Source organism: Pseudomonas abietaniphila, from assembly GCF_039697315.1.
Lineage (GTDB): Bacteria > Pseudomonadota > Gammaproteobacteria > Pseudomonadales > Pseudomonadaceae > Aquipseudomonas > Aquipseudomonas abietaniphila_B.
In genome coordinates, this window is the sequence record NZ_CP155619.1 from 5,454,610 (window position 1) to 5,511,553 (window position 56,944).

Below are 56,944 nucleotides of genomic sequence, written 5' to 3' on the forward strand. Positions count from 1 at the left end.
TCATATGAACGCGCGCATGGATGTGCAGAGTGATGATCAGACGGTGCGGGTAGTGCGACACATGCTTGATTCCGTGCCGCCTCCCACCTATACCGCGGCCTATCCCTTTTCCGGCAACGTGGATCGGTGGCAGGAGATCGAGTTTCACGTCAGCCATCTGCGCATCTGGACGGGCGCTGTGGATGCAGGCTCCGAATCGATCGATGACCCGCATCGCGGCGGTTTTCATATGCGCGGCTTTCATGGGGTGACGCCCGAAACCGAAACGACCAGCCACTACTTCTGGACGATAGCGACCAATCCGCTGAGCGATCCGGAGGCCGTCAAAGCAAAAGTGGTTGAGCAGACAATTCTGACCTTCGACGAAGACAAAGTGGTCATCGAGGCGCAGTACCGAAACATGTGTCGTTTTGGTAAGTCGGCTACCGTCGATATCCACGTCGACGTGGGTGCGAACCGTGCGCGGCGAATCATCGAACGGTTACGTCAGATTCACGCGGATAACCCGCCAGATGAGCGAGGATAATAAGAAAATGGCCTATTTGAGAAACACCTGGTACGTCGCCGCCTGGGATGAGGAAGTCAAACCCCACGCGCTGTTCAGCAGACGTTTACTGGGGGAAACGCTGGTGTTTTTTCGTGAACAGTCCGGTCAGGTTCGCGCCCTGGCTGACCGTTGTGCTCATCGTTTCGCGCCCTTATCCAAAGGCACCTTGTGCCAGGATGTCGTGCGCTGCCCGTACCACGGGCTTGAATTCGACGGCGAAGGTCAGTGCACCCGCAACCCTCACGGAAACGGCGCCATTCCCAAGGCTGCGCAGGTTCGCGCCTACCCGGTGGTGGAGAAGTACAGCGTCATCTGGATCTGGATGGGTGATGTGGAGAAAGCGGATGAAACACTCATTCCTGATTTCTCCTGCATGGACCCGCAGCGATTCTACGTTGCCAAGCGCTACCTGCATGCGCGGGCCAATTACGTCCTGGAATCCGACAACATCCTTGATCTGTCTCATATTCAGTACCTGCATCCTACGACCCTGGGCAGCGAAGATGTAAGCAGCGCGTTCACCAAGGTCGAGCAGGAAGGCGCAACGGTCTGGTCCTATCGCCAAACCGTGAACGAGATCATGCCGGCATTCCTTTACGACGCAATGGGTATCCCGGCCAATACGCCCGTGGACCGGTGGACGGACGTGCGCTGGGACGCCCCCGCCAATATGTTGCTGTTTGCCGGCGCGGTGCCCACTGGCCGTCCGCGCAGTGAAGGCCGTGAGACCGCACTGCCGCACCTGTTTACGCCGGAAACCGAAACGACCACCCACTACTGGTTTTCTTTTCCGATGCCCGTGGAGATGGGGGAGTTGGGTCAGCAGATTGCGCAAGGACAGGTATCCGCGTTGGCCGTCCCATTCACCGAGGAAGACTTGCCGATGCTGGAAGCGCAGCAGTTGGCGATGGGGGACGACGATTTCTGGTCGTTGAAACCCGTGTTGCTACCGGGTGATGCTGCCGCCATTCGTGCGCGCCGTGTGCTCGACAGTTTGATTGCGCAGGAGAAAGAAGTCGGCCTCTAACCGCGGCCATCGTGCGGAGTATGTAACGAGGCCGCTGCAACCCTCACGGCGTGCAGCGGCCTTTTTCGTTGTGCGGGATTAACGCGCCTTATCCCGGTGATTTATTCCGGCTTCCCACCCGGCATCCATTTTTCACGGTGCTGGAACAGGAAGTACTGCGAGGTATCGGCACTGGAGGGTTCAACCCGGGGCGACCAGCTGTCGTCGTGCAGGTCCATGTCGGCGTCGTACTCGACATGGCAGCCCATGGGGCTGTTGAAATACCAGAACCAGTTCGATCCCAGCTGATGCCGGCCCGGACCCCAGAATGACTCGTAGCCTTTTTCAACGAAGCGCGTGCCGGCGAGCATGACTTCTGTGGGACCTGCCATGTGAAAAGTGAAGTGCTCAATGCCTTTCATGAACGGCGGCGTCTGAATGAAGAACAACGTGTGGTGGTCTTGCGTGCCGGCCGGGCGCAGGAAAGGGCCTGTGCCAATGAAGCGGTCGGTGCAGACGAAACCCAGGCGGGTGTAAAACGCTTCTGCTTTGTCGGCATCCGGGACGAAATAGACAACGTGCGACAGGCTGCGGGGCAGGGCAGGCATTTCATTGCTGGCGCCCAGGCTGTTGATCTCGCGCAGCGTCGACGACCCGGGTGCGTTGCTCACTTCGCCAGGCAGTGACAGTTCACGGCGCTGGGTGATCCTGAAACCGACGGCAAATCCCATATCGTCTACCGCGTGCAGCACACCATCTTCTGTGCGGCTGACCTCACGATCCCTGCGCAATTCGGTCTCGATGGCCAGCAGTGTTTCTTCATCAGCAACGCCGTATACCGTCTCGCGCAGGGTGCTGGCCGTGCCCATTGCGGTCGGCAGCTGCGGATCATCCCGATGGCGGATGAGAACACCGGTGCCGTCCAGCGCTTCGAGGAAGCCGCCTGTGTCATCGACATCAATGGGCTTGAGGCCATAGTCGGTCAGGTACTGTGCGCAAACGCCAACGTCGTCGACGCCGAATACCAGATATTCAGGTCCGATAATATTCATGAGCTGTCTCTCTTGTTGTGGCTCAGGCCGTACGGCCGCCCAAAGTTTCAGCGACCCAGTCAGCGATGTACTGACCCGCGTTGATGCTGTTGTCGAAGCTGGAGTGCTGCACGCCGCCTTCTCGTTCGGTGAAGACTTTCAGTTCCCGTTGAGGGCTGTTGATCAACTGTTCGTAGGTGCGATGCGCCCATTTCAGCGGAATCTGGCTGTCTTTTTCGCCGTGGGTCACCAGGAACGGCACTTTGATTCGGTCCAGCACGCCATCCAGATGGACGTGCTCGGCCACCGTCATGAACTCATCGATGTCCTTCGCGCCCCACACCCAGCACACATGTTTCCAGTAGTGCGGGACCGGTAAGTTGCCCTCATTGGCCAGGCGCCGTTTCTGCACATCGCGCCAGTCATGGTTGGCACCCCAGACCACGCCACAGGCAAAGCGTGGCTCGAAAGCGACGGCGCGCGGGCAGTAATAGCCGCCCAGTGAAACACCTTCCAGACCAATGCGTTTCGGGTCGATGTCGTCACGCGTCTCTAACCAGTCCACCACGCGGCTGGCCCAGTGCTCGCTGTCATAGCGTGCTGTCAGGCCTTGCAGGCGCAAGGCCTCGCCCGTTCCAGGCTGATCGATGACCAGAGAAGCGATACCGCGTTTTGCCAGCCATGCCGGCAGACCCACCCGGTACTTCATCTCCTTCGTGGAATCCAGGCCATTGACCTGCACCAAAATGGGCGCAGGCCCCTGTACACCTTCGGCGCGGGTATAGAGCCCTGACAAATGACTGCCTTCGTAGGGGATCTCTACCCGTTCGCAATTTTCCGAGGACAGGCGCACGCCGCGAGCAAAGGTGTCCAGAAACCGCTGATAGAGCGCTTCCCGAGCCGGGGCGCCGTGGGCCTGCAGGCGTTCGCAGGTGATGTAATACGTCGCCGCACGGTTGTATTTCTCGCCGGCGGAAAACAGCCGGCCGCGGGCCTCGTCTTCTTCGGCAAGGCTGCACAACTTGTCAGCCATCTTTGACCAGGTCTCACGAAACGCCTGTGTGCCGGTTGCGTCGGGGTGCTTGGCACTTTCTTGAAGCGGCGCGCACATCTCTTCGATTTCGCCAATGCGGGCACCCATCTCGATGGCCAGGTCTACGGACAGATTCCAGACGTAATTGGTGGGGAAGTAGCGAAACATATTTTTATTATCCTTCTAACGGTTCCGAGGCGCGGCACTGTGAAACGCATGCCGCAGCGGGCACACGCATCAGTGCCAGCACGCAAGGAAGCTCGCACGCTTGCATCTGATCGACAAATTGCGAGTTCACATGCCAGCCATCGCGGTTCGCGATAGGTGTGCCAGCAGATCGATGCGCGCAGCGTTAGCAGGAAGGGAAAACGATCAGACGAGGGGAGGGGTTTCAAAACTCCGGACGGTTTCGAGCAACTTGGTACGAAGCCAGATCAGCATCGCATCGCCGTCGAGGCTGCGATGCCATGACATGTACTCCCGCATCACCGGAATTTTTACCGGGGGCGGAATCAGTCGCAATGGCAGCAGTTGCGCGTAGAGCGAGGCGAGGCGGCTGTGCATGGTCGCGATTCGCTGAGAGCCGATGAGAAGATGAGGGATGGTGTTGAAGTCGTGAGTGATGACTTCCATGCGGCGCTGGCAGCCGTACTGGTCCATGAACCATTGCTCGATGGCTGGCGTGCGGCTGCGTCCAAAGGCAGCCGCCACATGACCCATTTCCAGGTAGTTCTCCAGCGTGAAGGGCTCTCTGACGCTGGTGTTGCCTTCCCACACCACGCACACGTGTTGTTCTTCAAACAGCAGCTGTGAGGGATGCTCCGCATTGATGTGTTGCTCAGGCGCAATCATCAGGTCGATCTCGCCACGCATCAACATTTCGAGCGCTGTTTCCCCTGGACTCATCAACTCGAACGTAACGTGCGGGGCGTCCGAAACGATGCGCTGAATCACCTCGGCAAACAGCACGTTGATCAGGTAGTCAGAGGCCATGATCCGGAAGTGCCGCTTGCTCTGGGCGACGTCAAAGACAGGCTTTGCAGCGATCGACGTCTGAATCTTCAGAAGCACTTCTCTCACCGGAATCTGCAAGTCCTTGCCGAGCATCGTCGGCGTCATCGTCCGCCCCACCTGAACCAGCAATTCGTCCTCGAAGTAGGCACGCAGCCTGCGCAAAATTCCGCTCAATGCGGACTGCGTCATATGCAGGCGTCCCGCAGCCCGGGTGATGTTCTGTTCTTCGAGCAACACATCCAGAGCGACGAGCAGATTGAGATCGAGGTGGTTGAAACGCATGGTAGCTGGCTCATTGTTGTATTTATTTTTGAAATACTTTCCATGGCAACTCCCGATTAGTCAACGCCTCATTTCCTGCTTATCGTCGACCCAACAGTAAGCCTGCAGCTGCGGTCGGTGGTGGCTTTTGCGGCAACGCACCCGTGCGTTCAGCGCTTCCCGTTTGATGATCAAAACAACAAAAACAAAAGGAACGCCTAATGAGCGAAGTCGATAAGGTCCTGGTCGTGGGCGGTGGTATCGGTGGTCTGTGTGCCGCCATTGCGCTGCGTCGTGAAGGCGTCCCGGTGGATCTGGTGGAAATCAAATCCGACTGGACCGTTTACGGCGTGGGGATCATCCAGCAGAGCAACGTGGTCCGGGAAATGGCCCGCCTGGGCGTGCTGGACCGGTATCTGGATGCCGCGTACAGCTTCGAAGACGTCGGCATCTATGACCTGGAAGGCGCACCGCTGGCCCGCATTCCCGGCCAACGGTTGGCGGGTCCTCAATACCCGGCCAACGTCGGTATCTCACGGCTGGCGCTGCACAAGGTGTTGAGCAGCACTGCCATTGAGCTGGGCGCACAGATTCGCCTGGGACTGAGCGTCGAAACGTTCGAGCAGGATGAAGAAGGCGTGGACGTGAGCTTCACAGACGGTTCTCAAGGACGCTATGCGTTGATGGTCGGGGCCGACGGGGTGTACTCGAAAATTCGCACCCTCCTGTTTGGCGACATGTATCGCCCGCGGTTCACGGGGCAGGCGGTCTGGCGCTACAACTTTCCCCGCGATCCTTCCATCGATCATCTCGCCAGCTACATGGGGCCCGGCGGCAATGCCGGTCTGGTGCCGCTCTCTGACAACCTCATGTACATGTTTTCGACCTCCCACGAGCCCGAGAACCCTTGGTATCCGCCCGAGCAGTTGGCTGAGCTGATGCGTGATCGCATCAGCAACGTTGGCGGGCTGGTCGGTCGATTGCGCGAGCAGATCACCGAGAGCAGCCAGGTCGTCTACAAGCCCATGGAAGTCGTGTTCGTCGACGAGCGCTGGTTCAAGGGACGCGTGTTGCTGATCGGCGACGCCGCCCACGCCACGACCCCGCATCTGGGGCAGGGCGCGGGCATGGCGATTGAAGATGCCCTGGTGCTGAGCATGGAGCTGACCGCAGACGGCAGCATGGAACAGAAGCTTCAACGCTTCATGAATCGCCGTTTCGAGCGCTGCAAGTTCATCAGCGAGAAGTCGGTGCTGGCGGGTGATCGGGAAATGGCCCGGGATCAGAGTTTTGATCGCATCGGCCTGACCAAGCAAATGCTCAAGCTCACCGCCGAGCCCATCTGACCTCTCGTGCCACCGGCGTGGCGCTGGCATGAACAACACGCAAGGGAGCGGCAATGATCGACGTTATTGTGACCTGCAAAAAGCGCGAGGCCGACGGGATTTTCAGCTTCGAGCTCGCCCGGACTGACGGCGCCCCACTGGCGCCGTTCAGTGCCGGCTCGCACATCGACGTGCACCTGGGTTCAGGACTGGTGCGCCAGTATTCGCTGTGCAATCACCCCGACGAGCAGTTTCGCTATCAGATCGGGGTGTTACTGGACCCTGCCTCCCGAGGCGGGTCCAAGGCGATGCATGCCCTTGAAGAAGGCTGTGTGGTGCAGATCAGCGAGCCGCGCAATCTGTTCGCCCTGGCGCACGGTGCCCGACGCTCGTTGTTGTTTGCCGGGGGCATTGGGGTTACGCCGATTCTTTGCATGGCTGAACGTCTGGCGCAGATCGATGCCGCGTTCCAATTGCATTACTGCGGCCGTTCGGTCGCCAGCGTCGCGTTCATCGAGCGTATTCAGCAATCGCGTTTTGCTGAACGGGCGCATCTGCACTTTGATGACCAGCCCGAGACGCGACTCGACGCAGTTCAGGCATTAAGCGGCTATCGCGAAGGCGATCACCTGTATGTCTGCGGCCCCGGCGGATTCATGGGATTCATCCTGGAGCAGGCCCGGTTGGCTGGCTGGCCTGAGGACAGTCTGCACCGGGAATATTTTGCCGCCCAGCCACAGGCTGTGGCTCAAGCCGATGACGGAAGCTTCGAAGTGATGCTGGCGAGTACCGGGCGCTGCTTCGTCGTGCCCGCCGATTACTCAGTGGCTCAAGTGCTGCTTGAGAATGGCATTGACCTGCCGTTGTCATGCGAAGCGGGCATTTGCGGCACATGCCTGACCCGTGTAATCGAGGGCGAGCCAGACCATCGGGACATGTTCATGACCCCGGCCGAGCAGGCGCTGAACGATCAATTTACGCCCTGCTGTTCGCGGTCTAAAAGTCCCCGCCTGGTGCTGGACCTTTAGACTGTGAGACCCCGTTCCCCCATGACCCTCAGCCGAACTTTCCTGTGTCAGCAGGACTCAATCGCGGACGGCTCGGCACGCGGTTTCGATCCTCATGCCGAGGGACGCGACACGCTGTTGGTCGTCCGCTGGCGGGGCGTGCTTCGTGCCTGGCTGAACCGCTGTCCGCACATGGACGTCGCCATGCAATACCGCAAAGACCGGTTCATGTCTGCAGATGGCCAACACATTGTCTGCTTCGCACATGGGGCCCTTTTTCGACCGGATGACGGGCTGTGTGTGCTCGGTCCTTGCCTTGGACAAACCCTGCAGCAGCAACCGATCGTCATCGACGAAGACGGTGCTGTCTGGCTGATGGATACCCCTGCGCAACCTCTCACGGCATAACAACAAGAGAACCCAGCCATGGCTCGCACTCATGTCAATTGCAACACGCTGTTTACCGGCCTCGAAGACACCGCGCGGCAGCATCAGCGACTGATCATCGAAGACGGCGTCTTCACGTATGTCGGCCCGCAGGATTCAGCCCCGGCAATCGGTGCCGGTGAGGAAGTCATCGACACCGGCGAGCATTTCGTCATGCCGGGACTGGTCGATGTGCATACCCATCTCGTGTTCGGTAACGCGAAAAGCGAGGAGGACATTGATCTGCACGTGTCACCTGAGTTTCGCGCCCTGCGCGGTCTGTTTTTCACCCAGCACGTGCTCGCGGCCGGTTATACCTCCGTCGTGGTGCCAGGTGATGCAGGCCAGTGCAGTATTTCGGTTCGCAACGCGATTAACGCCGGCATGTTCACAGGCCCGCGCATCGCCGCCAGCAGCAATGTCATTTCCAACCGGCAAAGCCTCAACGACTGGTTCCCCAGCTGGGTCGGCACGCCGGAGTATTTCAGTGGCCGGCTGTGCGCCACCCGTGATGAGCAGATTGCCGAGATACGCCGTCAGGCAAAGGACGGCGTGGACTTGATGAAGATCGCCATGGATGGTCCGCATTTTCGTCCCAACGGTGAGCACATTGCGGCCTTCACCGAGGATGAAACGCGCTTCATGGTCGACGAGATCCACCGTCTGGGCAAGAAAGTGGCCGTGCACGCCTATGGCCGCGAAGCCGTCCTGTACGCCGCCAAGGCCGGCGTTGACGTGATCTTTCATGGCTTCTTCATGGACGACGAGTGCATTGAAGCCATCTTGAAGTCCGGCAGCCATGTCGCCCCGACCTTCACCATGCTGGCGAACAACACGGAGTTCGCCGAGCCCTACGAAGCGTCGACCAAATCCGGCTACGCCTCCATGCAGCGCAGGGTGATCGAAGCAGGCTGTCGCAACCTGAAAAAAGCCTTTCAGGCCGGGGTTCCCTTCATGACCGGCAGTGACAGCGGCTTTGCCATTACCCCTTATGGCGAGTGGCATGCGCGAGAAATCGAAATCCTGGTGGACTGGTTAGGCCTGAGTCCCGCCCAGGCCTTGCGGGCTGCCACCTCGGTGTCGGCCAAAATGATGCCTGCCGCGCAACGGGTCGGGGCACTGGAAGTGGGGCGCCGTGCAGACTTCATTCGCGTCGACGGGTCGCCGCTGGACAATGTCGCCATCCTTCAAGAACGCCAACGCATTTGTGGCGTGTATCTGGGTGGCCGCCGTATCGAGGCCCAGGTGCCGGGGTATGACCCTAACCGGGTGAGCGATTTCAATACCGTGAAGTGGTCGGAACTGCACACGCGACAACGCGCTGTGGAGATGGGCAAACGCCCGCTGTCCACCCTGAATCGGCAATGAGGAGCGTGGCATGAACCGACTCACACTGACCCTCGCTGACCGCATGGTCGACGAGGCACTGAGCGAAGGCGCGCGGCAAGGATTTCAACCCCTTTGCGTGGCCGTGCTGGATGCGGGCGGGCATCTGTTGGCACTCAAACGCGACGAGCGTGCGAGCCTTTTGCGCCCTCAGATTGCCAACGGTAAAGCCAGCTCCGTGCTTGGCATGGGCTTCGGCGGGCGTGAGCTGGCTCGTCGGGCGGAACGGATGCCTGCCTTTTTCGGGGCGCTGAGCGATCTGGCGGGCGGGAACATGCTGCCTGTCCCCGGTGGCGTGCTGATCCGGGATGACGCTGGCGACATCGTTGGCGCCATCGGCATCAGCGGAGACACCTCGGACAACGATGAGCGTTGCGCCCTGGTGGCGATCGCTGCGGTCGGTCTTGTCGCCGATGCTGGCGCACGCTGAAGGTGCCGCGCCAAAGGCGTCGATCGATGTGCGACAGCCATCGCTTACGCAATGCTGCGACCCGTTCAGGTATCTAGGTTTGCAATACATCGCATCTCAAGAGTCGATTAGTCAAAACACCTGTTTGGCCTGAAGCTGTACCCAGCCAACCCATTGTTCCCCGGTACTGGTTACTCGGTAATGGTGGGGGTCATAAAATAAGAAGAGTGAGGTTCACCATGATCTCGAGCAAACCGTTGTTTTCCTCCCGCGCAAAAAGCGTCGCCTTCTTAAGAAGGTGTCCCTCCGTTTCTTTCAATCTCGACACTTACTCCACCTGAGCCTGTCGCCCGCTGAAACTCGTCTACGAGGAGCGCTGCTCGCCTGCGTGAAAGCAGTACGTCAGTCCTACGGATAAAAACAACAAAGAGGGATAGTTGATGGCCACTCATAAAGGGGCAAGGGCAAACTCGCGCCCGATATTTGCCCGACACCCACTGGTATTTGCATTAACAGCCGTATTCGGCGGTGTACCGCTGGTGCAAGCGTTTGATTTCGACACGGGGAATCCGGATATCCGGACGCGCTGGGACAACACGCTCAAGTACAGCTCGGCCTGGCGGACCAAAAGTGCCTCGTCGCAACTCACCAACAGCAGTACGTCGGTAAACGGGGACGACGGTGATCGCAACTTCGGCAAGGGCTTGATTTCCAGTCGCCTGGATTTGCTCTCTGAATTCGACATCAGTTACCAGAACTTCGGCGCCCGGCTGAGCGGCGCCGCCTGGTACGACGACGTCTACAACAAGCAGAACGACAACAACTCGCCGGGCACCGTCAACAGCGTCTCGGTGAATTACGACCATTTCACGGATCGCACCCGGAATTTGCACGGCCGCCAGGCGGAACTGCTCGACGCCTTCATTTACGGCAAAGGCGATCTGGGCGAAATGCCGGTGTCCGGACGCATCGGTCAGTACGCGATGCAATGGGGTGAAAGTCTGTTTTACGGCATGAATGGCATTGCCGGAGGCATGGCGCCTATTGATGTTGTGAAGGGTGTGTCAGTGCCCAACACCCAGTTCAAGGAATTGATACGGCCGGTCAACCAGATGTCCGGGCAGTTGCAGATCACGCCGGATGTCTCGATTGGCGCGTATTACCAGTTTGAGTGGGAAGCGAACCGGTTGCCGGGTTCGGGCAGTTACTTCTCGTCCTTCGATGCCATCGGTCAAGGCAACGAACGCCTGTTCGCGGGCGCACCACTTTTCCCCGGCGCTCAGCCGCTGGCTTTCTACCATGGCTCTGACAAACAGGCGAAAGACTCGGGGCAGGGTGGCGTACAGGTCAAGTGGCGCACCGAAAACTATGACTTCGGCGTCTATGCCATTCGCTTCCACGACAAAAACCCGCAGTTACTGGTCCGTCCGGATTTCGCCAACCTGAACCCGCTGACCGGTGATGCCGGTGAATACAGCTGGGTTTACGGGGAAGGCATCAAGGCATTGGGCGCCAGTTTTTCCACCACGGTGGATGCCTTCAATATCGCAGGCGAGATGTCGACGCGCTGGGACCAGCCGCTGGCGTCGACCAACCAGCGCACGCTGTTGCCGGGCGAAGGCATCTCCAATGAAGCGGACGATGCGTTGTATGCAACGGGGCGCACATTGCACGCCAACCTTTCGTGGCTGGCGACGTTGAGTCCGAACTTCTTAGCGCAGGAAACCAGTTTTCTGGGTGAGTTCGCGTGGAACCGCACCCTGAGCGTTACCCGCAATCCGGACGCCGTCGATCACAACGCCGATCGTGACGCGTGGAGCTTCAGAACCGTTTACGAGCCGATGTATCGCCAGGCGTTTTCCGGCATGGACATCAGCATCCCCTTCGGCGTGAGTTTTACCCATGGCGCTTCAGAGTCGCTGGGGACTGCCTTCGGTACCGACCGAGGCGGCGACATCAACATCGGCGTCAAGGGTAACTACCTCAACACCTGGAACCTGGGGCTCACGTACACCCACTACTACGGCCCGGCCAACACCTTTCTCGACGCCAGTAACAACTACACCTTCGAACAGTCGCTCAAGGACCGAGATTTCGTCGCCTTCAGCGTCAGCCGTACTTTTTGAGCCTGGGAACAACTGCCATGACTACGTGTAAAACCGTGCCCCTTCGCAAAAAAATGACGCTTCTTCTTACGTCGCTGGCGGCTGCCCTGCTGGTGTCTCAGGGGGCTTTGGCAGCGGATGCTGCTGACCTGAAAACCACCCTCACGCCCCTGGGCGCCGAGCGGGCTGGCAACGCCGACGGCAGCATTCCTGCCTGGACCGGGGGGTTGACCAAAGTCGACCCTGGCTACAAAGAGGGCGGCAAGCGCACCGACCCTTTTGCCGCCGAGAAGCCGGTGTTCAGCATCACCTCGAAGAACATCGGACAGTACGCCGACAAAGTCACGCCGGGCATTCAGGCGATGTTGAAGAAATACCCGGACAGCTATCGACTGGACGTTTACCCCACGCACCGGACAGCTGCAGCGCCACAGTCGGTGTATGACGCCACCTATGCCAACGCAAGCAAGACCCGACTGGTCGACAGTTCAGCCGGTCTGATTCCCCAGGACGGTGAGGGCGGCATTCCCTTTCCTTTGGCGAAGGACGGCGTTCAAGCCATCTGGAACCATTTGATGCGGTGGCGCGCCGCGTCGTGGCATACGGATTTCTCCCAATACCTGACGACCTCCGATGGCAAGCATGTGCTGACCAACGATTCGCGTGCGGACTATCAGATGCCCTGGTATTTGCCGGACGGCGGGAAGAAGGACGGCACCTTCTGGAGCATTCGCATGATCAACGACGGCCCGCCGTTGCGCGCCGGTGAAGCCATCACGGGCCGTGAAAACGTGAATGCCGACAACACCGGCGCCTGGACGTATTTGCCTGGCCAACGGCGCGTCCGCCGTCTGCCCAACGCGTGCTGCGACACGCCGACACCGGCCACTGCCGGTGTGATGAGCTTCGACGAGCTGTACGTCTTCACGGGCCGGGTCGACCGTTTTGACTGGAAATTGGTGGGCAAGAAGGAGATGTACATCCCCTACAACTCCAACAAGGTCTTCACGGCTGCCAGTCCCGAAGCCTTGCTGGGTGATCACCACTTGAATCCCGATGTACTGCGTTGGGAGCTGCACCGTGTATGGGTCGTTGAGGCAACGCTCAAATCCGGCAAGCGTCATGTGATGCCACGCAGCACGTATTACCTGGACGAGGATACCTGGGCCGCGGTGCTGGGCGAGCGCTATGACGCTCAGAACCAACTGGCCAAAGTGCTGTGGACCACGCCGGTCGTGCTGCCCGATTTGCCGGGTGTCGTGACGGTGACCAACGGCTTCTACGACTTGCTCTCCAGCACCTGGTTCACCGGTGACATCTTTGCTGGAAAGAGTGAGCAGTATCGCGTGGTGCAGGCCTACAAGGATTCGGTGTTCACGCCGGACGCCCTGGCTGGCGAAGGCGTGCGCTGATATGAACGGCAAACGTTGGCTGGCCCTGTGCCTGGTGGCGGTCGTACCGCCGCTGCTGGCAGCCCCTCCTGTCGATGTGCTGAGTCGCCCGGCAACGCAGTCAGTGCAGGCGCTGCACGGCGTCATGCAGGCCATTACCCGTGCAGGGGATCGATTGGTCGCGGTGGGAGAGCGTGGCACCGTTCTGCTCTCTGATGATAACGGCGCGAGTTGGCGTCAGGCGGCGGTCCCTGTGAGCAGTACGCTGACCGCGGTGCAGTTTGTGGGGCAACAAGGTTGGGCGGTGGGCCATGCCGGTGTGGTGCTGCACAGCACAGACGGCGGAGAGCATTGGGCGCTTCAGCTGGATGGGCGTGTTCTCGCCGCGCTGGAACTGAAGGCCGCGCAGCAGCAAGGCGACGAACGTCGGCTCGCCGCTGCACGGCAAGGGGTCAACGATGGCGCGGACAAGCCGCTCATGGCGCTCAGCTTCACCGACGCGCTCAACGGCATCGTCGTGGGTGCCTACGGACTGGCGCTGACCACTCACGACGGTGGTCAGACGTGGTCATCGCTCATGGGGCGTCTGCCTAATCCTCAAGGGCTTCATCTGTACGCCGTCGCACAAACAGGCGGTCACGTTTACGTGGCGGGTGAACAGGGCCTGTTCCTGCGATCACTCGACCATGGCGAGCATTTCGAGGCGGTCGATACGCCTTACGAGGGCAGTTATTTCACCCTCGCCGTACAGGGCGATGGCTCCGTCTGGGTCGCGGGCCTTCGCGGCAAGGTTTTCCGGGTCGGCAATGACGGACAGACCTTCGCCGAGGTGGTCAACCCGCTTCTCGTTTCCATCAACGATATGCGTCTGCTCGGTCAGCAACTTGTCCTGGTCAACCAGGCGGGCGGCGTGTTGCAGGCATCGGCTGATCGCACCCATCTGGCTCCACTCGCGCTGCCACCCGGACCACCCCTGACGGCCATCGCCCAGGCGGCCGACGGCACCCTGGTGGGCGTCGGTTTTGCCGGACCTGCGCGCCTGGCCACGCCCTTGAACGCTGTGGAGTAAGCCCATGCATGCCGCGAACCCACCAGGCTCGATGCCCTTGAATGGCAACCTTGCCGATTTCGATCAGCGCTCTGGCTCTCTGCTTGAGCGAGCGCTGTTTAACCACCGTCGTATCGTCCTTGTGCTGTGCCTGTTGGTCACGGCGCTGTTGGGCTGGCAAGCGACACGGCTTCAGCTCAACGCCAGCTTTGAAAAGATGATCCCGACCGATCACCCCTTCATCGCCAACTATCTGCAGCACCGCCAGGAGCTGTCGGGTCTGGGTAATGCCGTGCGCATCGCGGTCATCAATACCCGCGGGGGGATCTACGACGCGCATTACCTGGAGACCCTGCAAAAACTTAACGATGCCGTTTACCTGCTGCCGGGCGTGGACCGTGCATTCATGAAGTCGCTGTGGACGCCCGCCACCCGATGGGTAGGCGTGACCGAAGAGGGGCTGGAGGGTGGACCGGTCATTCCTGACGGGTATGACGGTTCCGCCGCCAGTCTGGACGCACTCAAGCGCAATATCGAACGCTCCAACGAGATCGGGCAGTTGGTGGCGTTTGACCAGCAATCGAGCATCCTTTACGTGCCGTTGCTGACCACCACTGCCGATGGCCGAGCGCTGGATTACACGGTGCTCTCGCAGCAACTGGAGGCGCTTCGGGCGCAGTATCAGGATGTATCCATCGAGATTCGCATCACCGGGTTCGCCAAGGTGGTCGGGGATCTGATTCAGGGGCTCAGGCAAATCCTGCTGTTCTTCGGCGCAGCCATTGCCATCACCGCGGCGGTGCTCTACTGGTACACCCGGTGCCTGCGCAGCACGGTATTGGTGATGAGTTGTTCGCTGGTGGCGGTGGTCTGGCAGTTGGGCCTGCTCCCTCTGCTCGGGTTCGAGCTGGACCCGTATTCGGTGCTGGTGCCTTTTCTGATCTTCGCCATCGGCATGAGCCATGGCGCACAGAAAATGAACGGGATCATGCAGGACATCGGCCGGGGCATGCACCGGCTGGTGGCCGCGCGTTTTACCTTCCGCCGGTTGTTTCTGGCCGGGCTCACGGCACTGCTGTGTGACGCGGTGGGCTTTGCGGTCTTGATGATCATCAAGATTCAGGTCATACAGGACCTGGCGGTGATCGCCAGCATCGGCGTGGCGGTGTTGATCTTCACCAATCTGATTCTGCTACCGGTGCTGCTGTCCTATCTGGGCGTGAGCGCAGTGGCTGCCAAGCGCAGCCTTCGCAGTGAGGAGGCCGACATGGCGGGCGCGGTGCGCCATCCTGCCTGGCGTTTCCTCGACCTTTTCACGCAGCGACGCTGGGCGGCGACTTGCGTGCTGATCGCGTCCGTTCTGGCGGTGGCGGGTTATCTGGTGAGCCTGCACCTCAAAGTGGGTGACCTGGACGCCGGCGCCCCTGAGCTGCGCGCCGACTCCCGATACAACCAGGACAATGCCTATTTGACGCAGCACTACGGCGCCAGCAGCGATGTCTTTGCGGTCATGGTCAAGACGGCCCCAGGGGGCTGTTCCAGCTACGACACCTTGCAACGGGTCGATAACCTGGACTGGCAATTGCGCGGCCTTGCGGGTGTGGATTCCACCAACTCGCTGGCGCTGCTTAACCGTCGGGTGCTGGTGGGCTTATCCGAGGGCAACCCCAAGTGGTACGAGCTGCTTAACAACCAGGCGACCCTGAACATGGTCACGGCCGGCGCGCCGCGAGGCCTGTACAACGAAGACTGCAGTTTGCTGACCCTGTACGCCTTCCTGACCGATCACAAAGCCGACACCCTGGAACGCGTGGTGTCCAGCGTTCAAGGCTTTGCGAGAGAAAACGACAGCGACCAGGCGCAGTTCCTGCTGGCGGCCGGCAGTTCGGGCATCGAAGCGGCCACCAACATCGTGGTCAAGCAAGCCAGTCACGAGATGCTCTGGTGGGTCTACGGCGCGGTCTGTCTGCTGTGCCTCGTCACGTTCCGCAGCTGGCGGGCCGTCCTTTGCGCGGTCTTGCCGCTGATGCTCACGTCCATTCTGTGCGAAGCATTGATGGTGTGGCTGGGGATCGGGGTGAAGGTGGCGACGTTGCCGGTGATTGCCCTCGGTGTAGGCATCGGCGTCGACTATGCGCTGTACGTGATGAGCATTGTCCTGGCCGAAATGCGCCGTGGGTCGACCCTGTCCCAAGCCTATTACCGAGCGCTGCAGTTCACCGGAAAGGTCGTGATGTTGACCGGCGTGACGCTGGCGATCGGCGTCGGCACCTGGATGTTTTCACCTATCAAGTTCCAGGCGGACATGGGGGTGCTGCTGGCCTTCATGTTTGTCTGGAACATGGTCGGCGCGTTGGTCCTTCTGCCCGCGCTGGCGTATTTCCTTCTGCCACAACGGCCGGTGCGGGTGAACACACCGGCGCCTGCAACATTCGCTGCCCGGCGTCCGTTGAAGCACAAGGCACCACAACGTCTGGAGGTGCGTCATGACAGCTGAACCACGCTCTGCGGGTATGCCGCAATCCGTCTTGCTGCTGCTGGGCAGTTGCCTCCCGGTTCTCGGGGCGGTGTTGCTGGCGCCTGTGCTGCCCCGCATGCAGGCGCACTTTGCCGAGACCCCGGGTGCGGCTGTGCTCGTGCCGGTCGCGCTGACCCTTCCCGCGCTGATGATTGCCGTCCTCGCGCCATTTGCCGGGATGATCGTCGATCGCGTCGGGCGCAAGCCGCTGCTGCTGATGGCGATGCTTCTGTACACCGTCTGCGGCACCTTGCCGCTGTGGCTAGAGTCCTTGGAGGCCATCGTGATCAGTCGCGGGGGTATCGGACTGGCTGAAGCGGGCATCATGACCTGCTGCACCACGCTGATGGGGGACTACTACCAAGGCGGGCGACGTGAGCGATTGTTTGCCCTCCAAATGGTCGCGACCTCGTTGTCTGCCGCCCTGTTCATGGGGGTGGGGGGCTACCTTGGACAGGACAGCTGGCGCACGCCATTCAGTTTGTATTCGGTGGGTCTGGTGTTTTTGCCGCTGATGGCGCTCTGGCTGTGGGAGCCGGTATCGCAAAAGGTTTCCGAGCAAGGCGGGGCACCGATGCCTTGGTCGAGATTGCGACCGCTGTTGGGTCTGGCCTTGTTGGCTGGGTTGAGCTTGTTCATCGTGCCCGTGCAGGCCGGATATCTGCTCAATCTGTTGGGCGTCGACTCACCTCAACAAATCGGCATGACCATGGGCGGAAACCAGTTGGGCGTTGTGCTGGGGGCGCTGAGTTTCCGGCTGATTGGCAGCACTCGACCCGCCCGTTTGTTGCTGCTGGCATTCGCACTGGCCGGCACCGGCGGATTACTCATGGCGGCGGCAGGATCACATCGAACGCTGTCGATGGCCGTTTTCATCAACGGCCTGGGCATTGGCCTGCTGTTGCCAACGCTGATCACCCGGATCATGGCGCTGGTTGATTTCAACCAGCGGGGGCGGGCGAGCGGCTTCTTCACCGCCGCGATATTCGCCGGTGAATTCATCAGCCCGCTGGTGGTGCTGATGATGACGCAAGGCGCCAGTTCGGCGTTGCCCACAGCGCTCGCCATCATCGGCGGCCTGCAATGCGTGATCGCGTTGTGCTGTTTGAAAGTTTCCGCTCCGGTTGCGATAGGAGAACAGGCATGAATCAGGACCTGTTCAGCCTGGCCGGAAAGACGGCGCTGATTACCGGCGCGACCCGTGGCATCGGCTTGGCGATAGCCCGCGCGTACGGGCGGGCCGGAGCCCGTTTGGTGATCACCAGCGAGAACATTGACGATTGCCGGCACGTTGCAACTACCTTGTCGCGCGAAGGAATCGACGCATGGCCCATCAACGCGGACCTCGGGCAACAGACCGACGTCAACGTGTTGGCCGATGCCGTCCTGGATCGCTTCGGAGGGCTGGATGCGCTGGTGTGCAATGCCGGGGTGGCCCCGCACATGGGGCCGCTGGCGACGGCTTGCGATCGAGATTGGGACACCACACTGACCATCAATCTGCGCAGTGCGCTGTGGCTTACCACTGCCCTGATTCCCTCGATGGCGGCGCGTGGCGGAGGCAGTGTGGTGCTGATGGCAAGCATTGCGGGTGTGCGCGGAAACAAGTCGCTGGGTCTTTATGGCTTGTCGAAAGCGGCACTGGTCCAACTGGCGCGAAACCTTGCGGTGGAGTGGGGGCCCGCGAACGTCAGGGTCAATGCCATCAGCCCCGGCGTCATTCAAACCGAATTCGCCCGACCCCTCACCGACTCTCCAGCCCTCATGGAAAAACGCCTGGCGCTCACCCCCTTGCGGCGGGTCGGCACGCCTGAAGAAGTCGCCGGGATGGCGCTTTTATTGGCGACAGCGGCGGGCGGTTTCATGACAGGACAAAACCTCATCATTGACGGTGGCACCACCGTTGGCGATGGCAATTGAATAAGGACGGCCAGATGAAAGAATTACCTGCCTTCAAACGCGTTGTCACCGGACATACCCCCGATGGACGGGCCACCGTGAGTCATTGTGCGGCGGCGCCCAACACCTTTGCGCTGAAGTCGGTGCCTGGCACCGTGTTCCACGAAATCTGGAGCACCGGGTCCAGCCCGGCGATGATCGACAACGGCGACGATCCCACCGCGCGTCCCTTGCACCTGAGTCCTGCTCCACTGGGCAGCCTGATTCGAGTCGTGGACATCCCGCCCGACAGCGTGCAGAACGCGATCAGCGACGAGGCCGCCGCGGCTGCCTTCGCCGAAATTGGTCAGGCGCATGCGGGTACGGGACATGCGGACGCTCGCCACAAGCTGATGCACCGCACTGAAACGGTGGATTACGGCATTGTCACCGAGGGCGAGGTGTGGCTGGTGCTGGACAACGAGGACGTGCATCTGCGCCGGGGCGACGTGGTGGTCCAGCGTGGTACGAACCATGCCTGGAGCAACCGGACCGACGCCATGGCCCGAATGGTGTTCATCCTCCTCGATGGCCAGTTCGCACAGGTGTTGCAGTCATGAAGCTGGCAACGCTGCGTGACGGCAGCCGTGACGGTTATCTGGTGGTGGTGTCGCGCGATTTGCAGCGAGCGGTCGCCGCACCGATTGCAACGATGCGCGACGCGATAGAGGACTGGGAGCGATCCGAACCGGTGCTGAGGACGTTGTTCTCGGCACTGGAGGCCGGGACCGCGACAGGCGCCTTCGCGTTCGACCCGGCCAGGGCGATGGCACCCTTGCCACGGGCCTATCAATGGTGCGATGGCTCGGCGTTCCTCAACCACGGCACCCTGATGCAGAAAGCCTTCAACCTTGACCCTATCGAAGGTGCCGATCAGACGCCGTTGATGTATCAGGGCGCCGGCGATGACTTTCTCGGCGCACAGCAGGACATCTGTTTGCCGAGCGTCAGCCAGGGAATCGATTTCGAAGGTGAGTTCGGTGTACTGCTCGATGATGTGCCTCTGGGCTGTTCGGCCCAGGACGCACTCAGCCATATCAAGCTGCTGGTGCAGATTAACGATGTCAGCCTTCGTGCCCTGGCGCCGCGCGAGATGAAAACCGGCTTTGGCTTTCTTCATGCCAAGCCCTCTTCCGCGTTCGCCCCGGTTGCGGTAACGCCTGATGAATTGGGTGATGACTGGCGCGACGGGCGTGTGCAACGGCCGCTGAATGTCGAGTGGAACGGCCAGTGGTTCGGCAACCCCCACGCTGGCGAGATGAATTTCAGTTTTGGAGCGTTGGTGGCCCACGCCGCCTTCACCCGCAAGCTGGGGGCGGGCACGTTGATTGGATCGGGCACGATCTCCAACAGGGATCGGGCTGCAGGTTCTGCGTGCATCGCCGAGCGACGCGCCATTGAAATGATCGACCACGGCGGCGTGCGTACGGCCTTCATGCAATTTGGCGACCGCGTGAAAATGGAGGTGTTCGGCGCAGACGGCCAGTCGATCTTTGGCGCTATCGATCAACGCGTCGTTCAAGCCAACGGCTGAGGGGCTGCCATGCGTGTATTGATAACCGGCGCCAATGGTTTTGTCGGTCGGCACCTGACGCTGCAGTTGCTGACGCGAGGTGCGATTAAGGGTAGGGCGATCGACACGCTTCTGCTGCTCGATGCCCAACTCGAGGGCTTTGCGTCAGATCCGCGGATTCGTTTGCACAAAGGCAGCGTGACCGATGCCGCCCTGATCCGACGGGTCTTGGCGGACGGTGTCGACGTCGTATTCCATCTGGTGAGTCTGCCGGGCGGCGCGGCGGAGCAGGACTACGACGTGGGCTACCAGGTCAACCTGATGGCAAGCCTTGAGCTGCTGGACCAACTGCGCCGTCAGCCCCGGCCGCCGGTGCTGGTGTATGCAAGCAGCGTCGCGGTGTACGGCGCTCATTTGCCCGACCGCATGGGCGAGGATGCATCGACCCGGCCTCAGATGTCCTACGGAACGCACAAGTTGATGATCGAGACTGCGCTTCGCGATCTGGCACGGCGTGGCGAGGTCGATGGTCGCGCGTTGCGATTGCCCGGCATCGTTGCGCGCCCCAGGCAACCCAATGGACTGCGCTCCGCGTTCATGAGTGACCTTTTGCAGGCTTACGCCGCAGGAGAGGCCTACACCTGCCCGGTCAGTCCGCAAGCCACCGCCTGGTGGATGTCCGCTCACTGCTGCGTCAGCAACCTGATTCATGCCGCAGAACTGCCGTCGCTGTCGTTCGATACCGAGCGGGTCTGGCAGCTGCCCGTGCTTCGTCTTTCCATCCTGCAAGTCATTGATGCACTGGCCGGCCGGTTTGGAGAAGCGGGGCGGGGACGTATCACGTTCGAACCCGATGCACACCTTCAGGCCTTGTTTGGCGCGATGCCTGCGCTAAAGGCGCCACGGGCTCGTGCTGCTGGCTTTAGCCATGATGGCAGCGCCAGCGCGCTGATCCGCAATGCCCTTAACCTGACTGCCGTGAGGAAATCTCTGTGAGCACTACAAAGCGCCGCCTGGTCGACCTGTCCGTCACCCTCGAGAACAACCCCTACACCGATCCGCCACCGCTGCTGCCAAAAATCGAGTACATGGACCATCAACAGGGATGGCCTGAAATGGCCGCGATGTTCCCGGGGCTGCGTCTGGATCAAATGCCCGGCAATGAGTCCTGGGCGGCGGAGCGTCTGCAGATCACCACGCACAGCGGAACACACATGGATGCGCCCTGGCACTACGCGTCGACCACGGACGGCGGTCATCCTGCGTGGGGGATCGATGAGCTGCCGCTGGAGTGGTGCCTGCAGCCCGGCGTGAAGCTTGATTTTCGTCACTTGCCTGACGGGCACATCGTCACTGCGCGCGAGATCGAGGAAGAACTGGCCCGCATCGGTCACAACCTTCAACCGCTGGACATCGTGCTCATCAACACCCGAGCCGGCGCGTTGTTCGGTCAACCAGGCTATCTGGATGCAGGCGTGGGAATGGGGCGTGAAGCAACGATGTATTTGCTGGAGCGCGGGGTTCGCGTGGTCGGGACAGACGCCTGGAGTTGGGACGCGCCGTTCAAGTACACCCGTGAGCGTTTTGCCCAGACCGGTGATGCCGCGATTATCTGGGAGGGGCACAAAGCGGGCCGGGACATTGGTTATGGGCAGATGGAAAAACTGGCCAACCTCGAACAGCTACCGGCCCATGGCTTTCAGGTGTCCTGTTTCCCCTACAAGATCAAGCATGCGTCGGCCGGGTTCGTCCGGGCGGTGGCGATATTCGACGAGTGGGTGGTGTCGCCATGACTCGGAGCAGCGCCACGTTTCCGAAAAATGCCTGGTATGTCGCGTGTACACCTGACGAAATCGCTGAAAAGCCGCTCGGGCGGCAGGTATGCGGAGAAAAGATCGTCTTCTACCGTGGCGTCGACAATGGGGTCGCCGCCGTGGAGGATTTTTGCCCTCATCGCGGCGCGCCGCTGTCACTGGGTTCGGTCAAAAATGGAAAGCTGGTCTGCGGCTACCATGGCCTGACGATGGGGGCTGACGGCAAAACGATCGAGATGCCGGGGCAACGGGTCGGGGGCTTTCCTTGCAACAAACGTTATGCGGTGGTCGAGCGTTATGGTTTTGTCTGGGTGTGGCCAGGCGATCAGCAGGCTGCTGATCCTGCATTGATCAGGCACCAGGCATGGGCGGAAAGCGAGGAGTGGACGTATGCCGGTGGAATGTTCCACATCCGCTGCGATTATCGACTCATGATCGACAACCTGATGGACCTCACTCACGAAACCTATGTGCATGCCTCAAGCATTGGCCAGAAGGAAATTGACGAGGCAGTGCCTATCACCAAAGTCGAGGGTGACGAAGTGGTGACCGCGCGCTACATGGAGAACATTACGCCACCCCCTTTCTGGCGTATGGCCCTGAGAGGAAACCACATGGCCGATGATGTTCTGGTGGATCGTTGGCAGATTTGCCGGTTTAACCCTCCCAGCCATGTCCTGATAGAAGTGGGCGTCGCCCATGCGGGAAAGGGCGGCTATCACTCAGATCCGCAGCACAAAGTCTCCAGCATCGTGGTGGACTTCATGACGCCGGAGACCGAAACCTCGATCTGGTATTTCTGGGGAATGGCCCGAAATTTCAACACGCGCGATGAAGGCCTGACAAAAGCAATCAGGGACGGCCAGGCGAAGATATTTTCAGAAGACCTCGAGATGCTCGAGCAGCAACAGCGCAATATTCTGGCTCATCCGGACAGGTCATTGCTGAAACTCAACATCGATTCCGGCGGGGTGCAGTCCCGCCGGATTCTGGAGCGGCTTGTGGCGATGGAAAGGGTGGAGGAAAGCTGATCATGCTGCACAGTGTGTCTGAAAGCGCTGCTGTTGCGCCGGGCGATCACTGATCAGAACTTCAGCTTCCCCCAGATCAACCCTATAACGGCAGCGACCGAGGACGCCGCAAGCACGCTGAGTTTGGCGGAGGACAGCAGGGCCAGGTCCGAAAAGGCGAGCGAAGCGATAAAGATGGACATGGTGAATCCGATGCCTGCCAACAACCCCACCAGAGTGACGCCTTTCCAGGTCACGCCATCCGGCAGTTCGCAGATATTGAGTTTGACCAGCGCCCAGCTGGCCAGCATCACGCCCAGCGGCTTGCCGAGCACCAGTGCCAGGATCACGCCCAGGAAGACGCTGTGCGACACCGCATCGTTCAGGTTGGCACCTGCAAGGCTTACCCCCGCATTGGCCAATGCAAACAGCGGCATGACGCCATACGCCACCCAAGGGTGAAGGCCGACCTGGATGCGTTGTACCGGCGGCAGTACCTCGCGTTCAGCGTGACGTAGCTGTTTCAACGGTTTGGCAACGGCCTGCGGGTTGTCTCTGGCTTGAGAAAAACGGTCCATCAGTTCATGCAAAGTTCGCCCGATGGTGTCCAGTGGGCGCTCTTGGGCTGGCTTGGAATTGACGGGCGCCATGAGGCCCAGAATGACGCCTGCCAGCGTCGGGTGCACGCCCGTTTTCAACAAGCCAAACCAGACAATTGCGCCGGGTAACAGGTAGGCGTAGGCCTTACCGATGCCCATTCTTTGGAACAACAACACTAGCAACAGTCCAGCAGCAGCAACCACCAGACCCAGGTAGTCCAGACTGGCCGTGTAGAACACTGCGATGATAAGAATCGCGACGATGTCATCAATGATTGCCAGCGCCAGCAGCAGAATTCGCACACCTGCTGGAATCGACTTCCCCAGCAAGGCGAGTACGCCCACCGCGAACGCAATGTCGGTAGCCGTCGGGACAGCCCACCCGGTACTGGCTTCAGTGCCATGGTTAAGCAGCGTGTAAATGAGGGCTGGCATCATCACGCCGCCCAACGCGGCGCCAAGCGGCAGAGTGGCGAGCTTCATGTTGGCCAGCGCGCCGTCTCTGATCTCCTGACGTATTTCCGCCCCGACGACGAGGAAGAAAATGGTCATCAATCCGTCGTTAACCAGAAAGTGCAGAGAACGTGACAGCGTGAAATCACCGAGCCCTACTGTCAGCTGGGTGTTCCAGAAATGCTCGTAAGATTCGGCAACCGGACTGTTCGCCCAGATCAGGGCAGTCATCGCAGCCAGTAAAAGAACGATGCCACTGACGGCTTCGATGTGCGAGAAGCGTTCCAGTGCTGACAGCGCACGTTCGGTGAGAACCTGAGGACGGGGAATAGCAGTGGACGCCGGTTTTGTGTGGGGCACAAGCATTCTCCGTTGGCGGCCCGACCAACGTTTAAACTTTAACCTGCCCTGTGCTTTATGCAGCAGCGCACCCACCGCGATGATAGGTAGCCAGCAGGGAAGATGCAAACTGCCATCTCCATCGCGCAATGAAACTTCTGCCCCATCAATCACTCAATCAGCCGTAACCACTGAAGGTAATTCACATGACTGCGCGTTGGCGTTGGATCACGAGTCAACTGACCAAACGGCTGTGGTTCAGAGCGTCCCTGTTTTCACTGCTTGGGGTTGCCACGGCATTGGTTGCGGTGGTCTTCAAGGACTTCATCCCCGAATCCCTGTCTGCGCGCATCGGCGCTGATGCGGTGGACAAGATTTTAGGGATCATTGCATCGAGCATGCTGGCGGTCACCACGTTTTCTTTGAGCACCATGGTCGGCGCGTACAGTGCTGCCAGCAGCGGGGTGACGCCCCGTGCGACGACTCTCGTGATGCAGGACACTACTACGCAAAATGCGCTGGCTACGTTCATCGGCTCATTTCTGTTCAGTCTGGTCGGCATCATTGCGTTAAGTACAGGCGCCTACGGAACCCAAGGCCGAGTCCTTTTGTTTGCGGTGACGATAGCGGTCGTAATCCTCATTGTTTACACCTTGCTGCGATGGATCGACCACCTTTCAAAGCTCGGTAGGGTAGGCGAAACCATTGACCGTGTAGAAAACGCTGTGATCGAAGCCATTAACCAGCGAGTTCAGTGGCCCTATCTAGGCGGCGTCGCTTATCCGCCTGATCTTGTGCTTCCCACCTCTTCACGAACCTTGTCCAGCGATCAAACCGGGTATGTCCAGCATATCGATGTAAAGGCGTTAGGGCTTATCGCCAAGGAGCACTCTGTCCGGCTCTATCTGGAGATACTTCCCGGGAGTTTTGTTCATGTGGGGATGCCTTTGGTCCATATCGTTGCGGTAAGCGGGGAGAGCATTGCTGAAGGTAGCGTGGCCGCAGACAAGGTCCTGGCGGCGCTGACGATAGACGTCAGGAGGACGTTTGAGCACGATCCCCGGTTTGGGCTCTCTGTGCTCTCGGAAATTGCATCCCGCGCATTGTCTCCAGCCGTAAACGACCCGGGCACGGCGATTGATGTGATAGGGCGGGGCGTCCGGACATTGACCTGCTGGGGCAGGCCGCAGCGTTCAACTCCGGAGCATGATCCAGGCTGTGACTTAGTCTATTTGCGAGGCCTTACGGTCGAGGATCTGTTCGATGATTTCTTTTCGCCGATCAGCAGAGACGGTGCAGGTTTGCTGGATGTCAATATTCGACTTCTCAAGGCGCTTATCAGTCTTTCTCAGATAAACCCCGAGCTGTTTCGACAGGCCTGCATCAAGCACGCGGATCTTCTACTTGTCCGTGCGGACGCCACATTGCTACTGCAACATGAGAAGGATCAGCTCCTTTCGCTGGCTCGCACGATGCCCCGCTAGCGCATTGCGGTCCGGTCACATCGCTCTTTAACGGTGGTTTGGGAAACATCACCTCACAGATTGGCTGTCAACTTGCTGCATCCTGCCTGGTACTGGGAATGGGCATCTCGACCATTCCCAACTCCATCATCACCCGCTCCATCGCCGCGCCCGTGCTGCTTGAACTGGGCGTGCCGATCATCGTTCGCACCTGTTCGTGTTCTATTTCGCATCCTCGCCGACCCGACGCCGCCTGTCTCGCTGGCCTGTTTGGCGGCGGGACTGATCGCGAAGGAAACCGGATTCAAGATCAGCCTGTGGGCGGTGCGTATTGCCCTGCTCATCCAGCGTGAGCGGTATAAGTCTTCCTTTGCAACAGATGCCACAGCCGATGTACGAGAAATGGATTACGTCAGGCTTCATGTCCATCCCTGAGGGTGGCGATGGACCTGAAAAAGCGATGATTCGGAGAGCCGAGTGGCTCCCTCCCGGGCTGTTGGCGCGTGGACCTTGATATCCAGACGGATAAACATTGGCGACCACGCCCGGAAGTTAATTCGCTGTTTTCAGGCTCTGGTCACAGCGCGCAGAAAAAATGTACCGGCCAGGGAGGTTCATTGCCGCCTGGGAACGGTGGCGGAGCGTCATGCTCCGGTGGCGTCCTCTGTTGCGAACATGTTCAGAAAGAACAACCGCAGGCTGTCCCAGGTACGCTTCCACCAGCCGCCCGCAGGCGCTTCTTCCAGCGCAATCAGTGGCCTCGTCACCAGTTTCTTGTCGCCGTCGTACAAATCAAGGCTGCCAACCACGGTGCCCATGGCAATGGGGGCGACGAGAGGGTGGTCGATGTTGACGCGAACATCGACCTTGCGATTCAGATCTTTTGGCAGGGTCAGGGCGATATCATCCAGCGACCCTACGGGCAGCGTTCGGTCTTCACCTTTCCAGAGCATCGGGTTGGACAGGACCTGAGCCGCCTTCACATACGTCTGGGTGTCGAAGAAGCGAAAGCCGTAGCTCAGCAGTTTTTCAGCGTCATTGGCTCGATTTTTCATCGAGGTGGAGCCAAATACTGCCGTGATCAATCGATGGCCGTCGCGCAGGGCAGAGGTGACCATGCAGTAGCCCGCTGCCTCGGTATGTCCGGTTTTCAGCCCGTCCACGGACTCATCCCGCCACAACAGCAGATTGCGATTGGGTTGGCGTATCCCGTTCCAAGTGAAGTGCTTTTGTTTATACAGCGGGTAATAAGCGGACTCGTCGTTGATGATCGCCCGAGCAAGCTTCGCCATGTCCAGCGCTGAAGAATAATGATCGGGGGCGGGCAGGCCGGTCGGGTTCAGGAAGTGCGTGTCGTCGAGCCCCAGCCGCTTTGCTGTGGCGTTCATCAACCCGGCGAAACTGTTTTCATCGCCGGCGATGTGCTCGGCGAGTGCGACGCTGGCGTCATTGCCCGAGTCGATGACGATCCCGCGCAACAGGTCATGGACGGCCACCTTGCTTCGCGGATCGAGGAACATGCGTGACCCCTCGGTGTGCCATGCGTTTTCACTGATGGTGACTTCATCGTCGGAACGCAACCGGCCGCCCTGGATCTCGTTGGTCGCGACGTAAACCGTCATCAATTTGGTCAGGCTGGCAGGGGGCAGGTGTTCATTTGCATCATGGCTGGTGATCACGTCCCCGGTGCCAGCATCCATCAGCACCCAGGATTTTGCGTGAAGCTGAGGCGCCGAAGGCGTCATGGGACCTGAGGGTACGGGAGCGGCGAACACTGTCGGCCAGTGAGTCAACGCAAGAGTCAGGACGAGCCGTGGGGTCAGGTGTTTCACGAACAGAAAGCCTTGGTTGGAAGCGAGGTGCGACAACCTAGATCAGCGCAAAAACAGCGACCAATTAAGCACGGTTAAGAAAAGTTTAAGAAGCGCCGTGCCGTGCATTATGCAGAGGGCATTCGAGTGTCACCCGGGTACCGCGTCCATCGACGCCTGCTTCGATTTTCAGTCCAAACCCATGGAGTCGCGCAATCGCAGCCACCAGCGACAAACCGAGTCCGTTGCCCGGTTGCTGCCGGGACTGGTCGCCGCGGTAGAGACGTCGGGTCACGCTGTTGCGTTCCTCGCGCGGGATGCCTGGGCCGTTGTCCAGCACTTCGATATTCAGGCTGTGCTCCTTTCGCACGCAGCGCAGGCAGATGTGGCCTCCCGGTTGAGTGAACTTGATCGCGTTGTCCATCAGGTTCACCAGCGCCTCGAACAGCAGAGCGGTATCCCCCTGCAGCAATGGACAGTCATCAGGCGTCTGCAGGATCAATTGCTGGTGTTTCTCATGGGCAAGCGGTTCATAAAACTCATGGGCCTGCTGTAACAGCCGCTCAGGCTGAAAGGCTTCAAAGGCCGAGCGCCGTCGGGTGTCCTCCAGCTCAGAAATCCGAAGCAGGCCTTGAAAGCGCGACATGATCGATTCGCTTTCCTCCAGTGCCAGGTTCAGCGTATCGACATGGACCTGCTGCAGCGGCAGTTTTTGCAGTTGATACAGGCGGGCTCTCAGTCTGGTCAGTGGGGTTCGCAGGTCATGAGCAATGCCGTCACACACACCTTTGACTTCCAGCATCAGTTGCTCGATGTGTTCGAGCATGGTGTTGACCGCGTTGGCTAGCATGTCGAGTTCATCGCGGCGGGCTGAGAGCGGCAGCCGCTCACGCAGGTTGCCCGAAACGATGCGCTCCGTGCTGCGCTGCAACCGCTCCACGCGCCTGATGGGGCGTCTTCGCAACAGGCGCCAGCCGATCAGCCCCGGGACCAGCGTCAGCGACAACCCCCAGAACAACGCCTGCCCAATAATGCCTCCCACGGCGGAGATCGAGCCTCCGTCGCGTGCGAGGATCAGGATCCTCCCATCAGCGCGATCAAGCCGCAGCGCATAACTGCTGCGGGTTTCTTCATTGGGCAACGCAATGCTTAAACCGCGCTCCAGATAATGCACCTGACCATCGTCGGGGAGGTTGGAGCGTAATTTGAGCAGGTCACCGGTCAGGTGCGCGCCATTGGCTTCGAACAACCCGTAGGCGTCGATTCCCGGCGTGGAATAGACCTCGCTCCCGGCCAACTCGGCCACCAGCGCCGCATCGCTCACTTTTTGATAGTAATGCGCGCGTTGCATCAGCGTTCGCTCGGCCACGGTGCCCAGGTAGCGCGTGATCTCCCAGTACAGTACACCGGTGAAAACGGCACCCCAGGCCACGAAAAACAATGCATACAGACCGATCAGACGGCTTCCGCTTGACCGCCAGCGTTCAGTCTTTGTCGACGAGGACATAGCCTGAACCACGAATCGTCTGGATGGCGGGCGCGCCCGGTCCTTCTATTTTTTTACGCAAGCGCGCGAGATGGACCTCGATGATGTTGGTGCCGGGATCGAAGTGATAACCCCAGACCTCCTGGAACAGCATGGTGCGCGTGACCAGTTGCCCGGCGTTGCGCATCAGGTAGGTCAACAGTTTGAATTCGGTGGGAAGCAGCGCGATTGCCTGACCTTCAAGCGTCACCGATTGGGCAATCAGGTTCATCTGCAGCCCGCCGAAGCGCAGGCAATGTTCCGTTTCGCCGGGCGCAGGGTCACGAAGCAGCACCTCAAGGCGCGCAATCATTTCGATCATCGAGAACGGTTTGGTCAGGTAGTCGTCGCCACCCGAGCGCAGACCTCGAACCCGTTCGTCCACGTCCGACAGGGCGCTGATCATCAGCACCGGGGTCTGAATGGACAATTGGCGCAGCGTGCTGACGATCGTCAGTCCGTCAAAATCGGGCAGCATGCGATCCAGGGTAATGACGTCATGGCCTCCTGCGATGGCCAACGCGAGACCGTCACGTCCGTTGTCCGCCCACTGAGCTTGAAAGCCATGGGCGTCAAGCTCGGTCATGATGGCGTGTGCGGTGACTTCGTCGTCCTCGATGACTAACGCACGATTCATTCTGAACTCCAGAGTTGGGGGCGGACATTCTAACGGCAGGTGCAAGGTGAGCCGGTACGTTTGTCCGTTAAAGTAAATTTTTCTTAACGCGGGTTAACACGGGGGAGGGCGAACGCTGCTTTAGCGTGGAGGCTTTCCGGACGAGGAATTGCCTGCCATGCACCCGTGCTTCAGACCACTTTTACTGACCTGCATTTTTTTGAACGCCAGCCTGAGTCACGCCGCCGATAAGCCCGCAGATCGTCCAGTGACACTGAGGTTGCTCTGCTCCAGCGGTTTCATCAGTGCGGCTCAGGCCATCGCTCCGGACTACGAAAAAGGTCGCGCAATCCACCTGGACATCGTCAAGGCGCCACCCGCTGGCTTAACGCTGGTAGATACTGTTGAGCAAGAACCCAGTCCCGAAGCGTTTGACCTGGTGCTGACCGACAGGGCGTCCATGGACAGATTGGTCGCCCAGCGGCGCGTAGATCCGGCCACCCGTGTTGATCTCGGGCAGTCACTGATCGCCATGGCGGTAAGGGACGGCGCTCAGAAGCCCAGTATTGATACCGTTGATGACTTGCGCGAGGCGCTGATGAACGCCGAGTCTGTCGCGTACGCCAACAGTCCCACGGGCATGTACCTTTCCCATTGGCTGTTCCCGCGGATGGAGCTTGATCAGAATTTTGTGCTTAAAAGCAGGGCCATCTCCGCCGAGCCCGTCGGCAATGCTGTGGCTCGCGGTGATGTTCAGTTGGGGTTTCAGCAGTTGAGTGAACTCAAAGCGGCACCCGGCATTGATATTGTGGGGTTGATCCCCGACAACGTGCAGCAGATGGTCTTGTATTCAGGCGCAGTAATGAATAACAGCCCCCATCCTCTGCAAGCCGACGCGTTGCTCGACTACATGAAGTCTTCACAGGGACGGGCAGCGATACAGGCGAGCGGGCTGAAACCCTTCTAAACGATTCGCCGTGACGGTTCCAGATGCAAGAGCAGCCTGGCGCTACAAAGTCGCCTGCGGCACCTCAAAGTTCGCCATCACCGTAGTCATGGAATGCTTTTTAGCAATCATCGGGTAATGACTGTTTGCCGATGCAGTACCTCGCTCAGACTTCGCCACGCTTGCCGAATACACTTGAGCGCCAGACTCCACGGCTTCTTCGACGTGGCTTGGTTGCAGTGATTCGTATCAAATCGCGGGGGCCAGGGCAACACGCTGTAGATGCCGTAGCGCCTGTCCTTACCGATCCATCCAGACAGGGCCACCGGGCCGAGGAATTGCTGCCTGTTGGAAGCGCCGCATGAGCGGCAGACCGTGAGCAACATCGGCCGGGCAGCGTCAACTGACGCCACGCAATGCCTTGTTCAAGCCATCCTGGCAGGTCAGCAAGGCCTTCTTGATACTTTCCATAGCGGCTTGCAAGCGCCAGACGGGACCGACCACATCGATGGCATAACTTCCTTGAGGCGTTTCCAGCCCCACTGCCACAGCGCCCACGCCGGGTGTGTGCTCGTCAAAATCATAAGCGAAGCCTTCCTTGCGGATCAGTTTCAACTGGGCCAGCAACTGGTTCAGCGTGGGTGTGTGGCTGGTCAACGGTTTGAGCTGCGGACCGATCAGTCGGATGACTCGATATACTTTTTGGGTTGTAGGAGGGTGCATGTGAAGCGCGGCGCCGCTGGGTAGGTGACGCAGGCTTTCCGTGCACTGCACGCTTGAGACGGTAGGGGGACTTGCATGAGCGCCGTGGCGGGCTGACGCTCAGCCTTTGATTCTGCCGAGGTCATGAGAGCACGGCTTGCGAGCTGCCGGGCAGTTGCAGTGATTCAGGTATGGCGTTGTGTCAGGCACACCGCATCTGTCGGATTGAATCCCGCCACGCCCCCGCGATTAATTCACGGGGCGAGGCTGCGCAGCACCAGGTTGGTGGTTGCGTTCATGCCCCGTTCCAGCTCTTCCCAGGTCCGTTGCTCCAGGCATCTGGGATTGGTGTACGGCATGATGACTTCTGCCAGTCCGTCAGCCACTTCATCGAGCGGGGACTTCTTCTCGAACTCACCGGCCTGACGGCCATCTTCGAGAATGCGCTCAAGCATTGAGTAGATCTGCGCCTTGTGCCCGGCGGCGGTACACCACCCACCCTCGATTGCGGCGACCACCACCTCGTTGACTGCGCTCTCAATGACGAACAGGTCGTAGCTCAGTTTCAACGCGGTGCGCATGAACAACCGGAATCGGCGTGTCGGCGACAGGTCCATGTCGACGATCTCTTGCAGCTGCGTGTCCAGCTTCTCCAAGGTGTGCGCGCAGATGGCTTCGCCGATGGCCTGCTTGGATTTGAAGAAACGATAGATATACGCGGTGGAAATGCCCATGGCTTTGCTGAGGTCGGCGACGGACGTCTTGCGGTAGCCGGCCTCACGAAACAGTGCCTCGGCCACGTTGATGATTTGTACTCGACGGTCATGCTCGGCTGGGCCGCGTTGACCGGAGGTCGGAAGGATGACGGGTTCGGATTCGCTTCGCATAGGCCTGATGACTGGGTAGGTTGCGCAAGAAGGCGATTGTACATCAACGGGTCAGCGGCATCGGTGCCCGGTCACGACAGGGCTGTAGGCCAACAGCCCCGGTGACGCAGTCGCCTGGCGACCACGCCACCGGAGCGGTGGGTTTAACCCGCGTCGGCAGACGCTGCAGTGTGCGTAGCCGCCGTTTTCTCCGCCCCGGCGGCGGGCGGTTTGATCTTGAACCAGATTGCGTAAAGGGCTGGCAGGAACAACAGCGTCAGGACGGTTCCCACCGCCGTGCCGCCGATCAGCGTAAACGCCATCGAGCCCCAGAACACCGAAAAGGTCAGCGGTATGAACGCCAGCACGGCGGCCACAGCCGTCAGAATCACCGGTCGCGCACGCTGCACGGTGGCCTCGACCGCTGCGTGATAGGGGTCAAGCCCGTCGGCCTCGTTGGTGTGAATCTGTCCGATCAGAATCAGCGTGTTACGCATCAAAATCCCTGACAGGCCGATCAACCCCAAAATGGCATTGAACCCGAACGCCTGATGGAAGATCAGCAGGATCGGTACGGTCCCGACCAGCCCCAGCGGAGCCGTCAGGACGACCATCGCCATCGCGGCGAAACTGCGCACCTGGACAATGATCACGATCAGGGTGAACAACAGCATCACCGGGAAGATCGGCGCCAGTGCATTGTTCGCTTTCAGTGACTCCTCGATGTTGCCGCCGATCTGGATCTGATACCCCAACGGGAGGTTGCTGATGATCGGCTGAAGCTGCCCATAGACTTCCATGGAGACCTGCGGCGGCTGCATCTGCTCGTCGATGTCACCGCGCACGGTGATCGTCGGTAGGCGATTGCGGCGTTTGAGAATCGGGTCTTCCGCACGAATCTCGACGTGGCCGATCTGCCTGATCGGAATCAACTGACCGTTCTTGCTGGTCAGTGTCATGTTTTCGATGCGGGCCGGGTCGAGCCTGTCTTCATCCTGAGTGCGTGCCATGACATCGACGGTCCGGATATCTTCACGCACTTGGGTCACGGAAATACCGGTCAACAGGAACTGCAATTGCTCCGACGCCTGGGAGGACGTGAGTCCCATCACCTGCAGGCGATCCTGATCGAGGACGAAATGCAGCGTGGGCTGCTTTTCGCTCCAGTCGGTGTTCACCTGTCGCATGCCAGGGTTCTTGCGCATGACCTCGGCGACCTGTTGCGCGATGCCACGCACTTTGTCGGCGTCCGGCCCCATCACGCGAAATTCGACCGGGAATCGCGTGTACGGCCCGAAGACCAGTTGCGAGACGCGCACGCGTGCTTCCGGCGCCAGTTGTTTCTCCACTTGGGCACGCAGGCGCAGTTTCAGGGCGTCCCGAGTGCCTTCGTTCTCGGTCAGTACAATGATTTTGGCGAACGAAGGGTCGGGCAACTCCGGGTTGTACGAGAGGAAAAAGCGCGGCGCACCTTGGCCGATGTAGCTGGTGACGATCTTCGCTTCGGGCTGGGTTCTGATCCATGCCTCGACTTTTTTCGTGGCCTCGCTGGTGGCGTTGATCGAGCTGCCCTCGGGCAATTGCACTTCCACCAATAACTCGGGACGGTCGGAGCTTGGGAAAAACTGTTGTTTGACCGAGCCCATGCCCACGATTGCCAGCGCGAACAAGGCAAACACGCCTCCGGCGACCCAGTATTTGTGCCGAATCGCAGTGCTGATCAACCGACGCAGACGCTGAAAGTTGGGCGTGGAATAGATCCTGTCGTGACCGCCTTCGATCTGTTTGATTTCCGGCAGCAGCTTGACGCCCAGATACGGCGTGAAGAACACCGCGACCATCCAGGAAATGATCAGCGCGAAGCCGACGATCCAGAAGATATTCCCGGCGTATTCTCCTGCGGTGGATTGGGCGAACCCTACCGGCATCAGGCCGATGACGGTGACCAGCGTGCCCGCCAGCATCGGTGCCGCCGTGTGGCTCCAGGCGTAGGACGCCGCCTTGATGCGGGTGTAGCCTTCCTCGAGTTTGACCACCATGATTTCGATCGCAATGATCGCGTCATCGACCAGCAAGCCCAGACCCAGAATCAAGGCGCCCAGGGTGATGCGGTCAAATACGCGGCCGGTCGCCAGCATCACGATGAGTACCGCAGCCAGGGTCAGGGGCACGGCGGCGGCCACGACGATTCCTACGCGCCAGCCCAGGCTCAGCAGGCTGACGACCATGACCACCGCCAGCGCCACGAAGAACTTGATCATGAATTCGTCGACCGCTTCGGTGATGTTCACCGCCTGATCGGTGATTTTGCTGAAGCTGATGCCTTGCGGCAGGTTCGATGAGATTTTCTGTTGTTCGGCCTGAAGGGCCTTGCCCAGGTCCAGTCCGTTCCAGCCATCTTTCATGACGACGCTGAGCACCAGGGCTTCTTCACCGTCGTGACGGATGATGAACGTGGCCGGGTCCTCATAACCACGTTTTACCTCCGCCACGTCGCTCAGCTTCAGCGTACGGCCTTGCGAGGCGGCAATCGGCGTGTTGCGGATCTTTTCCAGATCGTCCAGCGCGCCATCCAGACGCACGAACACCTGCGGGCCTCTGGCCTCGATGGAGCCTGCGGGCGTGATTGCGTTCTGATTGTGCAACTGGGCGAAGATGTCCTGGGCATTGACACCCAGATTCGCCAGTCGCGAATAGGAAAACTCGACGAAGATGCGTTCGGGACGCTCGCCCAGAATGTCGATTTTCTTCACGCCAGGGACTTGCAGCACATCCTGACGAACCTCTTCGGCCTGGCGGGTGAGGTAACGGTGGGGCAGGCCGGGTGCTTTCAACGCGTACAGCGCGAACGAGACATCCGAGTATTCGTCGTTGACGTAGGGGCCCATCACGCCGGAAGGCAGCTTGCGCGTTTCGTCGAACAGCTTCTTGCGGGCCTGATAAAACTCGTCAGGGACCTGTTTGGGCGGGGTGGCGTCGAGCAGGGTCAAGGTCATCAATGCCAGGCCCGGACGCGTGATGGTCTCGACCCGGTCATACCATTTGAGCTCTTGCAGGCGCTTCTCAAGAGGCTCTGCCACCAGGTTTTGCATCTCCTCGGCCGTCGCACCCGGCCAGACGGCCGTGACGGTCATCACCTTCACGGTGAACGCCGGGTCTTCCGCCCGGCCGAGCTTCATGAAGGCTACAAGTCCGGCGAGCGTGATTGCGATGATCAGAAACAGCGTGACGGCACGTTCGCGCACAGCCAGTGCCGACAGATTGAATCCGCTCATGGCGTCACCGCCAGCGTGTTGCCCAGGCGTACCTTCTGGTTGGCATGCAGCAGGTGAGCGCCGAGCGCCACGACGGTGTCACCGGGTTTAAGGTCACCGGCCACCCGTGCGGTTTCCAGGCCTACAGCCAATACGTTCACCGCGTGCTCCTGGACGGTCATCGACGCCTGATCGATCACCCAGACGCTGTATTTTTCACCGCCATTGCGCAGCGCTGTCAGGGGGATCGCGACGGAGGGGGTGTCCGAGGGCAGGCTGGATTGAAGCGTGACCTTGATCGTCGCACCCAGCGGCGCGTTCTTGAGTTCGTCGCTGAGCACGTAGCGCGCGGAAAAGGTTCGGGTCACCGGATTGGCCGCCTCGGACAGCTCGCGCAGCGTGGCTTGCGCACTGCGTACTGGCGTTCCGTACAAGCGCGCCTGCGCGGTGGATTCAAGCGCCGGCCTCAGCGTTTCAGGCAATTCGACCGCGGCCTCGCGGGCGCCATCTTTGGCCAGCTCCACCACGGTCTGACCAGCTGCAACCACCTGGCCGGGTTCTGCCGCCGTGTTGACGACCAGCCCGTCCACATCTGCTTTCAGTTCTGCGTACTGGCTGGCGTTGGCGGCGACGTCTGCCTGCGCCTGGGCGGCATCCAGTTGTGCCTTGGCGCTGTTGAGCGCGGCAACCGCCTGGTCATAGGCCATGGCCGAAATCGCACCGGCGGCGACAAGGCTGCGAAGGCGGGCTTCGTCAGCCTGCGCCTGCACCAGCCTGGCTTTGGCCGATGCCACGGCGCCTTTCTGATTGGTGATGGCCAGATTCAGATCGACCGGGTCGATCTTCATCAAAGTCTGCCCCTTGTGAACCCGCTGCCCTACGTCGACCAGGCGCTGAATCACCTTGCCGGAAACGCGAAAGCCCAGATCGCTCTGCACTCTGGCGGCGACCACGCCGGTAAATGATTGCGTCGTTGAGTGATCGGGCTGAACGACGGCGGTATCGACGACCGGATCGACGAGGCGTGGATCGCTTTCCGGAGGATGGCCGCAGGCAGCCAGTAGCAGGGCAGCGGCCGTGATGGAGATAAGTGCAGCAGGATGTATCGACATGGCGACCTCCAGAAAAATTCAGGGCGCAATGTTCTTTTATGTTTACGGTTTTGTAAATACGTAACCATTGATGTTCATCATCATTCCTGATTAAGTCCTTTTCTGTGCGGTTTATGTGGATGAAGTAAGGTTTATGTGTGACGGTTTCAATAAATCGTTGACAAAAATTTTTGCCCGGAAATAATTGCCGCTCGAGATCACAGGATTTGCCATGAACCTTTTTCCTTTTCGAAGCGCGTGGATCGCAGGCTGTTTGCCAGCCGTGTTTCTGGCGGGGTGCGCGGTCGGCCCGGACTACCACGCACCGGAGCTTCCGGCCCAGGCTCCGTTCCGTAACCAGCCACTGCTGGAGCAGCGAGTATCCCGCCTGCCCGCCGCCGACATGACGACCTGGTGGGCGGGATTCGGTGACAAGGAACTGGAGACGCTGGTTAACCGCGCGCTGGCGCAGAACCTCGATCTGGCGCAAGCCGTCGCCAGAGTCAACCAGGCGCGTGCCATGACGACGGGGGCGCGCTCGGCGCTGTTGCCGTCAGGTGATCTGAACGCGCAGGCGAGCAGGAATCATCAGTCGCTTCAGGACCCGATCGGGCAGCTCGCCAGCGCTTCTCCCGGCTTCGATCGCAACAGCAGCCTTTATCAGGTCGATGCCGGTGCGAGCTGGGAGGTCGACATCTTTGGCGGCTTGCGGCGCGGCCTCGAAGCGGCCAACGCCGAGCAGCAGACGGCGGTCGCGCAACAGGCCGCCGTCAGGCTGATTGTCACGTCCTCTGCGGCGAGTGGTTACATCCAGCTGCGTACGTTGCAGGCTCGGCTCCAGGTCGTCGAAAGCCGGGTGAAAACACAGACCGATCTGGTCAGGCTGCTGCAACTGCAATACGCCAACGGCGTCGTTGCCCGACTTCAGTTGAAGCAGGCCGAGGGCGTCCTGGCGACGGTGTCGGCGCAGATACCGCCGTTGCGCAGCTCGATTGAAAGCACGATGAACTCCCTCGAAGTGCTCAGCGGCGTGATGCCGGGGGCGCTTCACCAGGAGCTCGCGAAGGTGACACCGATACCCGTGGCGCCGGGCATCGATACCGCTGGGGGGCAAGCCGACATGCTCCGTCGCCGCCCCGATGTCATTGCCGCAGAACGCACATTGGCGGCCTCCAATGCGCGGATCGGCCAGGCGGTCGCTGATTATTACCCCAAGTTTTCGATCGGCGCGCTGCTGGGCTCTGCCACCCATGCCAGTGGCAATCTGTTGTCCGGCGATGCAGATCAGGCACAGGCAGTCTTCGGATTACGCTGGCGGCTGTTCGACTTCGGTCGCGTGAAAGCGGAAGTCGAATTTGCCAAAGGCCGTGATGCCCAGGCGCTGGCGGCCTATCAGCAGACACTGCTGCAAGCCACCGCCGACGTTGAAAACGCGATGACCCAGCTGGTGCAGAGCGAGAAACAGAATGCAGTCCTTGAGGACGGGGTCCGTTCGCTGGCGGAGGCCCGAGCCGCAGCCTTTTCTGCGTTTCAGCAGGGCAGTGTGAGTTTCATTGAGGTACTGGACGCCGACGACCGGTTGCAGCAGGCGCAGGAGCAGAAGCTGCTCGCGCAGTCCGCAGCGTCCGTCGCCGCCGTGGACTGCTTCAAGTCGCTCGGCGGAGGCTGGAACGCACCCCGCGCCGACGTGGTGGCGAAGGCAGAACGCCGGCGTGGTTCTCCGGACGACACCGTGGAAAATTGAACATCGTGCCCGGTGCCGCTCGGCCGTGTGCTGTTCAGGCGTTTGCCGGGCTGACGAGCTCAGCCTGCGCTGAAGCCAGTAGCCAGTCCCTGAACAGCTGGGCGGACGGGGACAGCGCGCGATGCTTCACCGACACCAGAAATTCGCCATACCCCGTTCTGCACTCGAAAGCCGTGACCCGCTGGAGTTCGCCTCGGGCCACGGCCTCGTCGCCCATGAATGTCCACGCCAGCCCAATGCCCATGCCTTGTTGCACGGCGCGAAAGGCCAGGGTCAGTTGGTTGAACACCGGCGCGTGATCGGGTGGCGAATAGTCGTGGCCCAGGCGATGAAACCACTGATCCCAATCCAGGCAATGCCAGGCGGACGTGTCGATCTGGATCAGGTTCGCTTGTGCCAGTTGCTCTAGCGTCTGGATGCCGGATACATCGAGCGAAGGGTGAGCGGCGGGGTAGACGATTTCAGGCAGCAGGAAATCGCTGTTCAGTGAGGCCCATTCACCTGAGCCGTACAGCAGGCCCAGGTCGAAATCATTGAGGCTGGCTTCGTCCATTTCATTGATGGCGTGAACGTGAACGGCGATGTCCGGACAGGCCTTGTTGAACTCGATGAGCTTGGGAAACAGCCAGAACTGCGCGAGGGCATGGGTCGCCAGCACCGAGACGGCGTTGGACTGATGGACGTTACGAATCCGTGTGACGCTTTGGTACATCGCGGTGAGCATGAGGTTCACCGTCACGAGCAGCTCTTCGCCTGCCGTGGTGAGCGCAACGCCACGAGGTTTGCGCTCGAACAGCGCAACGCCGACGCTGTCTTCCAGGGTACGCATCTGCTTGCTGACAGCGCTCTGGGTCAGAAACAGCTCGGACGCGGCGCCGGTGAAGCTGGCGTGGCGTGCAACGGCTTCGAAGGTGATCAGGGTTTCCAGCGGCGGCAAGGTGCGCAGGTAACGGTTGATGATGAACTCCTCGACATGCCTGTGTGGAATGGGTCGCTGACTTTTTATCGCATGTGGTCGGGATTTTCCATCGTTAGAATCGGCCTCATTCACTTGGCCGAGTCGATGTCATGAACAGTGGGATAGTGTTTGCACTTCTGGCCGGGGCCATTTGGGGCGGCGTCATCGTTGGGCCGTCGTTATTGCCGGAATTCAACGCCGTTCTGATCAGCAGCGTTCGGTTTGCCATTTACGGACTGTTTTCCCTGGCCGTTGCCTTGCCGTTCGCTTCACGTCTGCTTTCAAAGCTGACCCGCACCGACCTGCTGATGCTGCTGCGTCTTTCCCTGACCGGAAACGTGTTGAATTACGCGTTGCTCGGGGCGTCGATTCAGCTCAGCGGTGTCACGGCTGCCGCGTTGATCAACGGCATGATGCCGGTCGCCATCACCTTTCTGGGGCGCAGTGATACGGGCTCGCTGCCGATCAGAAAGCTCAAGCTGCCCTTGCTGATGGTATTCCTTGGAATCGTAGCGATCAGCCTGGAGCACGCAGCATCAGCGTCGTCGAACGTTCCGTTGTCTTCGCAGCTGCTGGGCCTGGCCTGCGGTTTCTCCGGCGTGGTCAGCTGGTCGTGGTACGCCACGCGCAATGCGCGTTATCTCAGGAACAGCCGGTTCAACAGCAGCGATTGGTCAACCCTGCTGGGCATTGTCACGGGCGTGGTGGCAGTGGTCTTCGGGTTGGGCGCCCTGATGCTGTTCCCGAACCTGATACCCGCCAACATCGAGCACAGTCGCTGGATGAGCTTCTTCTGGGTCTGCCTGTTCCTCGCGCTGTGCGGCTCATGGCTCGCCAACGGCCTGTGGAACGCCTGCTCGCGCCGGATGGCAACCTCGCTCAGCGGCCAGATGATTGTCTTCGAAACCCTGTTTGCCTGCGTTTACGGCTTTCTCTTCAACCAACGAATGCCCGGCCTGATGGAAGTCATCGCCATCGCACTGCTCATAGGCGGCGTCGTCTGGGCGGCGAGACGGCATCGGGTGCCGACCGTGAAGCTGGAGCAGCCGGTCGTTTGATGTCGGCGTTGTAGGCCGCGTCAGGAAAATTGCTTTCATAGGGTTTACTGCCGGTTGCCTGCAGATCGCGGGCAAGGTGGACGCCACACCGGTCGCTCCAACAGTAAGGTGGCGCGAGTGTAGGCTGATTCGCAACGTCCCGGGCTCTCCGCTGTTTTTTCAAAAAACCACTAATCATCCCGCCCGCTCAATCGTCTTCTAGATAACGCCGCCCTGCACGCGGCCAATCAACATCGACGAGGTCCACCCATGAGCTTTGACGGCGAAAACACCCAATTCCGCGTAGTCATCAACCACGAAGAACAGTACTCCATCTGGCCCGACTACAAAGCCATCCCTGACGGCTGGAAAAGCGTCGGCGTCGAAGGCGACAAACAAACCTGCCTCAACTACATCGAAGCCACCTGGACCGACATGCGTCCACTGAGTCTGCGCAAGGCCATGGCCTGAATCACCCCAATTTCCCTGCTTGCGGAGCGTCTTGCCCATGAACATGCGCATGCTTACGCCACATCCACTTCATCTCGAGACCGGCTTCCCCCTGCGGGTCTATCCCGGTCAGACAGAAGCCTCGCTGACGGCAGCGTTCGAGAACCTGCGCAACGTGGTCGAACACTCCCTGGAGCGCGACGGCGCGATCCTGTTCAGCGGCTTTGTCAGTGACGGCATCGAAGGTTTCCAGCGATTTGCGGCGGCGTTCGGACACCCGTTGCTCAACTACGAATTCGGCTCCACGCCCCGCAGCCAGGTCGACGGAAAGGGCGTTTACACTTCCACCGAATACCCCGCGCACCGCTCGATCCCGCTGCACAACGAACAGGCGTACACCAACGAATGGCCAATGCGCATCTGGTTCTACTGCGCCAAGGCCGCTGCCAGTGGCGGCGAAACGCCGATCGCCGACAGCCGTGAGGTGTTCCGCCGCATCAACCCGGTGCTGCGCAAACGCTTCGAAGAGAAACGCCTGATGTACGTGCGCAACTACGGCAATGGCCTCGATTTGACCTGGCAACAGGTGTTCAACACCGACCGTCATAGTGACGTCGAAGCCTACTGCCGCAAGCGCGGCATCCAGTGCGACTGGAACGAAGACGGCGACCTGCGCACCCGTCAGCGGGTGCAGGGCGTGGCGCAGCACCCGCGGACCAAGGACTGGGTCTGGTTCAACCAGGCGCATCTGTTTCACCTCTCCAACCTCGACCCTGACATGCAGGAAATCCTGCTGGACACCGTGGGCGAAGAGGGCTTGCCGCGCAACGTGTACTACGGCGACGGCAGTCCATTGGAAGAGGACGCGCTGGCGGAAATTCGCGCGGTGCTCGATGACTGCGAAGTGGTGTTCCCTTGGGAAACCGGCGATGTGCTGATGCTCGACAACATGCTCGTCGCCCACTCGCGCAAACCCTTCAGCGGTGAGCGAAAAGTGGTGGTCGCCATGGCCGAAGGCGTCAATGGCGACACGCTCCTCACTCCTCCATGAGTTCGAAACCCATGCCGAAAGCAAAACTTGTCTACGTCTGGTCGCTGCGTAACGCTGCGGCGGACAAAGCCGGTCAATACGTCGATTACCACGGCGAACAGCGCTACATGAAGTCGCCGCTGGAGCACCTGGTCCAGGCGCTCAATGACACACCGCTGGGCGATCATTATTCGCTGGAAGCGGTCATCTGCGACGACAATCCGGCGTCAGCGCGTGACCGGGAAAACATCAAGGAATACGGTTTCGCGCCGGGGCAGGGCGAGCACTGGTTCTACCCGGCGGACCTGAAAGTTCAGGGTCGTCAGGTGAACGATCTGCTGGAAAACGTACCGTCGACCTACCGCGCACTGCCGCTGGGCGACGGTCAGCGTCCAGCGGGCAAGTCCGATTTCGAGCGGCGTCTGGGCGAGCGTCTGCACGCACTGGAAGCCGACATCGTGGTGCTCGACGGACTGCTGGTGATCCTCGATGAACTGGTGCGACCCGGTGCGGTTTTTCACCGTCGTGTCGTCAACATTCACCCCGGCATCACGCGCCTTGAGTCGCCGTATGAGCGTCGCGGCGCGTACGCCACCCTCGATGCGTTGTACGGCGCCAAGGGCAAGAAGGTCATCGACTGGAACACCCGAGAAACCGTCGATATCCCGGTGGTAAACATGACTGGCGCGTCGTTCCATTACGTCGACAACGGCATCGATTCCGGCGAGGTCATCTTCGACGTGCTGGACACGCCGATTGCGCCGGACGATACGATCCTCGAACTGCGCTGGAACAACTTCAACAACAGCCTGTTCCCGGCACTGGAGCAGGGGTTGCTGGTGCTGGCGCGGCGTCAGGCTCATTAGTCTTTTCTTAGAACAGGCGGCCCGCGCCGGAGGAGTCAGACGATGATCCCAGCGCTGGCGCCGTTGTTCATCGCCGATTTTTCGCACTATCGGGACGTCCTCGTGCTGGAGGACGACCCGCGTCCGGGCATGCCGCTGAGCACTCTGCTCACGCCTGAGGTGTTCACTTCGGTATTGCATCGCTTTGGCCAGCAGTACCCCGACAGCGACCGGCGAGGCCTGGCCTCGGTCTGGTCCAAGTACTACTTCATCAAACTGATTCCGCCGGTGGTGGCAGCATCGTTGATACTCGAACACCGCCTGCCGCTGCGGCTCGAACAACTCCAGGTGATGTTGGACGATCAAGGGATGCCGCTCGGCTTCAAACTGCCGGATCCCGGTCAGCGCTGGGCGCCCGCACCGCGCGATGCCTACCAGCGTTTCGACGAACTGATCGAAGGCCACCTGCGCCCCTTCATCGACACCGTCGCCACCCTCACGCGGCTGTCCCCCAACGTGCTGTGGAGCAACGCCGGCAACTATTTCGAATGGCTGCTGAGTGTACTCGCCACTGCCATGCCCCACGCCGATCTGAGCCAGGGGCATGAGCTGCTCAATGCGCCGACCCTTCAGGACGGCGGCCGCAACCCGCTGTCCCACCCCGTGCGTTACATCAAAGTCGCAGGGCACGCAGCGTTGAAGCGCCAGCGACGGGTCTGCTGCGTGCGATATCGGGTGAACGGGCTGGCATATTGCGAGAACTGCCCGTCGCCCAGCGCCTGACTGCCAGTCTTGACGCAGCCCACTGCGCTGCGACAACAGCTGTAGAAGCCGGCTTGCTGGCGAACCCGTCAGTCGGGACACATCGATGTCGACTGACGGGGACGCTTTCGCCAGCAAGCCGGCCACAGGTTAGATGTCGACCACAAATCATCGAAACGACGCAGTACCTGTAGGAGACGTCCGAGGTTACGAGGGCAGCGAAGGCAATATGCCGCTGACCCACCGCATTCGTCCGAACGCGGCCCGCACCAAACCGGCTCCTACAGGGTCTGCGTTAACGTGGGTGACTGCGCAACCCGCTACGTCCATAAAACGCCACCACCACAAAGCACCCCAGCGGCAAGAGGTATGCCAGCGCTGTAGAGAAGTGATCCGCCACCAACCCCATGAAGTACGGCATCAGGGCGCCGCCGACGATGGCCATGATCAGAAACGAACTGCCGCGTTTGGTGTGGGGACCGAGGTTTTTCACGCCCATGGCGAAGATGGTCGGGAACATGATCGACATGAAGAAAAAGATTGCGATTAGCGCCACCACCGACACGCTTTCCACCCCGCTGACCACCACCGCGCACAGCGCCACGTTGACCCAGGCGTAGACCATCAGCAGCCGTTGCGCAGGAATACGGCCCATCAGCCAGGTGCTGAAGAAGCGCCCGCACATGAAGCAGATCATCGCGACCGACAGCAGGTAAGCGGCGGTCTGGCTGGTCATGCTGGCCCAGTGTTCGGTGACATAGTTGATGAAGAACGCGCCGACGCCCACTTGCGCGGCCACGTAGAAGAACTGGGTAATCACGCCACCGACGAATTCGCGGTGCTGCCACAGGGTTTTACTGTCGCTACGCTGGATCTTCGATTCCTGTTCGCGCAAATCCGGCATGGGGGTGCGGGCGAACAGGGCTGCGACCAGCAGCACGATCACGGCAATCACCACGTAGGTGGTCTGCAGGGAGCTGTTGTCGCTGCCGGCATTGGCGCCGCCGAAGAACAGCGCACCGCCGAGCAGCGGACCGACGAACTGGCCGAGCCCGTTGAACGACTGCGCCAGGTTCAGGCGCCGCTCGGCACCTTTCGGGTCACCCAGCACCGTGGCGTACGGGTTGGCTGCGGTTTCCAGACAGCCCAGGCCCAAGGCAATGACGAACAGCGCGAACAGGAAAAACGGGAAGCTCGCGGCATTGGCGGCGGGCATGAACAGCAGTGCACCCGCAGCGTAAAGGCACAGGCCCAGCAGGATCCCGGCCTTGTAACCGAAACGGTCCATGAGCAGACCGGCGGGCAGGGCGATGATGAAATACGCACCGAAATACGCCGCCTGCAACAGGCCGGACTGCGCCTTGCTGACGTGCAACGTCTCCTGGAAGTGCTTGTTCAACACGTCCAGCAGGCCATAGGACAGGCCCCAGAGGAAAAACAGACTGGTCACCAACATCAACGCCACGCGCACCGAAGGCACGGCGGGGCGGTACACCTGGGATTCGACTTTCGTGTCTTTGGTCAACATGACGCTCTCCTTTTGTTTTTGTTGGGGCGTAAAGCGGTCGAGTCAGTAGTCGGGGTGCAACAGGGTTCAGGTCGAGGAGACCTCTGTGGGAGCGAATTCATTCGCGAAAAATGGCCCAGGCACTACAGATGGGTTGACTGCATTGGCCTCTCGCGAATGAATTCGCCCCCACAGGGGGCTGTGTCTCTTTTGGCGAATGGCGCTAGCGAGGTTGTTCCGCCAGGCTGAAAATCCGCGCCATGGGCTGCCATTTGTTGCCCGGTTCGGTCCACGGCGTCGGCTTCTGGAAAGCCCACATCAAGTCTTCCCATTCCTGCACCTTGGGGTTTTCGGCCGAGGCGTTTTCCATCGCCTGGACGCTGAAACTCGCTGTGGTTTCCATGACCATGAATAGCCGCGTACCCAGCCGCCAGATCTGCATGTCGAGCACGCCGACGCGGCGCAGGTGATCGGCGATCTCAGGCCAGATGCGCTGGTGCAGTCGCTCATACTCGGCGATCAGTATGGGGTCATCGACCAGGTCCAGCGCCAGGCAGAAACGTTGCCGGTTCATGTCAGTGCCCGGTCGAGATGGGTGTAACCGCCGTCCACCACCAGCCATTGTCCGGTGGTGTGCGAGGCGCGGGAGGAGAGCAGGAACAGAACGCTGTCGGCGATCTCGGTCGGGGTGGTCATGCGTTGGCCAAGCGGGATCTTCTCGACGATCTTCTCAAGCTTCGCCTTGGGGTCGTCGAAGCTTGAAATCCAGCGCTCATACAGCGGGGTCATGACCTCCGCCGGAATCACAGCGTTGACCCGCACACCGTCTTCCAGCAACGACGCGGCCCACTCGCGGGTCAGCGACAGTTGCGCACCTTTGGACGCGGTGTAACCGCTGGTGCCGCCTTGTCCGGTGAGCGCGGTTTTCGAGCCGATATTGACGATGGCGCCTTTGCTCGCCTTGAGCGCATCGACGCACAAATGGGTCATCAGGTAATAGTGGATCAGGTTCTTTTCCAGCGACTCGATGAACGCGCTGCGCCCGGCGTCCAGGCCGACGTTGTCGTTGACCCCGGCGTTATTGACCAGCCCGTCGATGCGTCCGAAGCGTTCTAGGACCTTGTCCACGGCGCCAGCACATCCCGCTTCGTCGCGCAGCTCCACTTGCAGGAACAGGCTCTGCGGCTGGCGCTTGTCCAGCTCGGCCGCGAGCTCGGCGGGCAACGGCTGGTTGGCGAAGATCACCGGGATCGCGCCTTCTTCGGCCAGCCCCAAGGAAATCGCAGCGCCGATGCCGGAGCCGCCGCCGGTGACGATGATGACTTTGTCTTGCAGATGCAGGTTCATGGGCAGTTTCCTTGCAGGCCATAAAGGCGAATGGCGTTGCCGCCGCGAATCGCCGCCTGTTCGTCGGCGGACAGTTCGCGAAGGGCGGATTCGAACAGGCGATGGACGTCGCTGTAGGTGCCGGCGACCTGGCACACCGGCCAGTCGGAGCCAAACATCAGCCGCTGCGGGCCAAACAGCTCCAGCGCGAGGTAGAAGTACGGCAAAAGCTCGACGGGTCGCCATTGCTGCCAGTCCGCTTCGGTGATCAATCCCGACAACTTGCAACTGACGTGGGGCAACGCGGCGAGCGGCGCGATCCGCTCGGCCCAGGCGATCGGGTCTTCTTGGGAAAGGTCCGGTTTGCCGAGATGATCGAGAATGATGGGGTGTTCATCGTGGCGTTGGCAGAAGCCAGCGGCGGCCTGTAGGTCGGCGTCCTTGATCAACAGGTCATACGTCAGGCCTCGGGCCTGCAGCAGACGGACGCCCCGGGCGAATGCCGGGTCTTGCATGAACAGCGACGGCGAGGGTTCGTCCTGAATCAGGTGGCGGAGGCCGACCAGCTTTTCGGACTCGGCCCGCCGTTCCAGTTGCCGCTCAAGGTCCGGGGCGCGCAGGTCGACCCAGCCGACCACGCCGACGATCCATGGATGCTGCTCAGCCAGGGCGAGCAGGGTATCGGTCTCGTCGAGGCTGTGCCGCGCCTGCACGGCGATGCAGCCCGCGATGCCGTGCTGGTCGAGCAGTGGCTTCAAATCCTGTGGCGTGAAGTCACGTCGCAGCGCGCCGTGTCGCTCGTCGATCCACGGGTAATCCTGCGCACGGTAGCGCCAGAAGTGCTGATGGGCGTCCACGCGTAACGTGGCTCCCGGATCGTTCGAGTCTTGGGACGACATTGTTGTTGTACTCCGTCCGTTCTTGAAGGTTCGACGCTATCCTCCCTGTGGAAGCGAATTCATTCGCGATTTGCCGTCCGAATCAAAACATCGCTGTCGGCAGAGAGATTTTTCGCGAATGAATTCGCTCCTACAGGGGCGCTGAGTCTTCTCGTCGCAGCGTAGGGTTACCCGCGATACGCATACTGCCTGCGCGACGCCTTTTTCATCTGGATCGAGAACCCCGGCGCGGTCGGCGGCATGTACGCGGCATCGCGGATCACGCACGGATCTTCGAAGTGCTCATGCAGGTGATCGACGAACTCCACCACACGGCCTTCGTGGGTGCCGGCCAGGCACAGGTAGTCGATCATCGACAGGTGCTGCACGTATTCGCACAATCCGACGCCACCGGCATGCGGGCACACCGGCAGGTGGTACTTGGCGGCCATCAGCATCACGGCCAGCACTTCGTTGACCCCGCCCAGGCGGCAGGCGTCGATCTGCACCACGTCGATGGCTTCGCGCATGATCAGTTGCTTGAAGACGATGCGGTTCTGGCACATTTCACCGGTCGCCACCTTGACCGGAGACACGCCGAGACGAATCTTGCGGTGGCCCTCGACGTCGTCCGGGCTGGTCGGTTCTTCAATGAACCACGGCTTGGCAAACGACAGCTCGCGCACCCAGTCAATGGCGGCATCCACTTCCCAGACCTGATTGGCGTCGATCATCAGGTGACGGTCCGGCCCCAGGACTTCGCGGGCGATGCGCACGCGACGAATGTCGTCCTGCAGGTCGCGACCGACCTTCAGTTTGATGTGTGAGAACCCGCCATCGACCGCTTCCTGACACAGCCGACGCAGCTTGTCGTCGGGGTAGCCCAACCATCCGGCCGACGTGGTGTAGCAGGGATAACCCTCGGCTTTCAGCGACTGCAAACGCTCGGCTTTGCCTTGGGCGCGGTCGCGGAGCAAGGCCAGCGCTTCGTCCGGGGTGATGCAATCGGTGATGTAGCGAAAATCGATGCAGCGCACCAGTTGCTCGGGGCTCATGTCGGCCACCAGTTGCCACACCGGTTTGCCTTCGGACTTGGCCCACAGGTCCCAGGTGGCGTTGACCACGGCGCCGGTCGCCAGGTGAATCGCACCCTTGTCCGGGCCGATCCAGCGCAACTGACTGTCGCTGGTGACGTGGCGCCAGAAGCGGCCCATGTCTTCGGCGATCCACTCAAGCTTCAGGCCGACCATGACGCCCGACAGCGCCTTGATCGCCGCGCAGCAGATCTCGTTGCCGCGACCGATGGTGAAGGTCAGGCCATGGCCTTGCAGGGTAGGGTGATCGGTTTCCAGAATGACGTACGCCGCCGAGTAGTCAGGGTCGGGGTTCATCGCGTCGGAGCCGTCCAGCGACTGCGACGTGGGGAAACGAATGTCTTCAACGCGCAGGGCGGTGATGGTGGTCATGGCGGGTCCCTTTGGAATTGTTTTTGGGAGGCATCAAAGCTTGGATCCTGCAGTCATCCTGTGTGAGTGAGCGTGCTCACGAAGAGGTCGTTATGCCCGCTGCATTTTCCGCGGCCCGGACGACGCCTTCGTGAGCACGCTCAGTCCCTCAGAGACAGCGCCGTCAGTGCGACGGCGCATGGCTGATCAGGCATCCACCGTCAGCTGCTCCTGCTCGCCCAGGCCTTCGATGCCCAGACGCATGCGCTGGCCCGCGCGCAGAAACACCGGTTCCGGCTTGATGCCCAGACCCACGCCCGGCGGTGTGCCGGTGGAAATCACGTCGCCCGGCTGCAGGCTCATGAACTGGCTGAGGTAGCTGACCAGTTTCGGGATCTGGAAAATCATGGTGCGGGTACTGCCGTTCTGATAACGCTTGCCGTCCACTTCCAGCCACAGGTTGAGCTGATGCGGGTCGGCGATTTCGTCCTTGGTCACCAGCCACGGACCCATCGGGCCGAAGGTGTCGCAGCCCTTGCCCTTGTCCCAGGTGCCGCCACGCTCGATCTGGAATTCACGCTCGGACACGTCGTTGATCACGCAGTAGCCGACCACATGGTCCATCGCATTGGCTTCGTCGATGTAGCGTCCGCCCTTGCCGATGACTACGCCGAGTTCGACTTCCCAGTCGGTTTTTTTCGAGTTGCGCGGGATTTCCACGTTATCGTTGGGGCCGACGATGGCGCTGGTCCATTTGTTGAAAATGATCGGCTCTTTGGGAATGTCCGCCCCGGTTTCAGCGGCGTGGTCGGCATAGTTCAGGCCGATGCAGATGAACTTGCCGACCTGTGCCACGCAAGGGCCGATGCGGGGTGTGCCGTCGACCAAGGGCAGGCTGGCAGGGTCCAGCGCTTTGAGCTTCGCGATGCTTTCCGGGCTCAGGGCCTGACCCGATACGTCGCCGATGAATTCCGACAGATCACGGATGCCGCCGTCCTTGTCCAGCAGGGCCGGGCGTTCTTTGCCGGGTTGACCGTAGCGCAGCAGTTTCATGGGGTGTCCTCGTTTAAATGAATCGTCAGAATGGGGCGTCAGCCTCTGTAGGCGCGGATGAATTCAGTTACTCCAACCACCGTCAATGATCTGCGCCGTGCCGGTAGTAAACCCGCTGGCGGGCGACCCAAGATATAACGCCAGTTGCGCGATCTCTTGCGGCGTGCCGAGACGCCCCATCGGTTGCCGTGCCTCAAACGCGGCGTACACCTCGGCTTCATCGCGGTGCTCGCGGGCGGCCTGTTCGGCCACGCGCTGACGCAGCGACGGGGATTCGACGGTACCGGGGCAGATGCAGTTGCAACGGATGTTCTGCCCGACGAAATCGGCGGCGACGGACCGCGTGATGCCAATCACTGCGGCCTTGCTGGCGCAGTAGGCGAAACGGTTGGGGACGCCCTTGATGGCAGACGCCACCGACGACATGTTGATGATCGAGCCGCCGCCGTTGGCCAGCATGGCCGGCAGAAAGGCGCGGATCATCTTGTACATGGCGGTCACGTTCAGGTCGAAGGCGAAGCTCCAGTCTTTGTCGGAGCATTCGAGAATGTTGCCGCTGTGGACCACGCCGGCGCAGTTGAACAGCACGTCCAGCGCGCCGATCTCGGCAGCCAGTCGCTCGATGGCCGCATGGTCGGTGACGTCCAGCACGTGTTTGTGTACGCCTGTGAGGGTGTCCAGGGCTGCGCCGTTGATATCGACGGCAAAAACTTCCGCGCCGGCATTCAGGTAAGCCTCGACGCTGGCTTGACCGATGCCCTGGGCAGCGGCGGTGATGAGCACTCGCTTACCGGTGAGGTCCATGTTGAATCCCTTGTTCTTATTGTGAAGACGACCGATGTGTCAGGTCTAAAGGTCAGGCCATTGAGGGCGCAGGGATTGCGTTTCGGAGCACGCTCAACCGGCAGAGGTTTGCTATGATCCGTTCACTGCAGTCGTCCAATGGTCAGGCCATTGGTCCTGTTTTTAGCACTTGTATCCGACCTCAACAAGGTCATTTTGCTGTCGATTTGCAGTTTTCATTTTTGAGCTGAGTGCCAATGCCCATCCAAGTGATTGATAACCAGAGGCTTTATCGCCAGATCGCCGACCAATTGCGCGCCTTGATCGACAGCGGTGAATTCCCCCCTGGCAGCCGGCTCCCCGCTGAGCGCGAATTGGCCAAGCTGCTGGGTGTCAGCCGCGCGTCGGTGCGGGAGGCGATGATTGCGCTGGAAGTGATCGGTCTGGTCGATGTGCGCGTCGGCAATGGCGTGCTGGTGTGTGAGCCACCGGTGCAGATGCTGTCAGATGAGCCAGTGATGACGCAGGCGACCCGCGATCAATGGAAAGACCTCGATCCTGAACTGGGCATCGAAGTGGATTTCAGCGCGGAGATTCCGCCCTTTGCGTTGTTGCAGGCGCGACGACTGATTGAGCCGGAAACGGCCGCACTCGCGGCGCAGCAGGCCAGCGACGAAGAGCTTGAATCGATCCGTGAAGCCTTCGAGCGCAACACCCACGATAACCGCGAGCATTCCCATACCCATCCGGGCGACAGGCTGTTCCATATTCGTATTGCTCAAGCGTCCGGGAATCCGGCTTACGCGCTGATGATCCAGCATTTGCTCGGCCATCAATACGGCAGCATGTTTCAGCGTCTCCAGGCGCATTACACGTCGGACGACATGCCGTTCCGCTCGGAGCACGAGCATCGGTTGATCCTTCAGGCGTTGCAGGACCGCAACCCCGTCGCCGCACGGCAGGCGATGGCGGATCACCTGGATGAAGTGATCCGGATTTTCAGCCGGGGGGGGGTTAGCCGCGAGGCAACAGACGCAGGTCCGCCAGACTTCACCCATCCGTCGACCGCGTAACCTCTTCCCACGCCGCAATCTCTGATTCCAGCAACGCCAGCTTGTCCCGCACCAGTTTCAGTGCATCGCTGCCGAGCAACAGGTGCGCAGGCGGGTTCTCGCTGTCGATCAACTTGAGCATCGCATTCGCCGCTTTCACCGGGTCACCGATCTGCTTGCCGCTGCGTTCTTCGCGGGCCTTGCGAATCGGGTCGAAGGTTTCGTCGTAGTCGGCGATCTGCCGTGGCGAGCGTTGCATCGAACGGCCTGCCCAGTCGGTGCGAAAACCGCCCGGCGCGACTGCGGTGACGTGCACGTTGAAGGGCTTGAGCTCTTTGCCCAGCGATTCGGAAATCCCCTCCAGCGCAAACTTGCTGCCGTTGTAGTAGGCAATGCCGGGCATGGTGATGAAGCCGCCCATGGACGTGATGTTGAGAATGTGGCCCTTGCGGCGCTGGCGGAACAGCGGAACGAAGGCCTTGGTGATTGCCACGGCGCCAAACACGTTGACGTCGAACTGACGACGCAGTTCGTTCAGCGAAGATTCTTCCAGAATGCCTTCGTGGCCGTAGCCAGCGTTATTGACCAGCACATCCACCGGGCCGAATGCCGTGTCGACGTCATTGATCACGCTGTCGATGGCGTCGAATTCAGTCACGTCCAGCAACACCCCATGGGCTCGGCCCTTGGCCTGAGATTCAAACTCAGCCAGTGCTTCCTGGGTGCGCAAGGTGCCGATGACCGTGTGCCCGGCGGCCAGTGCCTGCGTGGCGAGCGCCTTGCCAAAGCCACTGCTGACGCCGGTGATGAACAGGGTTTTTGTCGTACTCATGGTGTTTCCCTCACGAGGCAGATGCCGTTGCTTGATCGCCCATGTTAGGAACATCAGGTGGCAAAGCGATGTATCAGTTCTCCGGGATGATTGCCTGATCCTGCCGGGACTGACACCTTCGAACCGTGGATACAACCCCGATCCCTGTGGGAGTGAGCTTGCTCACGAAGGCGTCGGTTCAGTCACATTCAAATAGGCTGATCCACCGCTTTCGTGAGCAAGCTCACTCCCACAGGGTTATCAGAGATCAGCGAAGGGTGATTCAGCCAGCTGCGTTCGCCTTGGTCCTGGTCACCAACCGCAAGCCACTGGCCACGCTGCCCACTGCCGCAAACCCGGCGCCGATGCTCAGTGCCAGCGCCGGGCCGTGGGTGCTGGAAATCCCGAAACTCAGCGCCACCAGGGCCGCGCCGGTCGCCTGACCGATCAAGCGGGCCGTGGCGATGGTGCCGCTGGCGCCGCTTGAGCGTTCTTTCGGGGCGCTGGTCATCAGCGCTTTCTGATTGGGTGCCTGGAAAAAGCCGAAGCCGATCCCGCACAGGATCATCCGCGCGCCGATGGACATCACGCTGGCGTCGGCAGGCATGGTCGCCAGCGAAATCATCCCACAGCAGAGCATCGCCAGACCGATACCGCCCAGCAGCCCCGGCGGGTAACGATCGGACATGCGTCCGGCGAACGGCGCGATCATCGCCACCACCACCGACCAGGGCGTCATCAGGAAACCGGTCTGCACCGGGTCACGGCCCAGCGTGGTCTCGAAGAAGAACGGCAGTGACACGAACGCCAGGCCTTGCGTGGCGAAGGAGCAAAAAGCAGTCAAAGCCGACAGGGCAAACATCGGGCGCTTGAGCAGGTCCAGCGGGAACATCGGCGCCGGGTGCCCGGCCTCGCGTTTGAGCATGGCCGCGCCGCTGACCAGAAAGATCGCCAGGGCGATCAGCACGGTGGTCATCGAGCCTAGTTGAGCCGCCTCGCTCAAGGCGAAGATCAGCGCACCAAAGGTGATGACGTTGAGGATCGCCGTCACGCGGTCAAAGGTCAGGCTGCCGGGTTTGGTGGCGGGCAGCGAGTTCCAGGCGAATACCAGGGCGAACACACCGATGGGCAGGTTGATCGCGAACAGCCACGGCCAACTGGCCACCGACAGCACCAACGAGGCGATGGTGGGGCCGATGGAAAACGACGTGCCGACCACCAGCGCGTTCATGCCCAGCCCGCGGCCGAGGCGTTCGCGCGGGAAGATCGAGCTGATCAGGCCGGCATTCACGCTCATGATCGCGCTGGCACCCAGGCCTTGCAGCACACGGGCGATGGTCAGCGTGGGCAGCGACCAGGCGAACGTGCACAGCGCCGACGACAGCACGAACAGCATCAACCCGCCAAGGTAGACCTTGCGCTGCCCCAGCACGCCACCCAACGCCGCGAACGGCAGCAGGGTCGCCACCGCCGCCAGTTGGTAGGCGTTGATGATCCACACCGATGCCGCGGGTGACGCGTTGAGGTCGGCGGCAATGGCGGGCAGGGCGGTGTTGGCAATGGCCGTGTCGAGCGTGGCCAGGGCGATGGACAGCAAAATCGCAACCATGCCGCGAAATTCGCGGGGGCTGAGTTTATCGCTGACGCACGGGGAATCCTGAGGGGTGGGCTGGACCATTATCGACAACGCTCCGGGGACTGCAGGCGGGTCTGTCTGCACAGACGAAAGCGTGATGGTGCCGGTTTGTTAGGGGGCTATGCAATGGGGAAATGCTTGAGTTTGAGGGCTCCAGGGATATGACCGGTTGTTGTAGGAGCGCGGTTGCCGACGATTGGGTAGTGTCAGACGATCCATCCATCACAGACACTCCCCAATCGACCGGATGCGGCCCAGACCAAGCGCGCTCCTACAGGGATCGGCGTTGTTTAACCGCCAGCGGTATCAATGTCCCGATCCGTATCGCCGGTCTGGTTCTCTTCCTTGGTTTTGTCAGGTGACTCGTGTTCCTCGGGCTCGAAATCGGGGGTGAAGCTGTTTTCGCCCGACTGATTGCCGTTGTTTTCCTGGCTCTGCGCGCCATTGTTGCTTTGGCTTTGCGCGCCGCCCTGGTGTTGCTCAGGCGTTGTGTTCGCGTCCGCCTTGTCCTGACCCATGTGGTTGTCCGGTGTGTCCGGGTCGATGGCGGGGTCGTGACGCTCGTGGGTCTGCTGGTTCTGTTGGTTATCCATATGCACCTCTTCTGTACGCCCGAATCACCGGGGCTTACAGAGTTCGAGGGCAAGGCGTCACAGGCGTTCGATGAATCTGCTGACCGGCTGTCCCCAGCCATCGACGAGGCAGATCAACTGTCGCGGTAAGCGCCTGTCACCGGCAAGCGGCTGCCGAGACGGTAGCGCGAGGAAGGGTGGACCAGCCGCACGTAGGTCACCACACGGCCGTTGTTCCATGTGCGACGCATCAGCACCAGACAGGGCTCGCTGGCGTCGATCTGCAGGTATTTGAGTTCGTCTGCGGTTGGATGACTGGCCTCGACAATGTGCTCCATTTCGTCCGGCTGGATGATTTGCAGCAGGTAGCGCGCTGACTGCAATGCGTCGCCGAAGGGTTGCTGCAAAAAGTCCGGCGCCGTCTGCGGATTGACGTAGCGATCCTCCAGTTGCACCGCCACATCTTCTTCGTAATGCACGCAGAGCAGGTGAAACACCGAGGCGCCGGTGGGCAGTGAGAGCGCCGAGGCGATCGGCATCGACGCTGATTCCCGCGTCAGGTGCAGCACCTGGCAGTGATAACGATGCCCTCGCGCCAGAATCTCATCGGCGATATTGCTGATGTGCAGCAGGTTCGATTGCGGCTTGCTCTCGGCGACGAAGGTGCCCACGCCGGACACTCGCAGCAGACGGCCTTCCTCGGTCAGTTCGCGCAACGCCCGGTTGACCGTCATGCGCGACATGCCCAGTTCCAGCACCAGACGGTTTTCAGAGGGAATCAGGTCGCCAGGTTTCCATTCCCCGGACACCAGCTTGCCGTGCACAAAATCCTTTGCCTGGCGGTACAGGGCTTGTGGCGCTGGCTTGTCCATCATTGACCTCCTTAACGCAGTACGGTCCGGGTGATCACCTGTAGGAGCGCGCTTGCCCGCGATCGCGACGGGTCTGACCCATCCTGTCTTCAGATCTTACGACCGGTTCCCGGCCGATCGCGGGCAAGCGCGCTCCTACACGATCGGCGCTTGCTGCTTGCCGTCCTGCCAGAACGCGTTGCGGTCGAGATAATTCTGCAAAAACTGCTGCAAGCGCGGCTGTTCGGCGTTGTGGAAGATCTGTTGCGGCGTGCCTCGCGCGACCACTTCGCCCTGATCGAGAAAGATCACCGAATCGGCCACCTGCGCGGCAAAGCCCATTTCGTGAGTGACCACGACCATGGTCATGCCTTCCTTCGCCAGGGTCTTCATCACCTGCAGCACTTCGCCCACCAGTTCCGGGTCGAGCGCGGAGGTCGGTTCATCGAACAGCATGATGTGCGGCTCCATCGCCAGCGCACGGGCAATCGCGACGCGTTGCTGCTGACCGCCGGACAACTGCGCGGGATAGGCATTCGCCTTGTGCGCCAGGCCAACTTTTTCCAGCATCGCCATCCCGCGCCTGTTCGCCTCGTCGGCCGACAGCTTGCGCACTCGGCGCAAGGCTTCGCAGACGTTGCCGAGGGCGGTCATGTGCGGCCACAGGTTGAACTGCTGGAACACCATGCCGACGTTGCGACGCACCTGATTGATCTGCGATTGCGGCGCGCGTCGGCGGCCTTTGTCGGTGTCCTGCCAGCCGAGCAACTGGCCTTCGATGCGAATCTCGCCTTCGTCGTATTCCTCAAGGAAGGCCATGCTGCGCAGCAGGGTGCTTTTGCCGGAACCCGAGGGGCCGATCAGGCACACCACTTCCGAGCGCTGTACTTGCAGGTCGATGCCCTTAAGCACGCGCAGGCTGCCAAAGCTTTTGCCCACTTTGCTCAGCGACACAATGGTCGGCTGTTCGCCCGGGGCTGTTGCTGAAGTTTTCATGCGTTCACCTTGTTTCTCGCGTGTGCTGGCGGACGCGGCACCGCTGGGTATCAGGAAGCTGTTCATGGGGTGGCTTCCTTATCGGGGTTGCTTGTTCATGAAGCGGCCGACACGGGTTTCAAGGAGCATGCCCAGCCGCGAGCAGGCTTCCACCAGGATCAGGTAGCCGATGCACAACATCAGCAGGGTCTCGACGAAGGCGAAGGTCTCCGAGCCGATACCGGTCAGGACCATCGTCAGCTCCGGAATGGTGATGATCGACAGCACGGCGGTTTCCTTGCACAGCACGGTGATCATGTTCACCAGCGCCGGAAGGATGATCACCAGCATTTGCGGCACTTGAATGCGCCAGATGCATTGCAGGCGAGTGATGCCCAGGCAGTCCGCGGCTTCCAGCTGACCCCGTGCCACCGACTCGAACCCGGAGCGGAAGATCTCGGCGAAATACACGCTGCCGTACACGCCCAGCCCCAGGATGCCGGCGGGAATCGGATCAAGGCTCAGCCCGAACGAGGGCCCGCCGTAATAGACCAGGAACAGTTGCACCAGAAACGGCGTGCTGCGAATCAGCTCGATGAACACCCGCAGCGGCGCCCGCACCAAGCGGTTGCCGAACACCTGAGCGACAGCAATCAGCATGCCTAGCGCGATGCCCAGCACCACGCCGCTGCTCCAGGTGCCGAGGGTGACCAGAAAGCCCGAGCCGATGTCGCCCAGGTGATCGGTGATGATGGTCGGGTCGAAGGTCATGCCGTCTGCTC

The 56,944-nt window shown here is 60.6% G+C and carries 53 protein-coding genes and 1 pseudogene (2 of these 54 running past the window's edge); 28 read left to right on the forward strand and 26 right to left on the reverse strand.

Annotated features, from left to right (window positions below; genetic code table 11):
* Both ABDX87_RS23925 and ABDX87_RS23930 read left to right on the forward strand, forming a co-directional pair.
* Positions 1-526: the final stretch of an aromatic ring-hydroxylating dioxygenase subunit alpha gene (locus ABDX87_RS23925; protein WP_346830101.1), read on the forward strand. It extends 575 nt beyond the left edge of the window; the window shows 526 of its 1,101 coding nt (coding positions 576-1,101); its start codon lies off the left edge, out of view; its stop codon occupies positions 524-526.
* A 7-nt stretch (positions 527-533) separates the two neighbouring features.
* Positions 534-1,574, forward strand: a complete 1,041-nt coding sequence (locus ABDX87_RS23930) for an aromatic ring-hydroxylating dioxygenase subunit alpha (RefSeq protein WP_346830102.1) — start codon at positions 534-536, stop codon at positions 1,572-1,574.
* A 101-nt stretch (positions 1,575-1,675) separates the two neighbouring features.
* Here the strand turns inward: ABDX87_RS23930 and ABDX87_RS23935 are convergent, their stop codons facing one another.
* The 3 genes from ABDX87_RS23935 to ABDX87_RS23945 all read right to left on the reverse strand — a co-directional run bounded on the left by ABDX87_RS23935 (position 1,676) and on the right by ABDX87_RS23945 (position 4,913).
* Positions 1,676-2,605: a VOC family protein gene (locus tag ABDX87_RS23935; protein ID WP_346830103.1), complete on the reverse strand. Its 930-nt coding sequence runs from the start codon at positions 2,603-2,605 to the stop codon at positions 1,676-1,678.
* 22 nt (positions 2,606-2,627) lie between these two features.
* Positions 2,628-3,785: an alpha/beta hydrolase family protein gene (locus tag ABDX87_RS23940; protein WP_346830104.1), complete on the reverse strand. Its 1,158-nt coding sequence runs from the start codon at positions 3,783-3,785 to the stop codon at positions 2,628-2,630.
* A 204-nt stretch (positions 3,786-3,989) separates the two neighbouring features.
* Positions 3,990-4,913, reverse strand: coding sequence for a LysR family transcriptional regulator (locus ABDX87_RS23945; RefSeq protein ID WP_346830105.1), 924 nt, complete (start codon positions 4,911-4,913; stop codon positions 3,990-3,992).
* A 200-nt stretch (positions 4,914-5,113) separates the two neighbouring features.
* On the opposite strand from ABDX87_RS23945, the gene ABDX87_RS23950 reads away from it, so the two are divergent.
* From ABDX87_RS23950 to ABDX87_RS24025, 16 genes are all read left to right on the forward strand, one after another.
* On the forward strand, positions 5,114-6,238 hold the full coding sequence (locus ABDX87_RS23950; protein WP_346830106.1) for an FAD-dependent oxidoreductase: 1,125 nt from the start codon (positions 5,114-5,116) through the stop codon (positions 6,236-6,238).
* Between the two features lie 53 nt (positions 6,239-6,291).
* Positions 6,292-7,245 (forward strand): PDR/VanB family oxidoreductase, encoded by a 954-nt coding sequence (locus ABDX87_RS23955; RefSeq protein ID WP_346830107.1) that lies wholly within the window; start codon positions 6,292-6,294, stop codon positions 7,243-7,245.
* Between the two features lie 21 nt (positions 7,246-7,266).
* Positions 7,267-7,632: a Rieske (2Fe-2S) protein gene (locus ABDX87_RS23960; RefSeq protein WP_346830108.1), complete on the forward strand. Its 366-nt coding sequence runs from the start codon at positions 7,267-7,269 to the stop codon at positions 7,630-7,632.
* An 18-nt stretch (positions 7,633-7,650) separates the two neighbouring features.
* Positions 7,651-9,018: a metal-dependent hydrolase family protein gene (locus ABDX87_RS23965; RefSeq protein ID WP_346830109.1), complete on the forward strand. Its 1,368-nt coding sequence runs from the start codon at positions 7,651-7,653 to the stop codon at positions 9,016-9,018.
* Positions 9,019-9,028: 10 nt separating this feature from the next.
* A complete protein-coding gene (locus ABDX87_RS23970) occupies positions 9,029-9,466 on the forward strand; it encodes a GlcG/HbpS family heme-binding protein (RefSeq protein ID WP_346830110.1) in 438 nt (145 codons plus the stop codon).
* A 419-nt stretch (positions 9,467-9,885) separates the two neighbouring features.
* A complete protein-coding gene (locus ABDX87_RS23975) occupies positions 9,886-11,571 on the forward strand; it encodes a DUF1302 domain-containing protein (protein ID WP_346830111.1) in 1,686 nt (561 codons plus the stop codon).
* Between the two features lie 53 nt (positions 11,572-11,624).
* Positions 11,625-12,962: a DUF1329 domain-containing protein gene (locus ABDX87_RS23980; protein WP_346830112.1), complete on the forward strand. Its 1,338-nt coding sequence runs from the start codon at positions 11,625-11,627 to the stop codon at positions 12,960-12,962.
* Between the two features lies 1 nt (position 12,963).
* Positions 12,964-14,010 carry a WD40/YVTN/BNR-like repeat-containing protein gene (locus ABDX87_RS23985; RefSeq protein ID WP_346830113.1) on the forward strand — a complete coding sequence of 349 codons (1,047 nt, stop codon included), beginning with the start codon at positions 12,964-12,966 and terminating at the stop codon, positions 14,008-14,010.
* Positions 14,011-14,014: 4 nt separating this feature from the next.
* A complete protein-coding gene (locus tag ABDX87_RS23990) occupies positions 14,015-16,486 on the forward strand; it encodes an efflux RND transporter permease subunit (protein ID WP_346830114.1) in 2,472 nt (823 codons plus the stop codon).
* Positions 16,476-17,654, forward strand: a complete 1,179-nt coding sequence (locus ABDX87_RS23995) for an MFS transporter (RefSeq protein WP_346830115.1) — start codon at positions 16,476-16,478, stop codon at positions 17,652-17,654. The genes ABDX87_RS23990 and ABDX87_RS23995 overlap by 11 nt, the downstream gene beginning before the upstream one ends.
* Positions 17,651-18,427, forward strand: a complete 777-nt coding sequence (locus ABDX87_RS24000; protein WP_346830116.1) for an SDR family NAD(P)-dependent oxidoreductase — start codon at positions 17,651-17,653, stop codon at positions 18,425-18,427. Before ABDX87_RS23995 ends, ABDX87_RS24000 begins: the two co-directional genes overlap by 4 nt.
* 14 nt (positions 18,428-18,441) lie before the next feature.
* A complete protein-coding gene (locus tag ABDX87_RS24005; RefSeq protein ID WP_346830117.1) occupies positions 18,442-19,005 on the forward strand; it encodes a cupin domain-containing protein in 564 nt (187 codons plus the stop codon).
* Positions 19,002-19,979, forward strand: a complete 978-nt coding sequence (locus ABDX87_RS24010; RefSeq protein ID WP_346830118.1) for a fumarylacetoacetate hydrolase family protein — start codon at positions 19,002-19,004, stop codon at positions 19,977-19,979. Before ABDX87_RS24005 ends, ABDX87_RS24010 begins: the two co-directional genes overlap by 4 nt.
* Positions 19,980-19,988: 9 nt before the next feature.
* A complete protein-coding gene (locus ABDX87_RS24015) occupies positions 19,989-20,954 on the forward strand; it encodes an NAD-dependent epimerase/dehydratase family protein (protein WP_346830119.1) in 966 nt (321 codons plus the stop codon).
* Positions 20,951-21,751, forward strand: coding sequence for a cyclase family protein (locus ABDX87_RS24020; protein ID WP_346830120.1), 801 nt, complete (start codon positions 20,951-20,953; stop codon positions 21,749-21,751). The genes ABDX87_RS24015 and ABDX87_RS24020 overlap by 4 nt, the downstream gene beginning before the upstream one ends.
* Entirely contained in the window at positions 21,748-22,803 is a 1,056-nt protein-coding gene (locus ABDX87_RS24025; protein WP_346830121.1) for an aromatic ring-hydroxylating dioxygenase subunit alpha, read from the forward strand. Before ABDX87_RS24020 ends, ABDX87_RS24025 begins: the two co-directional genes overlap by 4 nt.
* A 53-nt stretch (positions 22,804-22,856) precedes the next feature.
* On the opposite strand, the gene nhaA is transcribed toward ABDX87_RS24025, so the two are convergent.
* A complete protein-coding gene (gene nhaA / locus ABDX87_RS24030) occupies positions 22,857-24,200 on the reverse strand; it encodes a Na+/H+ antiporter NhaA (RefSeq protein ID WP_346830122.1) in 1,344 nt (447 codons plus the stop codon).
* Positions 24,201-24,379: 179 nt separating this feature from the next.
* Between nhaA and ABDX87_RS24035 the strand changes: the two genes are divergently transcribed.
* Both ABDX87_RS24035 and ABDX87_RS24040 read left to right on the forward strand, forming a co-directional pair.
* Positions 24,380-25,657, forward strand: a complete 1,278-nt coding sequence (locus tag ABDX87_RS24035; RefSeq protein ID WP_346830123.1) for a DUF2254 domain-containing protein — start codon at positions 24,380-24,382, stop codon at positions 25,655-25,657.
* 80 nt (positions 25,658-25,737) lie between these two features.
* A pseudogene (locus tag ABDX87_RS24040) lies at positions 25,738-25,975 on the forward strand (TRAP transporter large permease subunit); the annotation flags it as partial.
* Positions 25,976-26,280: 305 nt separating this feature from the next.
* Here the strand turns inward: ABDX87_RS24040 and ABDX87_RS24045 are convergent.
* The 3 genes from ABDX87_RS24045 to ABDX87_RS24055 form a co-directional block, all read right to left on the reverse strand.
* Positions 26,281-27,474 carry a D-alanyl-D-alanine carboxypeptidase family protein gene (locus ABDX87_RS24045; protein WP_431061274.1) on the reverse strand — a complete coding sequence of 398 codons (1,194 nt, stop codon included), beginning with the start codon at positions 27,472-27,474 and terminating at the stop codon, positions 26,281-26,283.
* 79 nt (positions 27,475-27,553) lie between these two features.
* Positions 27,554-28,954 (reverse strand): sensor histidine kinase, encoded by a 1,401-nt coding sequence (locus ABDX87_RS24050; RefSeq protein ID WP_346830125.1) that lies wholly within the window; start codon positions 28,952-28,954, stop codon positions 27,554-27,556.
* Positions 28,932-29,609, reverse strand: coding sequence for a response regulator transcription factor (locus tag ABDX87_RS24055; protein WP_346830126.1), 678 nt, complete (start codon positions 29,607-29,609; stop codon positions 28,932-28,934). The genes ABDX87_RS24050 and ABDX87_RS24055 overlap by 23 nt, the downstream gene beginning before the upstream one ends.
* A gap of 199 nt (positions 29,610-29,808) precedes the next feature.
* On the opposite strand from ABDX87_RS24055, the gene ABDX87_RS24060 reads away from it, so the two are divergent.
* Positions 29,809-30,555, forward strand: a complete 747-nt coding sequence (locus ABDX87_RS24060) for a substrate-binding domain-containing protein (RefSeq protein ID WP_346830127.1) — start codon at positions 29,809-29,811, stop codon at positions 30,553-30,555.
* Positions 30,556-30,933: 378 nt separating this feature from the next.
* Here ABDX87_RS24060 and ABDX87_RS24065 read toward each other — a convergent pair whose 3' ends face one another.
* The 4 genes from ABDX87_RS24065 to ABDX87_RS24080 all read right to left on the reverse strand — a co-directional run bounded on the left by ABDX87_RS24065 (position 30,934) and on the right by ABDX87_RS24080 (position 36,468).
* Complete coding sequence (locus ABDX87_RS24065) at positions 30,934-31,257, reverse strand: IclR family transcriptional regulator domain-containing protein (RefSeq protein ID WP_346830128.1); 324 nt, start codon at positions 31,255-31,257, stop codon at positions 30,934-30,936.
* 233 nt (positions 31,258-31,490) lie between these two features.
* Positions 31,491-32,123 carry a TetR/AcrR family transcriptional regulator gene (locus tag ABDX87_RS24070; protein ID WP_346830129.1) on the reverse strand — a complete coding sequence of 211 codons (633 nt, stop codon included), beginning with the start codon at positions 32,121-32,123 and terminating at the stop codon, positions 31,491-31,493.
* 143 nt (positions 32,124-32,266) lie between these two features.
* Positions 32,267-35,377 (reverse strand): efflux RND transporter permease subunit, encoded by a 3,111-nt coding sequence (locus ABDX87_RS24075; RefSeq protein WP_346830130.1) that lies wholly within the window; start codon positions 35,375-35,377, stop codon positions 32,267-32,269.
* On the reverse strand, positions 35,374-36,468 hold the full coding sequence (locus ABDX87_RS24080; protein WP_346830131.1) for an efflux RND transporter periplasmic adaptor subunit: 1,095 nt from the start codon (positions 36,466-36,468) through the stop codon (positions 35,374-35,376). Before ABDX87_RS24080 ends, ABDX87_RS24075 begins: the two co-directional genes overlap by 4 nt.
* A gap of 211 nt (positions 36,469-36,679) precedes the next feature.
* On the opposite strand from ABDX87_RS24080, the gene ABDX87_RS24085 reads away from it, so the two are divergent.
* Positions 36,680-38,191: an efflux transporter outer membrane subunit gene (locus ABDX87_RS24085; protein ID WP_346830132.1), complete on the forward strand. Its 1,512-nt coding sequence runs from the start codon at positions 36,680-36,682 to the stop codon at positions 38,189-38,191.
* Between the two features lie 34 nt (positions 38,192-38,225).
* Here ABDX87_RS24085 and ABDX87_RS24090 read toward each other — a convergent pair whose 3' ends face one another.
* Complete coding sequence (locus ABDX87_RS24090) at positions 38,226-39,149, reverse strand: LysR substrate-binding domain-containing protein (RefSeq protein WP_346833606.1); 924 nt, start codon at positions 39,147-39,149, stop codon at positions 38,226-38,228.
* Positions 39,150-39,259: 110 nt separating this feature from the next.
* On the opposite strand from ABDX87_RS24090, the gene ABDX87_RS24095 reads away from it, so the two are divergent.
* The 5 genes from ABDX87_RS24095 to fhuF all read left to right on the forward strand — a co-directional run bounded on the left by ABDX87_RS24095 (position 39,260) and on the right by fhuF (position 43,294).
* Complete coding sequence (locus ABDX87_RS24095; protein WP_346830133.1) at positions 39,260-40,207, forward strand: DMT family transporter; 948 nt, start codon at positions 39,260-39,262, stop codon at positions 40,205-40,207.
* Positions 40,208-40,456: 249 nt separating this feature from the next.
* The gene (locus ABDX87_RS24100; protein WP_346830134.1) at positions 40,457-40,657 is read left to right on the forward strand and encodes an MbtH family protein; all 201 of its coding nucleotides are present in this window, start codon (positions 40,457-40,459) and stop codon (positions 40,655-40,657) included.
* A gap of 43 nt (positions 40,658-40,700) precedes the next feature.
* Positions 40,701-41,687 carry a TauD/TfdA family dioxygenase gene (locus tag ABDX87_RS24105; protein ID WP_431061275.1) on the forward strand — a complete coding sequence of 329 codons (987 nt, stop codon included), beginning with the start codon at positions 40,701-40,703 and terminating at the stop codon, positions 41,685-41,687.
* A gap of 11 nt (positions 41,688-41,698) precedes the next feature.
* Complete coding sequence (locus ABDX87_RS24110) at positions 41,699-42,532, forward strand: formyltransferase family protein (protein ID WP_346830136.1); 834 nt, start codon at positions 41,699-41,701, stop codon at positions 42,530-42,532.
* A 42-nt stretch (positions 42,533-42,574) separates the two neighbouring features.
* Positions 42,575-43,294: a siderophore-iron reductase FhuF gene (gene fhuF / locus ABDX87_RS24115; RefSeq protein ID WP_346830137.1), complete on the forward strand. Its 720-nt coding sequence runs from the start codon at positions 42,575-42,577 to the stop codon at positions 43,292-43,294.
* Between the two features lie 274 nt (positions 43,295-43,568).
* On the opposite strand, the gene ABDX87_RS24120 is transcribed toward fhuF, so the two are convergent.
* The 7 genes from ABDX87_RS24120 to ABDX87_RS24150 all read right to left on the reverse strand — a co-directional run bounded on the left by ABDX87_RS24120 (position 43,569) and on the right by ABDX87_RS24150 (position 50,286).
* Positions 43,569-44,801 (reverse strand): sugar MFS transporter, encoded by a 1,233-nt coding sequence (locus ABDX87_RS24120; RefSeq protein WP_431061176.1) that lies wholly within the window; start codon positions 44,799-44,801, stop codon positions 43,569-43,571.
* A gap of 202 nt (positions 44,802-45,003) precedes the next feature.
* Positions 45,004-45,354, reverse strand: a complete 351-nt coding sequence (locus ABDX87_RS24125) for an L-rhamnose mutarotase (protein ID WP_346830138.1) — start codon at positions 45,352-45,354, stop codon at positions 45,004-45,006.
* Complete coding sequence (locus ABDX87_RS24130; protein ID WP_346830139.1) at positions 45,351-46,127, reverse strand: SDR family oxidoreductase; 777 nt, start codon at positions 46,125-46,127, stop codon at positions 45,351-45,353. Before ABDX87_RS24130 ends, ABDX87_RS24125 begins: the two co-directional genes overlap by 4 nt.
* Entirely contained in the window at positions 46,124-47,005 is an 882-nt protein-coding gene (locus tag ABDX87_RS24135; RefSeq protein ID WP_346830140.1) for an amidohydrolase family protein, read from the reverse strand. The genes ABDX87_RS24130 and ABDX87_RS24135 overlap by 4 nt, the downstream gene beginning before the upstream one ends.
* Before the next feature lie 167 nt (positions 47,006-47,172).
* Positions 47,173-48,450, reverse strand: a complete 1,278-nt coding sequence (locus ABDX87_RS24140; protein ID WP_346830141.1) for an L-fuconate dehydratase — start codon at positions 48,448-48,450, stop codon at positions 47,173-47,175.
* Between the two features lie 186 nt (positions 48,451-48,636).
* Complete coding sequence (locus ABDX87_RS24145; protein ID WP_346830142.1) at positions 48,637-49,482, reverse strand: fumarylacetoacetate hydrolase family protein; 846 nt, start codon at positions 49,480-49,482, stop codon at positions 48,637-48,639.
* 63 nt (positions 49,483-49,545) lie between these two features.
* The gene (locus ABDX87_RS24150) at positions 49,546-50,286 is read right to left on the reverse strand and encodes an SDR family oxidoreductase (protein WP_346830143.1); all 741 of its coding nucleotides are present in this window, start codon (positions 50,284-50,286) and stop codon (positions 49,546-49,548) included.
* Positions 50,287-50,522: 236 nt separating this feature from the next.
* On the opposite strand from ABDX87_RS24150, the gene ABDX87_RS24155 reads away from it, so the two are divergent.
* On the forward strand, positions 50,523-51,338 hold the full coding sequence (locus ABDX87_RS24155) for a FadR/GntR family transcriptional regulator (RefSeq protein WP_346830144.1): 816 nt from the start codon (positions 50,523-50,525) through the stop codon (positions 51,336-51,338).
* Here ABDX87_RS24155 and ABDX87_RS24160 read toward each other — a convergent pair.
* The 7 genes from ABDX87_RS24160 to ABDX87_RS24190 all read right to left on the reverse strand — a co-directional run.
* Positions 51,316-52,149, reverse strand: a complete 834-nt coding sequence (locus ABDX87_RS24160; protein WP_346830145.1) for an oxidoreductase — start codon at positions 52,147-52,149, stop codon at positions 51,316-51,318. The genes ABDX87_RS24155 and ABDX87_RS24160 overlap by 23 nt on opposite strands.
* Positions 52,150-52,411: 262 nt before the next feature.
* The gene (locus ABDX87_RS24165) at positions 52,412-53,737 is read right to left on the reverse strand and encodes an MFS transporter (protein WP_346830146.1); all 1,326 of its coding nucleotides are present in this window, start codon (positions 53,735-53,737) and stop codon (positions 52,412-52,414) included.
* Positions 53,738-54,054: 317 nt separating this feature from the next.
* The gene (locus ABDX87_RS24170; protein ID WP_346830147.1) at positions 54,055-54,357 is read right to left on the reverse strand and encodes a hypothetical protein; all 303 of its coding nucleotides are present in this window, start codon (positions 54,355-54,357) and stop codon (positions 54,055-54,057) included.
* Positions 54,358-54,470: 113 nt separating this feature from the next.
* Positions 54,471-55,211 (reverse strand): histidine utilization repressor, encoded by a 741-nt coding sequence (hutC, locus tag ABDX87_RS24175; RefSeq protein WP_346830148.1) that lies wholly within the window; start codon positions 55,209-55,211, stop codon positions 54,471-54,473.
* Between the two features lie 132 nt (positions 55,212-55,343).
* Positions 55,344-56,183 carry an amino acid ABC transporter ATP-binding protein gene (locus ABDX87_RS24180; RefSeq protein ID WP_346833608.1) on the reverse strand — a complete coding sequence of 280 codons (840 nt, stop codon included), beginning with the start codon at positions 56,181-56,183 and terminating at the stop codon, positions 55,344-55,346.
* A gap of 78 nt (positions 56,184-56,261) precedes the next feature.
* Positions 56,262-56,933: an amino acid ABC transporter permease gene (locus ABDX87_RS24185; protein ID WP_346830149.1), complete on the reverse strand. Its 672-nt coding sequence runs from the start codon at positions 56,931-56,933 to the stop codon at positions 56,262-56,264.
* A protein-coding gene (locus ABDX87_RS24190; RefSeq protein ID WP_346830150.1) for an amino acid ABC transporter permease crosses the window boundary here: on the reverse strand, positions 56,930-56,944 show its final stretch. The gene runs 645 nt beyond the window's last position; the window shows 15 of its 660 coding nt (coding positions 646-660); its start codon lies off the right edge, out of view; the stop codon is at positions 56,930-56,932. The genes ABDX87_RS24185 and ABDX87_RS24190 overlap by 4 nt, the downstream gene beginning before the upstream one ends.

Bases quoted from the DNA above. Each gene is read 5' to 3' on its own strand.
- ABDX87_RS23930 (WP_346830102.1), top strand. From the start codon at position 534: ATGGCCTATTTGAGAAACACCTGGTACGTCGCCGCCTGGGATGAGGAA.
- ABDX87_RS23935 (WP_346830103.1), bottom strand. From the start codon at position 2,605: ATGAATATTATCGGACCTGAATATCTGGTATTCGGCGTCGACGACGTT.
- ABDX87_RS23940 (WP_346830104.1), bottom strand. From the start codon at position 3,785: ATGTTTCGCTACTTCCCCACCAATTACGTCTGGAATCTGTCCGTAGAC.
- ABDX87_RS23945 (WP_346830105.1), bottom strand. From the start codon at position 4,913: ATGCGTTTCAACCACCTCGATCTCAATCTGCTCGTCGCTCTGGATGTG.
- ABDX87_RS23950 (WP_346830106.1), top strand. From the start codon at position 5,114: ATGAGCGAAGTCGATAAGGTCCTGGTCGTGGGCGGTGGTATCGGTGGT.
- ABDX87_RS23955 (WP_346830107.1), top strand. From the start codon at position 6,292: ATGATCGACGTTATTGTGACCTGCAAAAAGCGCGAGGCCGACGGGATT.
- ABDX87_RS23960 (WP_346830108.1), top strand. From the start codon at position 7,267: ATGACCCTCAGCCGAACTTTCCTGTGTCAGCAGGACTCAATCGCGGAC.
- ABDX87_RS23965 (WP_346830109.1), top strand. From the start codon at position 7,651: ATGGCTCGCACTCATGTCAATTGCAACACGCTGTTTACCGGCCTCGAA.
- ABDX87_RS23970 (WP_346830110.1), top strand. From the start codon at position 9,029: ATGAACCGACTCACACTGACCCTCGCTGACCGCATGGTCGACGAGGCA.
- ABDX87_RS23975 (WP_346830111.1), top strand. From the start codon at position 9,886: ATGGCCACTCATAAAGGGGCAAGGGCAAACTCGCGCCCGATATTTGCC.
- ABDX87_RS23980 (WP_346830112.1), top strand. From the start codon at position 11,625: ATGACGCTTCTTCTTACGTCGCTGGCGGCTGCCCTGCTGGTGTCTCAG.
- ABDX87_RS23985 (WP_346830113.1), top strand. From the start codon at position 12,964: ATGAACGGCAAACGTTGGCTGGCCCTGTGCCTGGTGGCGGTCGTACCG.
- ABDX87_RS23990 (WP_346830114.1), top strand. From the start codon at position 14,015: ATGCATGCCGCGAACCCACCAGGCTCGATGCCCTTGAATGGCAACCTT.
- ABDX87_RS23995 (WP_346830115.1), top strand. From the start codon at position 16,476: ATGACAGCTGAACCACGCTCTGCGGGTATGCCGCAATCCGTCTTGCTG.
- ABDX87_RS24000 (WP_346830116.1), top strand. From the start codon at position 17,651: ATGAATCAGGACCTGTTCAGCCTGGCCGGAAAGACGGCGCTGATTACC.
- ABDX87_RS24005 (WP_346830117.1), top strand. From the start codon at position 18,442: ATGAAAGAATTACCTGCCTTCAAACGCGTTGTCACCGGACATACCCCC.
- ABDX87_RS24010 (WP_346830118.1), top strand. From the start codon at position 19,002: ATGAAGCTGGCAACGCTGCGTGACGGCAGCCGTGACGGTTATCTGGTG.
- ABDX87_RS24015 (WP_346830119.1), top strand. From the start codon at position 19,989: ATGCGTGTATTGATAACCGGCGCCAATGGTTTTGTCGGTCGGCACCTG.
- ABDX87_RS24025 (WP_346830121.1), top strand. From the start codon at position 21,748: ATGACTCGGAGCAGCGCCACGTTTCCGAAAAATGCCTGGTATGTCGCG.
- nhaA (WP_346830122.1), bottom strand. From the start codon at position 24,200: ATGCTTGTGCCCCACACAAAACCGGCGTCCACTGCTATTCCCCGTCCT.
- ABDX87_RS24035 (WP_346830123.1), top strand. From the start codon at position 24,380: ATGACTGCGCGTTGGCGTTGGATCACGAGTCAACTGACCAAACGGCTG.
- ABDX87_RS24050 (WP_346830125.1), bottom strand. From the start codon at position 28,954: ATGTCCTCGTCGACAAAGACTGAACGCTGGCGGTCAAGCGGAAGCCGT.
- ABDX87_RS24055 (WP_346830126.1), bottom strand. From the start codon at position 29,609: ATGAATCGTGCGTTAGTCATCGAGGACGACGAAGTCACCGCACACGCC.
- ABDX87_RS24065 (WP_346830128.1), bottom strand. From the start codon at position 31,257: ATGCACCCTCCTACAACCCAAAAAGTATATCGAGTCATCCGACTGATC.
- ABDX87_RS24070 (WP_346830129.1), bottom strand. From the start codon at position 32,123: ATGCGAAGCGAATCCGAACCCGTCATCCTTCCGACCTCCGGTCAACGC.
- ABDX87_RS24075 (WP_346830130.1), bottom strand. From the start codon at position 35,377: ATGAGCGGATTCAATCTGTCGGCACTGGCTGTGCGCGAACGTGCCGTC.
- ABDX87_RS24080 (WP_346830131.1), bottom strand. From the start codon at position 36,468: ATGTCGATACATCCTGCTGCACTTATCTCCATCACGGCCGCTGCCCTG.
- ABDX87_RS24085 (WP_346830132.1), top strand. From the start codon at position 36,680: ATGAACCTTTTTCCTTTTCGAAGCGCGTGGATCGCAGGCTGTTTGCCA.
- ABDX87_RS24095 (WP_346830133.1), top strand. From the start codon at position 39,260: ATGAACAGTGGGATAGTGTTTGCACTTCTGGCCGGGGCCATTTGGGGC.
- ABDX87_RS24100 (WP_346830134.1), top strand. From the start codon at position 40,457: ATGAGCTTTGACGGCGAAAACACCCAATTCCGCGTAGTCATCAACCAC.
- ABDX87_RS24105 (WP_431061275.1), top strand. From the start codon at position 40,701: ATGCGCATGCTTACGCCACATCCACTTCATCTCGAGACCGGCTTCCCC.
- ABDX87_RS24110 (WP_346830136.1), top strand. From the start codon at position 41,699: ATGCCGAAAGCAAAACTTGTCTACGTCTGGTCGCTGCGTAACGCTGCG.
- fhuF (WP_346830137.1), top strand. From the start codon at position 42,575: ATGATCCCAGCGCTGGCGCCGTTGTTCATCGCCGATTTTTCGCACTAT.
- ABDX87_RS24120 (WP_431061176.1), bottom strand. From the start codon at position 44,801: ATGTTGACCAAAGACACGAAAGTCGAATCCCAGGTGTACCGCCCCGCC.
- ABDX87_RS24125 (WP_346830138.1), bottom strand. From the start codon at position 45,354: ATGAACCGGCAACGTTTCTGCCTGGCGCTGGACCTGGTCGATGACCCC.
- ABDX87_RS24130 (WP_346830139.1), bottom strand. From the start codon at position 46,127: ATGAACCTGCATCTGCAAGACAAAGTCATCATCGTCACCGGCGGCGGC.
- ABDX87_RS24135 (WP_346830140.1), bottom strand. From the start codon at position 47,005: ATGTCGTCCCAAGACTCGAACGATCCGGGAGCCACGTTACGCGTGGAC.
- ABDX87_RS24140 (WP_346830141.1), bottom strand. From the start codon at position 48,450: ATGACCACCATCACCGCCCTGCGCGTTGAAGACATTCGTTTCCCCACG.
- ABDX87_RS24145 (WP_346830142.1), bottom strand. From the start codon at position 49,482: ATGAAACTGCTGCGCTACGGTCAACCCGGCAAAGAACGCCCGGCCCTG.
- ABDX87_RS24150 (WP_346830143.1), bottom strand. From the start codon at position 50,286: ATGGACCTCACCGGTAAGCGAGTGCTCATCACCGCCGCTGCCCAGGGC.
- ABDX87_RS24155 (WP_346830144.1), top strand. From the start codon at position 50,523: ATGCCCATCCAAGTGATTGATAACCAGAGGCTTTATCGCCAGATCGCC.
- ABDX87_RS24160 (WP_346830145.1), bottom strand. From the start codon at position 52,149: ATGAGTACGACAAAAACCCTGTTCATCACCGGCGTCAGCAGTGGCTTT.
- ABDX87_RS24165 (WP_346830146.1), bottom strand. From the start codon at position 53,737: ATGGTTGCGATTTTGCTGTCCATCGCCCTGGCCACGCTCGACACGGCC.
- ABDX87_RS24170 (WP_346830147.1), bottom strand. From the start codon at position 54,357: ATGGATAACCAACAGAACCAGCAGACCCACGAGCGTCACGACCCCGCC.
- hutC (WP_346830148.1), bottom strand. From the start codon at position 55,211: ATGATGGACAAGCCAGCGCCACAAGCCCTGTACCGCCAGGCAAAGGAT.
- ABDX87_RS24180 (WP_346833608.1), bottom strand. From the start codon at position 56,183: ATGAAAACTTCAGCAACAGCCCCGGGCGAACAGCCGACCATTGTGTCG.
- ABDX87_RS24185 (WP_346830149.1), bottom strand. From the start codon at position 56,933: ATGACCTTCGACCCGACCATCATCACCGATCACCTGGGCGACATCGGC.